This window comes from Streptomyces sp. NPDC053432 (assembly GCF_055585365.1).
In genome coordinates this window covers 16,575-71,619 of sequence record NZ_JBVJKF010000007.1, presented here as the reverse complement: position 1 = coordinate 71,619, position 55,045 = coordinate 16,575, and the positions used below count along the sequence as shown (strand labels likewise).

Sequence of the window (55,045 nt, the reverse complement as noted above, 5' to 3'; positions counted from 1 at the left end):
GCAGGCCGCCTACGCCGCCTCCAAGGGGGCCCTGACCTCGGCCATGTACTCCATGGCCCGGGAACTCGGCCCGCACCGGATCCGCGTCAACACCGTTCTGCCCGGCTGGATGTGGGGCCCGCCCGTGCAGGCCTTCGTCACCTTCAGCGCCCACACCGAGGGCGTGCCCGAGGCCGAGGTGCACCGGCGGCTCACCGACCGCATGGCGCTGCCCGACCTCGCCACCGACGGGGACGTGGCCGACGCCGCCGCCTTCCTCGCCTCCGACCGGGCACGGGCGATAACCGGCCAGTCGCTGCTGGTCAATGCCGGTGAGCTGATGCGATGACGCCCTCTGCCCGCGCCGACACGGATCGTATGCTCACCGCATGACCACTCCGAGTGACGCTCCGACCGGCAACGCGATGCGCCGTGCGCTCCGTCGGGCACGCGACGGCGTCGCGCTCGACGCGACCGAGGCGGCCGTACTCCTCCAGGCGCGCGGCGAGGACCTGAGGGACCTCGCCGCCTCCGCCGCACGCGTAAGGGACGCCGGGCTCGCCGCCGCCGGCCGGCCCGGTGTCATCACGTACTCCCGCAAGGTCTTCATCCCGCTGACCCGCCTGTGCCGCGACAAGTGCCACTACTGCACGTTCGTGACCGTGCCCGGCAAGCTCCGCAGGGACGGACACGGGATGTACCTCTCCCCCGACGAGGTCCTCGACATCGCCCGCAAGGGCGCGGCGATGGGCTGCAAGGAAGCGCTCTTCACCCTCGGCGACCGCCCCGAGGACCGCTGGCCCGAGGCCCGCGAGTGGCTCGACGCGCACGGATACGACGACACGCTCGCCTACGTGCGCGCCATGGCGATCCGCGTCCTGGAGGAGACCGGGCTGCTCCCGCACCTCAACCCGGGTGTCCTGTCCTGGTCGGACCTCCAGCGGCTGAAGCCCGTCGCGCCGTCCATGGGCATGATGCTGGAGACCACCGCCACCCGTCTGTGGTCCGAGCCCGGCGGCCCGCACCACGGCTCGCCCGACAAGGACCCGGCCGTACGGCTGCGGGTGCTGGAGGACGCGGGCCGCTCCAACGTCCCCTTCACCACCGGGGTGCTGATCGGCATCGGGGAGACCTACGAGGAACGGGCCGACGCCTTCTTCGAGCTGCGCCGGATCCAGCGCAGCTACCACGGCCTCCAGGAGTTCATCGTCCAGAACTTCCGCGCCAAGCCGGACACCGCCATGCGCGGCATGCCGGACGCGGAGCTGGAGGAGCTGGCCGCCGCGATCGCCGTCGCCCGGCACATCCTGGGCCCGAGCGCCCGCATCCAGGCCCCGCCGAACCTGGTGGACGGCGAGTACGCCCTGCTCATCGGTGCCGGCATCGACGACTGGGGCGGGGTCTCGCCGCTGACCCCCGACCACGTCAACCCCGAGCGTCCCTGGCCGCACATCGAGGAGCTCGCCGGGCGCACCGCGGCCGCCGGCTTCGAGCTGCGCGAACGCCTCACCGTCTACCCGGAGTTCCTGAAGCGCGGCGAGCCCTGGCTGGACCCGCGCCTGCTGCCGCACGTCCGCGCGCTCGCCGACGCGCAGACGGGCCTGGCCGACGAGTCGGCGCCGGTCGAGGGCCGCCCCTGGCAGGAGCCGGACGAGGGCTTCGCCGCCTACGGCCGCACCGACCTGCACACCGCCATCGACACCGAGGGCCGTACCGGCGACCGCCGCGAGGACTTCGACGAGGTGTACGGCGACTGGGAGGCGCTGCGGGAGATCGCGGCCCCCGGGATGGTGCCCGAGCGCATCGACACCGACGTACGGGCCGCGCTCGCGCAGGCCGCCGACGACCCGACGCGGCTCACCGACGAGCAGGCCCTGGCGCTGCTCCACGCGGACGGGCCGGCACTGGACGCGCTGTGCCGGATCGCGGACGACCTGCGCAAGTCGGTGGTGGGCGACGAGGTCACGTACATCGTCACGCGGAACATCAACTTCACCAACGTCTGCTACACCGGCTGCCGGTTCTGCGCCTTCGCGCAGCGCCGCACGGACGCGGACGCGTACACGCTCTCCCTGGAACAGGTCGCCGACCGCGCCGCCCAGGCGTGGGACGTGGGCGCGGTCGAGGTGTGCATGCAGGGCGGCATCCACCCGGACCTGCCCGGGACGGCGTACTTCGACATCGCGCGCGCGGTGAAGGAGCGGGTCCCCGGCATGCACGTGCACGCCTTCTCGCCGATGGAGGTCGTCAACGGGGCCACGCGCACGGGGATGTCCGTACGGGACTGGCTGACGGCCGCCAAGGAGGCCGGCCTGGACTCGATCCCGGGCACGGCGGCGGAGATCCTGGACGACGAGGTCCGCTGGGTCCTCACCAAGGGCAAGCTGCCGACGGCGGACTGGATCGACGTCGTCACCACCGCCCACGAGCTCGGCATCCGCTCGTCCTCCACGATGATGTACGGGCACGTGGACCAGCCGCGGCACTGGCTCGGCCACTTCCGCACGCTCGCCCGGATCCAGGAGCGCACGGGCGGCTTCACGGAGTTCGTCACGCTCCCCTTCATCCACACCAACGCGCCGGTGTACCTGGCGGGGATCGCCCGGCCGGGCCCGACGGTGCGCGACAACCGGGCGGTGACGGCGATGGCCCGGATCCTGCTCCACCCGCACATCCCCAACATCCAGACGAGCTGGGTGAAGCTGGGCGCGGAGGGCGCGGCGGAGATGCTGCGGTCCGGGGCGAACGACCTGGGCGGGACGCTGATGGAGGAGACCATCTCCCGCATGGCGGGGTCCGGTTACGGGTCGTACAAGTCCGTACAGGACCTCGTCGCGGTCGCGGAGGCGGCGGGCCGGCCCGCGAAGCCCCGTACGACGCTGTACGGGGAGGTCCCGCGGGAACGCCAGGAGGCGGCCCGCGCCTCGGACGGACACCTGCCGGAGCTGCTGCCGGTGCTGGACTGACCGCTCGCACGGGAAGGACCCGGCCGGAGTGCTCCCCGGCCGGGTGCTTCCCGGCACTGCTCGTCCGCTCAGCCGACGAGCAATTCCTTCTTGAGCCGCTTCAGCTCGCGGGCGTCGATGCCCAGGCCGTCCTTCAGGTAGTGGTCGAAGGAGCCGTACTGCGCCTTGACCTCGTCGTAGCCGGAGTTCAGGTACTCGGGGCGGACGTCGAGCATCGGCTTGTAGACGGCGGCCTGCGGGGCGGGCAGGCGGGAGAGGATCGCGTCGTTGGCGGCCTTGCGGTAGTCGTTGCTGGCCAGGTAGTCGGCCATCACGGTCTCGCCGGGGACGCCGAGGGCGGTGAGCAGGGCGGCGTTCGCCCAGCCGGTGCGGTCCTTGCCGGCGGTGCAGTGGAAGAGGGCCGTCCGGGCGTCGTCGTTGCGGATGCCGTCGAAGACCCGCGTGTAGGCCTTCTTGCCGCCCTCGCCGCTGACCATGGCCTTCTCGGCGTCGATCATGGCCTTGACGGCCTCGTCGGGGGTCTTGGGCAGGGTCTGGAACGAGCCGGAGCCCGCGAAGACGTCGGCGACGACGTAGGTGGCGCCGGCCGGGACCTTGTCGGCGTCCTTGGTGCGCTCGTCCTGCGTGCGCAGGTCGAAGACGGTCTTGACGCGCAGGCGCTGGAGCTTGGCCAGGTCGTTCGCGGTCAGCTTGTCGAGGGCGTCGGAGCGGTAGGCCTCGCCCATCTTGACCCACTGGCCGGTGGTGGTGCGGTAGCCGCCGGCGTCGCGGAAGTTGACGGCGCCTTCCAGCTTGACGAGGCGGTCGGCGAGGCGCAGGCCCTCGCCGCGCTCGGGGTCGAAGTCGAACCACTGTCGGTCGGCGGCGGGCAGCCCGGTGACGACGGCCTCGCCCTTGGCCCCGCCCTGGGCGACGACCTTGCCGTTCGCCTTGATCCGGACGTGCCGGGTGCCGGTGGCACTCCATTTGAGGGTGTACGAACCGCCGGCGCCGGCGGTGACGGAGGCCTCGGTGAAGGGGATGGAGGACCGGCCGTTGTCGTGGTGGTGGCCGGACCAGGGGAGCTCCCAGCCGGCGGAGGCGGCGGAGGCGGCGGAGGCGGGGACCGCGACCAGGGAGGCGGTGAGGGCGGAGGCGACGGCGGTCGCGGCGAGGAGGGCCTTCTTCATGCCGCCGAGACTGGGCGGCCGCGGGAAACCGCCGATGAACGAGACGTGGCCGGGACCGGCCGAGTCCACGACGAGTGGCAAAACGTGCCATCGGCCAGGTCGCGGCCGGAAGTGTTCGCTTTCCGGCCGTTCTCCCCTCGCTTCCGCGCCGCTGGGCACACTCGTTCCGGATTCGATCGGACGTGTCCACTACAGTGCGGGTTCGCGTGCGCGGCGGGAGGCCTGTGAGCCGGGGGTGGATGAAGTGATCGGTACGAACGGCACGAGGAACGACGACCCCGGCCCGGAACCGGCCCCCACGGGCGCCCCGGCGCACCTGCCGGCAGCGGCCCTGCCGGGCGGCCCCGCACCCGACCCGGCCGCGGCCGCCGCGCACCCCGCGGGAGCAGCCCCACCGGGCGCCACCCCCCTCGCCCCCGCGAGCCCGCCCGTGCCCGGAGCCGCCCCCGCCGGGAGCCAGGCGGCCCTGACCCCGCCGACCGGCACACCGACCGTCCCGGCGGCCCCCGCCACCGCGGCGACCCCGCCCGACGGCACGCCCGCCGCGGGCGTCCGCCCGACCGGGAGCACCCCGCCCCGCCCAACCGCCGCCCCCGCAGGCCAGGCGGCCCAGACCCCGCCGGGCGGCACCGCGGCCGCCGTCCACCTCGCGGCAGCGACCCCGCCCGACGGCACGCCCGTGCCCGGGGCCGCCCCCGCCGCGGGCCAGGCGGCGCCGACCCCGGCCGGGGGCACCGCGGCCGGGGCGGCGGCCCGTACGGCCAACCGGGCCGGCGCCACCGGCACCGCCACCGGGCTGTGGGGCCGGGCCGAGCAGCAGGACTTCCGCAGCCGGGTCCGCGGCACGCTCCTCGGCGCCGCCATCGGCGACTCCCTCGGCGCGCCCCTCGCCGGGCTCACCCTCCCCGCCATCCGCGAGGCACACGGCCCGCACGGCCTCGTCGAACCCGCCCCCGCGCACGGCCGCCGCGGCGCCGTCACCGCCGCGACCCAGCTCACCCTCTTCACCGTCGACGGACTCGTACGGGCCCACGTACGCCGTGACACCGGCGCCTGGCACCCGCCCACCGACATCCACCGCGCCCACCGCCGCTGGTGGGCGACCCAGAACGAGTGGGGCCCCGACGAGCGCCGCAAGGACAATGGCTGGCTCGCGCAGCAGGAGTGGCTCTATGTCCGCCGCGCCCCCGACCGCGCCTCCCTCACCGGCTTCGCTGACGACACCCTCGGCACCCTCGAACGCCCCAAGAACCCCACCGCCCAGGACGCGGCGGCCGCCGCCCGCTCCGCCCCGTTCGGCCTGCTCGTCGGCTGGGAGCCGGCCCTCGTGCTGCAGCTCGGCGTCGAATGCGCCGCCCAGAGCCACGGACACTCCACCGCGTACCTCGCCGCCGGCGCCTTCGCCGTCATCGTGCACGGCCTGACCCGCGGCGACTCCCTCGACTCCGCCGTCCAGCGCGCCCTCGGCCTGCTCGGGGCCCGCCCCGGGCACCAGCCCGTCACCGACGCCCTCCAGCGCGCCCTGTCCGCCGTCACCCGCGGCGCGCCCGGCCCCGAGACGGTCGAGGCACTCTCCCCCGGCGACGGCCGCACCGCCGACGAGGTCCTCGCCACCGCGGTGTACTGCGCCCTCGTCGCCGAGGACATCCCGCACGGCCTGCGCCTCGCCGTCAACCACGGCGGCGACTCCCCCGCCGCCGGCGCCCTGACCGGGGCCCTCCTCGGCGCCCAGCACGGCGAGACCGCCCTCCCGGCCGCCTGGCTCGCCGGCCTCGAAGGCCGCGCCACCCTCCTCGAACTCGCCGACGACTTCGCCCTGGAGATGACCCAGGGCCCGAGCCTCCACGGCCCCTCCGCCACCGGTGCCGGTGCCGTCACCGACAGCCCCTGGCTGTCCCGCTACCCCGCGCACACGACCTGACGCCCCCTCAACATTCGCACGTCCAGCCCGTACCGTTACGTCGACTCCCACGTCTCGGAGGTGCCAGCACATGCGGATCGCCACGACCGTCTTCCTGACCGACCGCACCGTCCCGCCCGTTCGCCTGGCCCGTGCCCTCGAGGAGCGCGGCTTCTCCGGCCTCTACCTCCCCGAGCACACCCACATCCCGGTCAGCCGCGTCAGCCCCGCCCCCATGGGCGGCGAGCTCCCGGAGATGTACGGCCGCACGCTCGACCCCTTCGTCGCCCTCGGCCAGGCCGCCGCCGTGACCGAGCGGCTGCACCTCGGCACCGGCATCACCCTCGTCGCCCAGCACGACCCCATCGCCCTCGCGAAGCAGGTCGCCACCCTCGACCACCTCTCCGGCGGCCGCGTCACCCTCGGCATCGGATACGGCTGGAACGTCGAGGAGGCCGCCGACCACGGCGTCGAATGGCGCACCCGCCGCGAACTGGTCCGCGACCGGATGGCCCTGATGCGCGCCCTGTGGGCGCCCGAGCCGACCGCGTACGTGGGCGAGTACTCCTCCGTCCAGGCGAGCGAGGCCCACCCCAAGCCGGTCCAGCCGGCCCGCGAACTCGCCCCCGGCACCCCCCTCCACGGCCCCCGCACCATGATCGGCGGCGCGCCGGGCCCGAAACTGTTCGCCGCCATCGCCGACCACGCCGACGGCTGGCTCCCCATCGGCGGCCGCGGCCTGACGGAGTCCCTGCCGGTCCTGCGCCAGGTCTGGGAGACGGCCGGCCGCGACCCGAAGTCCCTCCAGGTCGTCCCGTACGCCGTCCAGCCGACTCCGGGCAAGCTGAGCCACTACGCCGACCTGGGCATCGAGGAGGTCGTCCTCCAGCTCCCGTCGGCCGGGGAGGCGGAGATCCTGCGGGCGCTGGACGACTTCGCGCAGTATTTGTGAGGCGAACCGGCCCGCTGATCGCCTCGGTCAGCCGAGGATCCGGCGCACGGGCTGACCGGTAATGCGGGCGATGGTCTCGAAGTCGGCGTCCTGGTGGAGGACCGTCAGCTTGTGCTGCTGCGCGATCACCGCGACGAGAAGGTCGACCGGACTCGCGCACTGGTGACATCCCTCATCCGCCAGGCGCTGCTGAAGATCAGAGGTTTCCTCCCACGCGGAGTCTCGGGCCACGAAGTAGGGGAACGTCTCCCGGAGCAGGCCGTCTGCCTCGTAGTAGGCCGGACGGCCTCCCACTGCACGCAGAAACTCTTGCCGCACCGGTTCGCAGAGCCCCACGACCCCGGAGGTGACCACTTCGTCCCACACAGGACTGCCCTGCCCCCGGTAGAACCGGACGAGTGCGCTGGTGTCGATGAGGAAGCTCTCACTCACGCGACCGATCGTCCTCCTGGCCCGTTCTCGGCCTCGGCGTCGTCACCCTCGATCTCGGAGAAGTCGATCTCACCGTCGGACACCAACTGCCGCATGCGGGCCACCGCTGCGGCTCTGCGACGCCGGTCGGCAATCTCCCGCAGCGCGGCGTTCACGGTGTCCCGCTTCGTCGTAGTGCCGAGATGCCGGGCGGCTTCCGCCAAGGCCTCGTCGTCCAGGTCGATCACGGTCCGGGACATGATGACCTCCAAGGCGCGTATATACGATCCACAAAAAAGATATCACCGGCAGCTCAGCTCCGCCCACACCGTCTTGCCCATCAGCCGGTCCTGGACACCCCAGACGGCGAGCGCGTCCACGATCCGGAGCCCATAGCCCTCCTCGGCCTGATACGCATGCGGCCGCACCACCGGCCGGCGGTCCCCCCGCGCGTCCGACACCTCGACACGGAGGACACCCTCCAGCAACACCATCGTTTCTTCCTGAGCCGACCGGGTGGCCCAGCGGATCACCGTGCATGATCCGGGAAGTCCAGACGTGGCGGCCTCGCACTTCCTCGCCACCAGTGTCACAGCCACCGCTGCCGCCCTGGACGACCCCAAGCCCGCGCAGTCAGTCCGTCTCCGTCCCTGCCGGAGGGTTCGACTATGCGAGCGTCAACGCGCGCCGCATGGGCGGTCGTCGTCTGTACCGTCCCCTAGCCGTCCCAGCCCAGGATGAGCCGCAGACGCCGGACAGAGAGGAGCGCGCAGCGATCGTTGGCGGCTCATGTCCAGCCCCAATCGACCGTGGACGCCGTCAGGGCGAAGCGCGTAGCGATCTGGGGCGTGTCCAGCCCAGGACGGGTCGCAGACGCCGTCGGTGAGGAGCGCGTAGCGATTTGGGGCGCCCTTCCTGCCGGTCAGGCTCTTGTGGCCGAGGTGGGGAGGGGTCTCGGCCGCCTGCCCGGCCCGCAGGGCGAACAGGCGGGCCCGGGGAGGGGCTCGGCCCGCCCCCACCGCCTCGCGCATCGCTGACCGCCCCGTTTATCTGCTCTTCCGCCCGGCCCGTTCTTTTGGGGGTTTCCCGGCAGTCCTTGTCTTTCCGTGGCGGGACGGCCTGTCAAGGGTCGCCGCAGGCGATCGCGAAGCGACGCGACCGCAGGGAGCGCCCTTGACAGGGCGGCCCGACGCGGAAGGACTATGGGACTGACGGGAAACCCCCAACCCTTCCTCGCTCCCGACCAGCCGGGGCACCGACCGCCCCACCCCCGGCCCGCAGGCGCGGCCCGCGGGGGGAAAAGCCCCGCCCGCCCGCACCCCCCACCCCGTACCCTGCCCGCATGATCACTCCCAGCACCCACATCCGCGTCGCGCGGCCCTCCCTCGATCTCGAGGCCGCCGAGAGGTTCTACGTCGACGGGCTCGGGCTCGACGTCCAGTGGCGGTCCGCCTCCACCGCGCCCGGGGAGCACGATCTGCTGATGGTCGGGCCCGCCGGGGGCGGCTGGCACTTCGAGTTGACCCGCGACGCCGCCAACCCGACCACCCCCGCCCCCACCGTCGAGGACCTCTTCGTGGTCTACCTCGGTGAAACCCCCGACGAGGCCCTGGTGCAGCGGCTCGTCGAGCACGGCGGTACCCGGGTCGCCTCGCACAATCCGTACTGGGACGAGTGGGGCGTCACCATCGAGGACCCGGACGGCTACCGCCTCGTGCTGTCCTCCCGTACCTGGGGATAGTCCCGCATCACGACGCCTCCGCCTCCCAGAACTGCGACAGTGCCGCCTCCCTGTACGGCTGCGGCGTCACGCTCAGGTCGCCCGCGAAGGGGCGGTCCAGGGCGACGACCAACAACAGACTGAAGCCGATCAGCCCGGCCACCGCCGCCACGAACAGCAACTGCATCTTCAGGCTGCGCAGTCCGAACAGGAAGGTGAGCGGGATGATCACCAACGCGCCCCCGTACACCAGCACTTGCAGCAGGACCGGCAGTGAGGTCTCGGCCATGGAGATGCGGGCCCGGCGCTGCGCGGCCACGTCGTTGACGCGGCTGACGGCCTCGGCGTAGAAGGTTTCGGCGCGGGGCCCGCTCGGCTCGTACGCCTGGAGGGCCGCGTACAGGTCACGGGTCTGGACGGACGTGGCGTCGTAGCTCGGCCGCCCGTCGCGCATCAGCGGCCACTGGACCTCGACGACGGCGTGCGCGTAGGCGCCCACGGCCCGGTTGATGCGCACGCGGTCGGCCGCCGGGAAGGTGTCGGCGCTGCGTACGACCAGCGCCAGGTCGGTCGCCTCGGTGGCGACGATGTTCTCGGTGTTCTCCAGCTGCGTCCACAGGGTGACGACGACGAACGCGAGGATGATGCCGTAGATCGCGCCGAACATGCCGAGCGCGATCCCGACCATCTCGTTGTGGTCGCCGCTCGCGAGGTGCGGGAAGCGGCGGCGGGCGGCGACGCTGCCGGCGACGGCGAGGCCGGTGATGCCGCCGACGAGGAGCACCGCGATGACGAGCGTGCTGAGGTTGTTGAGCAGCCATAGGATCATGCGTTGCTCAACGACCGGCCTCCCCCGGAGGCAGCAGGGTGTGCGGGCTGAGCAGCCGATCCGGGTCCAGGGCCGCCTTGACCGAGCGCATCACGGCGATGTCGGCGGCCGACCGGGTCAGGTGCAGGTAGCGGGACTTGGCCCGGCCGATGCCGTGTTCGGCGCTGATGCTGCCGCCCGCCTCCGCGACCCGGCGCAGCACTGTCTCCGTCACCGGTTCCTCGTCGTCGGGGGTGACGTCGAGGAGGTTGACGTGGACGTTGCCCTCCGCGAGGTGTCCGAAGACGTACGGCCGGGCCCGGCCGGCCAGCAGTCCGGGCAGGTCCGCGACGAACCGCGGTAGGTCGGTGAGGGGCACGGTGACGTCGAGCTTGAGGGGGATCCCCTCGGCGTTGACGGACTCGGTGTGCCGCTCGCGGTAGGCGGCGAGGCGGTGGCGCTCCGGGGCACGCCGGCCGACGGCCACGTCCCGTACGTCGTCCGCCGCCTGCTCCAGCAGCGCGGCGAGTTCCTCGGCGGGGTCGTGCCGGGCCGCGCACTCCACCAGCACGTACACGGGGTGTCCGGTGCGGAAGGGCGCGGGCAGGCGGGCGTGCTTCAGGACGAGGGCCAGGCCCTCGGCGGTGAAGAACTCGGCGAGTTCGAGGGATTCGAGCCCCCGCAGGACCGCCAGCACTCGGACGGCGGCCGCGAGCGAGTCGAGGGCGAGCAGGGCGGTGACCCGCTCGGGCAGCTCCGGGACCAGGCGCAGCCGCGCCCGGGTGATGACGGCGAGGGTGCCCTCGCTGCCGGCGAGGAGGCCCGTCAGGTCGTAGCCGGTGTTGTCCTTGGGGAGCCCGGCGAGCCGGTCCAGGACGCTGCCGTCGGCGAGTACGGCCTCGACCCCGGCGACGTTGGCGCGGGTGGTGCCGTGGCGGACGACGCGCTCGCCGCCCGCGTTGGTCGCGATCATGCCGCCGAGGGTGGCCGAATCCCGGGAGGCCAGGTCGACGCCGAAGTCCCAGCCGTACGGGCGGACCCGGCGCTGCAGCTCCGCCAGTGCGGTGCCCGCGCCCACCGTCACCTGGCGGGCGTCGGCGTCGACGGGGCCGATCGTGTTCAGCCGGCGCAGTGACAGCACGACCTCGGTGCCGGAGCCGGTGGGGACGCTGCCGCCGACGAGTCCGGTGTTGCCGCCCTGCGGGACGACGGGGGCCCCGGCGTCCCGGCAGAGCCGGAGCGTCCGCGCGACCTGGGCGGTGTCGGCGGGCCGGACCACCAGGCGGGCGCGGCCGGTGTAGCGGCCGGTGAAGTCGGTCTCGTACGAGGCCCGCAGGCCCGGGTCGGTCAGCACGTGGGCGTCTCCGACGACGGCGGCGAGGTGCCGGACGAGCCGGTCGCGGTCCACGGGGTCCGCCGGGTCCAGCGGTGATCGGTGCTGCGGCTCGCTCATGATCCACACGTTAGGCCGGTGTCCGGTCGGCGACCAGCCCGGCCTGCGCCATGCGCTCGCCCGCCGCCACCCCGGCCCTGCGCGCGTGCGCGCGGGGGTGGGCCCGGCGCCGTGTCGGGCCGGGGAGGAGGGCCGGGGCGGCCGGCGGGGGCGGGTCAGCGGACCTTGGGGGCGCTGGGCAGCCCGGCGGACAGTGCTCCGCCGGCGCCGGCGAGGGAGGCGTCGGTGGCCTTGGTCGCGGATCCGGCGGCCTGGGTGGTGACGCCCACGGCGGTCTTGGTGTCCTGGACGGCCTGCGCGGGGTGGTCGACGATGTCGCCGACGCGCTCGGTGAGCGGGACGCCGTGGGGCATCCCGTCGGCGTGCGCGGCGACGGGGGTGAGTGCGAGGGCGGCGCCGCCGGAGAGGACCAGGGCGGCGAGGGTGCGCTTCATGGCATTCATGCCCAACCCAACGACCCCGCCGCGCCCGTGGTCACCGCCCGGCCCCACATTGGAGTGATCCGGCCGTCCTTCAGGAACCAGCCTCATAACACTTGCGTAATATGCCGCACCGGTCATACTCGGAGGGGAAGGCCAGTGGACTGGGATGTGATCATCGTGGAGCCTGCTCTTTCCTGGCTGCACACACTGCGTCAAGACGATCGGCCGACGCTCATCCAGATCAGCAAGGCCATCACGGCGCTGCGGCAGGAGGGCCCGGCCATGGGGCGCCCTCTCGTCGACACCGTCAAGGGGTCCCGGCTGGCGAACCTCAAGGAACTGCGCCCCGGGTCGAGCGGAGACAGCGAGGTGAGGCTGCTGTTCGTCTTCGACCCGCTGAGGCGCGCGGTCTTTCTCGTCGGCGGGAACAAGGCAGGCAACTGGCACGGCTGGTACCGCTCTGCGATCCCCAGGGCCGAGCAGGCGTACGAGCAATACCTGACGCAATCGGAGGAGGAAACGCCATGAGCCAGACGCCCGACCGCCCGACCCGGGCCGCACGCTGGGACGAGCTGGTCGAGGAATTCGACTTCTCTCCCGCCGAGCGGGCCGAGATCGACCGGGGCGCGGCGGAGATGATCGCCGTCGTCCGCGCGCACCGGCTGGCGGAGGTGCGCAAGCGGCAGCACACCACTCAGGTTCAGGTCGCGCAGGCCATGGGCGTCACTCAGGCCCGGGTCTCGCGGATCGAGAACGGTGAGCTGGAACGGAGTGAGGTCGAGACCCTCGCCGCCTACGTCCGCGCCCTGGGCGGCAGGCTGAAGATCGTCGCCGAGTTCGGCGACGAGCAGTACGTCCTGGGCTGACTCCATGAGCGCGCCACCCCGCCGACGCCCGCGGCCCCGGATCGGGGGATCGGTCCGGGGTCGCGGGGATGGCTCGGGTGGGGTGGGGGTGGGCGGGCGGTCAGTCCTCGACGATCAGGGAGGGGGTGGACTTCGTCAGGACCTGGCCGCGGAAGAAGGCCGGGCTGCGGCGTTCCGTGACGAACATGATGACCAGGCCGAGGGCCAGCAGGCCGACGCCGATGACGAAGACGCTGCCGACGCCGAAGACGTCGGAGCCGGAGCCGTAGGCCGGGTTCCAGGCGTCGATCAGGGTCTTGCCGAAGACTCCGGCCAGCAGCAGACCGCCCAGGACCGGGAAGACGCCCTTGAAGAACAGGTCCCGGGCGGAGCGGCGCAGCTCGCCGCGGAAGTACCAGGCGCAGGCGAACGCCGTCAGCGAGTAGTAGAAGCAGATCATCAGGCCGAGCGCGAAGATCGTGTCCGTGAGGACGTTCTCGCTGACCAGGGTCATGATCGTGTAGAACGCGCCGGTGGCGACGCCCGCCATGACGGTGGCGCGGCCCGGGGTCTTGAACCTCGGGTGGACCCTGGCGTAGGAGGGCGGCAGCGCCTCGTACGTCGACATGGCGAGGACCGTACGGGCCACCGGGATGAAGGTGGTCTGCAGGGACGCGGTGGCGGAGGCCAGGACGGCGACGAAGAGCAGGATGCCGAGCACCGGGCCCATCACCGGGCCGGCGAGGGCCGCGAAGACGTTGTCGGAGGTGTCCGGGTTGCCGAGGCCGAGGCCCTTGTCGCCGGAGCCGACGGCCATCTGGGCGGCGACGCCGGTGGCCAGGTACGAGCCGACCAGGACGACCATCGCGACGAGGGCGGCGCGGCCCGGGGTCTTGGCGGAGCCGGTGGTCTCCTCGTTGGTGGCCAGGCACGCGTCCCAGCCCCAGTACATGAAGATCGAGAGGGAGAGACCGGCGGTGAAGGCCTGCATGGACTCGACCGCGAAGGGGTTCATCCAGGACCAGGAGAAGTCCAGGCCGGTGTCGAAGGTGCCGGCGGAGGCCTTCTGGAGGGCCATCGCGACGAAGACGGCGAGCACGACGAGCTGGAGGCCGACCAGGGTGTACTGGACGCCCTTGGTGGCGGTCATGCCGCGGTAGCTGATCGCGGTGGCGGTGGCGATCAGGGTCAGGCAGGTGGCGATGTGGACGAGCTTGTTGTCGTCCAGGGCGGCGATCGACGGATTGCCCGTGATCTCGCCGGCCAGCAGCCAGAAGTAGGAGGTGGCGACGCCGGCCAGGTTGGAGAGCACGATGATCGTGGCGATCACCAGGCCCCAGCCGCACATCCAGCCGATCCGCGGGCCGAAGGCCTTGACCGTCCAGGTGAAGGAGGTGCCGCAGTCCGGCATGGCCTTGTTGAGCTCGCGGTACGCGAAGGCGACCAGGAGCATCGGGAGGAAGCCGGCGAGGAACACCGCGGGCATCTGGACGCCGACCTCGCCGGCCGTGGAGCCGAGGGTCGAGGTCAGGCAGTAGACGGGGGCGACGGTGGAGACGCCGATGACGGCGCTGCCCACCAGGCCGACGGATCCCTTGCCGAGGCCTTTGCCGCGCACGTCGCCCTCGCCCTGGGCGACGCCGCCTACCGTGTCTCCGGCCCGGGGCCGTACGTCCAGCTGAGTCATGGGTCAGGACGTTAGATGCTGCGCATTCCATATCTGGAGGGTTTGAGTCCGGATCCAGGACGAGCCAAGCCCCTTTGAACCTTGAGATCAAGACACTTCACCGGCATGTAATACAAGGTTCATCCAGGCATTCATCCCCAGATCGACAGGTGCCGGACAGCGGGTTCCGGTATGCGGAAACCGCACCTCTGCCCCTTTTGTTCGCTTTCAAACTTTCCCGTGTGACTGCGGTCACTCCTCCCTTGCCCGGATCCGGTCGTGAACCGGGCCGGCCGGGTCGGCCGGCCCGGTCGGCCCGGGGTCCGGGGTCCGGGGTCCAGGGGCTACGCCGTCCAGACGATCGACTGCATCTCGCTGTACGCGTGCAGCGCGTACGAGCCCACGTCGCGGCCCACGCCGCTGCGCTTGAAGCCGCCGAACGGGGCCTCCATGTTGCGGCCGATGGTGTTCACCCCGACCCCGCCCGCCCGCAGCCGCCGGGCCACGCGGAACGCCCGGGCCGGGTCCCCGGACCACACGTAGCTGAGCAGGCCGAAGTCGCTGTCGTTGGCCAGCCGGACCGCCTCGTCCTCGTCCCCGTCGAAGGGGACGACCACGACGACCGGGCCGAAGATCTCCTCGCGGACCACCCGCATGTCGTTCGTGCAGTCGACGAGGAGGGTCGGGGCCACGTAGAAGCCCTTGCCGCCCTCACCGACGACCGGGCGCTCCCCGCCGTGCGCGAGGCGCGCGCCCTCCTTCTTCCCCAGTTCGATGTAGGACTCCACGCGGTCCCGGTGCGCCGCCGAGATCACCGGGCCCACCACTGTGCCGCGCTCCCTCGGGTCGCCGACCTTCATGAAGGCCAGGTAGCCGGTGAGCTTCTCGATCAGCCGGTCGTAGACCGCCCGGTGGGCGATCACCCGCGTCGGGGCCGTGCAGATCTGGCCGGAGTAGAAGGAGAAGGTGGTGCCGATGCCCATCACCGCCGCGTCCAGGTCGGCGTCCTCCAGGACGATCGCCGCGCCCTTGCCGCCCAGTTCCATCAGCTGCCGCTTCATCGTGCGGCCGCAAACCTCGGCGATGCGCTGCCCGACGGCCGTCGAGCCGGTGAAGGACACCATGTCCACGTGCGGGGAGTCGACCGCGGCCTCGCCGACCTCGACCGACTGCCCGTTCACCACGTTGACCACGCCCGCCGGGACCCCGGCCTCCGCGAGCGCCTCGGCCATCTTGAACACCGACAGCGGGTCCTGCGGGGCCGGTTTCACGACCACCGTGTTGCCCATGGCCAGGGCCGGGGCCACCTTGCCCGCCGGGTTCGCCCACGGGTTGTTGTACGAGGTGATGCAGGTGACCACGCCGACCGGCTGGCGCACCTCCAGCGCGCCCAGCACGGACGCCTTCCCCATCGGGCCGGCCTCGGTGACCTGGGGCGGCAGCCCGCGCTCGACCGGTTCGAGGGCGCCCTTGGCGTACCGCCGGAAGCGGGTGACGCCGACGCCGACCTGCATGCCGCGCGCGATGCCGGTCGGGGCGCCCGTCTCGGCCTGGGCGAGGGCCGCCCACGGTTCGAACTCGCGCTGCATGATGTCGGCGGCCCGGTCGAGGATCGCCGCCCGCGCCTCGGGCGTCGTACGGGACCAGCTCTCGAAGGCCCCGGCGGCGGCGCGGGCCGCCTCCGCGACCTGTCCGCGCGAGGCCTCGGGGGCCAGGCCGACGACGGATTCGTCCGCCGGGTCGATCACCTCGTAGTGGCCGCCGTCGGGCTCCACCCACTCGCCGCCGATGTACAGCTTCTGCGCCCCGCTCATCGCGTGCTCACCGTCCTCGTGTCCCGGCCCGACCGGAGCACGATGCCCGGTACGGCCCCCGTCACCCGGTCGTCGCGGATGGTCTCCACGCCGTTGACCCGGACCGAGACGATGCCGATGGCCCGGGAGTCCAGCCGCGGGCTGTCGCCGGGCAGGTCGTGGACGAGGGTCGCGGGTCCCGCCTCGATGCGCTCGGGGTCGAAGAGGACCAGGTCCGCGTGGTAGCCCTCGGCGATGCGGCCGCGTTCGCGCAGCCCGAACAGCTGCGCCGGGTCGTCGGTGAGCATCCGTACGGCCTGCTCCAGCGACACCAGCTTGCGGCCGCGCAGGCAGTCGCCGAGGAAGCGGGTGGTGTAGGGGGCGCCGCACATGCGGTCCAGGTGCGCGCCGGCGTCGGAGCCGCCGAGCATGACGTCCTCGTGCTGCCAGGTCTCGGCGCGCAGGGCCCAGGTCGCCGGGTCGTTGTCGGTGGGCATGGGCCACAGGACGGTGCGCAGGTCGTCGTTGGCACAGATCTCGACGAGGCACTGGAAGGCGTCCTGGCCGCGTTCGGCGGCGATGTCGTTGACGACTCGGCCGGAGAGGCCCTCGTTCTCCTTGCTGTACGTGTCGCCGATGACGTACCGGCCGAAGTTGGCGAGGCGCCGGAAGACGCCGGCCTCCTTGCTGTCGGCGCGGCGCAGCATCTCGGCGCGTACGTCCGGGTCGCGGAGCTTCGCGATCCGTTCGGGTACGGGCAGGCCGAGGACCTCGCCCCAGCCGGGGATGAGGTTGAGCGCGCAGAACGTGCCGAGGGACATGTTCATGGGTGTCAGGATCGGCATGGTGAGGGCGACGATCCGGCCGCCGGCCTTGCGGGCGCGCTCGCTGGGGATCAGCTGGCGCGGCACCCGCTCGGGGACGGCGGCGTCGATGGTGAGGACGTTCCAGTTCAGGGGCCGGCCGGCGGCCGCGCTCATCTCGACGAAGAGGTCGATCTCCTCGTCGGAGAACTGGTCGAGGCAGCCGGCGACGATCGCTTCGAGCTGGGTGCCCTCGTGTTCTGCGACCGCTTTCGACAGGGCGAGGAGTTCGGCGGGGTCGGCGTGCCGGGAGGGGACGGGGGCGCCGTCGCCGTCGGAGTGCGTGGAGGACTGGGTGGTGGACAGTCCCCAGGCGCCGGCGTTCATGGCGTCGTGGAGCAGGTCGAGCATCTGCTGCAGTTGCTCGGGGGTGGGTTTGCCGCCGACGGCGGCCTCGCCCATGACGTGGCGGCGCAGGGCGCAGTGGCCCACCATGAAGCCGGCGTTGACGGCGATGCGGCCGTCGAGCGCGTCGAGGTACTCGCCGAAGGTGGACCAGGTCCAGTCGACGCCCTCCTCCAGGGCCGCCAGGGCCATGCCCTCGACCTTGCTCATCATGCGGCGCGTGTAGTCGGCGTCCTCGGGGCGGGCCGGGTTGAGCGGGGCCAGGGTGAAGCCGCAGTTGCCGCCGGCGACGGTGGTGACGCCGTGGTTCATGGAGGGGGTGGCGTACGGGTCCCAGAAGAGCTGGGCGTCGTAGTGCGTGTGCGGGTCGATGAAGCCGGGGGCGAGGACGAGTCCGGTGGCGTCCTCGGTGGTGCGGGCCTCTTCGGTGACGGTGCCGATGGCGACGATACGGCCGTCGCGTATGCCGAGGTCTGCGACGCGGGCGGGGGCGCCGGTGCCGTCGACGACGGTCGCGCCCTTGATGACGTGGTCGAGCATGACGTCCCTTCTCCGTTGCGTTGCCGTTTGCCGGCCGGCGGGGTGTGCCGGGTGCGGGTGCGGCGCCGTTGCCGGGGGCTCCGCCCCCGCGCCCCCGCGCCTCAAACGCCGGCGGGGCTGGGTGGTGTCCCCGGCCCGGGGCGGGTGGTGGCAGGTGTGGGGGAGCGGGGGCGCGCAGGGGCGTCCCCGCAGGAGGAGCGCGCAACCACGCTCAGGGGTCTTGCTGCGGCCGCAGGCGCGACGACGAGGAGTCGCCCCGGAGGGACCCCGCGGACCGACCCGCACCTCCGAAGCCCCCGGCCGGGGAAAACCAGCCCCGTCGGCGATTGAGGCGCGGGGCCCGGGGCGGAGCCCCGGCAACGGCGCCGCACGGGCGGACGACCCCGGCGGACCTGCGGCCGGGGCACGGGGGCCGCGGGGCCCGGGGCAGAGCCCCCGGAGCGGCGCCGCACAGGACCTGTGGACCCCGGCCGGTGGCCGCCCGGCCGGGGTCGGTGCGGGGCGGCGGTCCGGGAAGACGCCGCCCCGTTCCCCCGCCGGGTCAGACGGCCTGGCGGAAGCGGGTCGTGCGGTGGACCGGGTCCGTGTCGATCTCCGGGATCACGTGCTCGCCGATCAGCTTGATCGTGGTCATCGTGTCCTCGTACGAGACGCCGGTCGGCAGGCCGAAGGACAGCTGGTCCGCGCCCGCCTGCTCCCAGCGCTTGCACTGGGCCTTCACCTCGGACGGGTCACCGCAGATCAGCAGTTCCTCGGCGATCAGGAGCTCGATGATCTCCGCGTTGTACTCGGGCAGGGTCTCGGGCCACTCCGGGATGGCCTCCGGCCGCGGGAAGGTGTCGTGGTAGCGGAACACCAGCGACTGGAAGCGGTTCATGTTGGCGTTGACGGCGATCTCGACGGCCTTGTCGTGCGTCTCGGCGCAGATCGCGGTGGAGGTGACCATCACGTTGTCGTTGACGAAGGCGCCGATGGCCTTCGCCTCCCGGATGGCCGTCTTGTACTGGTCGAGGACCCACTCCATGTCGGAGACCTTCTGCACGCTGAAGCCCAGCACGCCGAGGCCCTTCCTGGCGGCCATCGCGTACGAGGACGGGGAGCCCGCCGCGTACCACATGGCCGGGTGCGCCTTCCCGTACGGCTTGGGGAAGACCTTGCGCGGCGGGAGCGACCAGTGCTTGCCCTGGAACCCCTCGTACTCCTCCTGGAGGAACATCTTGGGGAACTCCGCGATGGTCTCCTCCCAGATCTCCTTGGTGCCGTTCATGTCCTCGATGCCCGGGAGGAAGCCGAGGATCTCGTGGCTGCCGGCGCCGCGGCCGGTGCCGAATTCGAAGCGGCCCTTGGAGAGGTGGTCGAGCATGGTGACCTTCTCGGCCACCTTCACCGGGTGGTTGACCGGGGCGAGCGGGTTGAAGATGCCGGAGCCGAGGTGGATGCGCTCGGTGGCGGCGGCGAGGTAGCCGAGGAACACCTCGTTCGCCGACAGGTGCGAGTACTCCTCCAGGAAGTGGTGCTCGGAGGCCCAGGCGTACTTGAAGCCGGACTTGTCGGCCTGGATGACGTACTCGGTCTCCTCCAACAGTGCCTTGTGCTCGGCCTGGGGGTCGACCTTGGATCGCGCCTCAGGCACGTATCCCTGCACGAAGAGCCCGAATTCCAAGGGGGTTCACCGTCCTTTGGTTTCTGACGTTGCGTCAGATCTTGATGCCACGACTGTTCCACCGCGAGGGCGGGAGCGTCAATACCTGACGCCCCATCAGATAGGGCTAGAGGATGCTGACGCCCGCCATCCAGCCGCCGTCGATCACGAACGGCTGGCCGGTGATGTACGAGGAGTCCTCGCTGGTCAGGAAGAGCGCGAGCTTGGCGATCTCCTCGGGCTGCCCCACCCGCCCCATCGGCACCACGCGCTGGTAGAGCTCCGCCATGGCGTCGCGGGCCTCCTGGGGCAGGTCCGCCGGGTCCGTGTTGCCGGGGGTGGCCATCGCGGTGTCCACGGCCCCCGGGCACATCGCGTTGACCCGGATCTTCTTCGCCGCCAGCTCCAGCGCGGCCACCCTGGTCAGGCCCAGGATCGCCGCCTTGGTGGCCGCGTACGTGCCGACGTAGGCCATGCCCGTCAGGCCCGTGTACGAGGAGGTGTTGACGATCGTGCCGCCGCCGGCCGCCTCGATCTCGGGGGCCACCGACTTGATGCCGAGGAAGGCGCCGACCTGGTTGACCTGCACCACCTGCTGGAACTCCTCCAGCGGCGTCGCGGTCAGCTCGTTGAAGCGCAGGATGCCCGCGTTGTTGACCAGCCCGTCGATCGGGCCGAAGGCCTCCTTCGCGGCGGCGACCGCGGCCGCCCAGTCCTCCTCGCGGCTCACGTCGAGGTGCACGTAGCGCGCCCGGTCCTCGCCCAGCTCCTTGGCCACGGCCGCGCCCGGCTCGTCGAGCACGTCCCCGAGGAGCACCTTGGCACCCTCGGCGGCGAAGAGGCGCGCCTCCTGCTCGCCCTGGCCGCGCGCCGCGCCGGTGATGATCACGACCCGCCCGTCCAGCTTGCCCATGCCGTACTCCCGGTCTTCTAGTCGTTGAGGTGCGGCGCCACGTCGGCGCCGAAAGCGGTGATCTGGTCGACGAGTTCGGCGCGGTCGCGGCAGCGGAAGCGGACCTGGATCTGGTCCACGCCGAGGGCCTTGTACTCCCGCAAGGACTCGGCGAGCGCCTCCGCCTTGCCGGTCAGGGTCCGGCGGCCGGTGTCCCAGCCGGGCTCGCCGACGTACAGGGCCTCGGTGATCGCCCCGTACTCCATGGGGCCGGACACCCCGGCCTCCTCGCGGAGCGCCTTGATGCGGGCGATCTGCGCGGGCAGCTGCTCGCGCGGGTCGCCCTGCGGGAGCCAGCCGTCACCGCGCAGGGCGGCGCGGCGCACGGCGGCGGGCGAGGAGCCGCCGACCCAGACGGGGATCCGCTCCTGTGCGGGCCGGGGCAGCTGGCCGAGGTCCTTGAAGGAGAACCGCTCGCCCTCGAACTCGGGGTACTCCTCGGGCCCCAGCGCGGCGCGCAGCGCGTCGAGGGTCTCGTCGAGGACGGCGCCGCGGCGGGCGAAGTCCACGCCCAGGACCTCGAACTCCTCCTGGACGTGCCCGGCGCCGACGCCGAGGACCAGCCGGCCCCCGGAGAGGTGGTCGAGGGTGGCGTACTGCTTGGCGCTGATCAGGGGGTGGCGCAGGCCGAGGATCGCGACGTGGCTCAGCAGCCGTACGCGTTCCGTGATCCCGGCCAGGAAGGAGAGGGTGGCCACCGGGTCGTACCAGACGGTGCTCATGGGGCCGGCGAGGCGGCGCGGGATGGCCACGTGGTCGCAGGTGGCCAGGTAGCCGAAGCCGGCCCGGTCGGCGGCGCGGGCCACCTCCGCGAGGTCGGCGGCCCCGGCCGAGGCCTCCCAGGGCTCGGCGTAGATGGTGCTCTGCGACTGGACCGGGAGCTGCATCCCGTAGACCAGCCGACCTTCCGGAAATACGCGCGCCATGCCGGGCCCGCCTCGCCTTCGTCTGCCGATTCGTCATATCGGTGTGCCGGGCCATCGTCGTAGCTGACGGTCCGTCAGGCAAGGGGGTGGACACAACGGGTGGCCGGACCGGACCGCACACCCTGCCGCGCCTCGAAACCCCTGGCCCGATCCGGAAGCGACGGCCTAGGGTGCGCGCATGGATCTGTTTCTCACGCTGGTCAGCGGACTCGCCTGGACGGTCGTGTACGTGGAGGCGATCCGGGTCGGACTGCGCGACCGGACGTACGCGATGCCCGTCGCCGCGCTCGCGCTGAACTTCGCCTGGGAATCGATCTACGCGGTCCGCGACATCGCGACCGGCATCTCCGCCCAGGGGGTGGTGAACGTGGTCTGGGCGGTGGCCGACGTGGTGATCGTCTGCACCTACCTGCGGTTCGGGCGGGCCGACCTGCCGCGGTTCGTGACCCGGCCACTGTTCGCGGCCTGGGCGGTGCTGGTGTTCGGCACCGGCTTCGCCGTACAGGGCCTGTTCCTGGCCCACTTCGGGGCGCACGACGCCTCGCGCTACTCGGCGTTCCTGCAGAACCTGCTGATGTCCGGCCTGTTCATCGGCCTCTTCGCGGCCCGCTCGGGCCCGCGCGGGCAGTCCCTGACCATCGCCGTCGCCAAGTGGCTGGGCACCCTGGCCCCGACGCTGCTGTTCGGGGTGATCGAGGACGCGCCGTTCATCCTCGCGCTGGGGATCCTGTGCAGCGTCTTCGACCTGGCCTACATCGGGCTGCTGCTCCTGGCGCGGGGCCGCGCCTCCGGGGGCGGGGCCGGAGCGGGGACCCGGGCCGGGGCCGGAGCCGGAGCGGGGACCCAGGCCGGGGCCGAGGCCGAGGCCGTCAGAAGCCTTCCGGACCCATCACGATGACCGGCTTCGCAGCCGGGTCGAGGGTCTCCAGGACCTTCTTCATGGCCTCCTTCGGGATGCCCACACAGCCCTGCGACGGGCCGTCGTGGTCCACGTGGAGCCAGATGTTGCCGCCCTTGCGCTCGCCCTCCGGCTTGGTGGCGTCCAGCGGGGACCTGCCCGGCCTGCGGTTGAAGTCGATCGCGACCACGTAGTCGAAGGAACCGGCGAGGGACTCGCCGTTCACCCCGCGGCCCGTCGCCACGAACGCGCTGTCCTTGCTGTACGGCAGCCTCGTCCCCGGCGGCTTCGGCAGCAGCCCGCCCGCGTCGGTCAGCGCGAACACACCCTGCGGGGAGGTCAGGTCCCCGTACGTCCGCTCCGTCGACCAGCCCTTGGCCCCGTTGCGCGCCGGCCAGCTCTCGGCCCGTACCCAGTCCGCGCCGGCCGCGGGCCGCGTGTACAGGGTGGCCGTCGACTCCGAGGAGTCCTTGCTCTTGCCGGTGACCAGGATGAGCTGGCGGGACTCCGCGGGGATCCGGGCCCGGGTCTGCTCGCTGACGCCCGGCAGACCCTGGAGGGCGTCCCGGCGGGCGTCGCGCGCGGCACGGTCCTCGGCCGGCGGGCGGGAGTCGGCCCGGGCCTGCGGCTTGGCCTCCGACCTCTCCGGGTCGTCGGCGGCGTACACCCAGCCCGCCCCGAGGGTCAGCAGGCCGAAGGCAGCCGCCAGCGCCACGCGGCGCGTCGGGCGGGGCGTGCGGGAGCGGGCTCGGCGGTGCTTGCTCATTGGGCCGACCGTACATCAGCCGATCTTCGAACCCGGTGCACCGCGTGAGGCGCCCCGTCGATCCGCCGGCGGGAAACGGACCCGCACCGTCAGCCCGCCCTCCGGTTCCCCGTTGGCCTCGGCGGCGAGCGCCGCCCCCTGCGCCCGCGCGGTGGCCGCCACGATCGAGAGCCCCAATCCGGCGCCCTCACCTGCGGTGTGCTGCCGTTCGGCACGTCTGCGGAACGGCTCCAGGAGCCTCGGCACGTCCGCCGGATCGATCACCGGGCCGGTGTGGGAGACGGCCAGTTCCCCGTCGGCGGAGGCCGCCACACGACGATCCGGCCGCCCGCGCGGTTGTGACGTACTGCATTCGCCAGCAGGTTCCGGACCAGGTGTCCCAGCAGCGCCCGCTCCCCGGTCACCGTCAGCGGCGCGGCGCGGCGCGGCCGTCTACGCCCGGGCGGGCCGGGGACCTGCCGTGGGTGGTCCCGCTGTGGGCGGTGACCGGCGGCTTCGCGGCCACCCTGGCGATCGGCACGCCGGCCGGCCTCTACCCGGCGGAGCGCGCGGCCCGGCTCTCGCCGACGCCGGCACTGGCGGCGGGGTAGGCGGGTGGACGGCGCGGGGGGACGGCGGACGGAGGCGGGGGGCGGAGAGGGGGGCGGACGGCGGGCGGAGACGGGGGCGGAGACGGGGGGACAAAACGCATTCCCCGCCTCCGCCACCCGGCGTACGCTGGATCGATGCGCACTCGAACTCCACGTCACGCGGCCCGCGTTGTCATCGTCTCCCCCGAAGGTTCGGTGTTCCTCTTCCGCGAGAACAACGTGGAGGTGGGCATCCACTGGCTGCCCCCGGGCGGCGGCATCGATCCCGGCGAGAGCCCCGAGGAGTGCGTACGGCGCGAACTGCGCGAGGAGACCGGGTGGACCGACCTGGAGCCCGAGCGGCTGCTGTGCACCTGGGAGCACGACTTCACCCACCAGGGGATCCCGGTGCGCCAGCACGAGCACATCTACCTCGCCCGGGGCCCGCACCGCGAGCCGGTGCTGGAGTACCCCGGCATCCACTGGCAGTGGCTCTCCCCGCAGCGGCTGGCCACCCTCGGCGAACCGCTGTGGCCGCCGCGCCTCCCGGACCTGCTGGCCGACGCCCCTGCGGAGCCGGTCCACCTGGGGCTGCTGGCGTAGAGCCGGCCCCTCAGCCCTTCCCCGTGGCCTTGGCGTACAGCGAGGCGGCGTACTCACCGAGGACCGTGCTGGTCGACACGTCGTCGGTGTCGCCGCCCGTGAGGATGCCGACGATCTTCCCGTCGCGCGCGATCCACGCGCTTCCGCTGGTGCCGCCGGGGAAGTCGGCGCAGTCGAAGCGCTGTTCGGTCGCGCTGAGCCGGACCGCGACCGCCGTGCAGGTGCGGGGCACCTTGCGGTCGGCGGGGTAGCCGGTGACGGTCACCTCCTCGGCGGTGCGGCCGGTGGTGTCGAGGGCGGCCGCGCCGGTCACGTCCTCGATGTTGCGGCCCTTGTCGTCGGGGGCGATGCGGGCGAAGGCGAGGTCGTAGTCGTCGTCCGTGCCCTCGGCCCAGCGGTCGTCCTCGAAGACCTTCTCTATCTTCCAAGTACCGTACGGAGCGAAACCGTTGGCGTACGCGGGTGCGAAGACGGCCCCGCCCTCGCCGGTGGTCTGGTCCCCGGCCAGGAGGCAGTGCCCGGCGGTGACGATGAGGTTCTTGCCCGGGCTGCGCACGACGGTCGCGGTGCAGAAGTGGTCGCCGTCCAGGCCGCCGGTGAACAGGGCCCCGGTGAAAGCGGCCGGGCCGCCGGGCTTGGGGGTCACCGGTGCGGGCAGCGGCGAGGTGAGCTGAGACCTCGGCGAAGCTTGCGAACGCGACGAAGCCGTCGGCGAGGCGGTCGGGGCGGCGGTCGGCGCGGCCTTCGCACGGACGGGCGGAGCCCCCTCGGGGGGCGGCACCAACTCGGCCACCGCCGCGGACGCGCCCAGCGCCGCCAGGGCGCACAGCACCACCGTCACCACGTTGCGCCTGTCCACCGGCATGATGATCCTTCCGCTTTGCCCCGGCGAAGCATGCCTCGGCGGCGGGCGCGGTCGCAAGGGGCGCGGCGGTGCGCGGCGGCCTTCCGGCCGGACGGAATCAGCGCGTTGCGGGTTCGTGCCGGACGAAGCCCATGCCCGGGCGGCCGTCCACGGAAATCTCACCGGTGGGGACGAAGCCCGTGCGGGTCAGGACGGTGCGGGAGCCGGCGTTGTCGAGCGTGGTGACGGCCCGCAGCGTGGTGACGCCGTACCGGGTGGCGGCGAGCCGGCAGACCTCGCGCACGGCGGCCGTGGCCAGGCCGCGGCCGGCGGCCCGCTCGGCGATCCGGTAGCCGAGCTCGGCGGAGCCGTCCTCGACGTCGACGAGGTTGACCCTGCCGAGCACTTCGCCGTCGTCGCCGACGAGCAGGTGGAAGAAGCACAGCCCGTCTGCCTGTTCGGCCAGCAGCGCGCTGTGCCGGTCGTCGAAGTACGCGAAGTAGGAGTCGCCCCGGTCCGGGACCGACGCGGCGAAGTAGGCCCGGTTCTCCCGCTCGAAGTCGAGCAGGGCCGGGGCGTGGTCGACACGGAGCAACTCGAGCGCGGGCACGCCCCGATGCTAACGCTGCGGCCGCGGGCCGTACCGCGAACAACGGCCACGCCGGGCCGAGCGGCACGGCGCGGCGGCTGTCCGAGCCGGACCGGGCAGCGCCGGGCGGGGCAAAGCCGGACCGGGCAAGGCAACGCCGGACCGGGCGAGGCCGGACCAGGCGAGGGCCGGACCAGGCCAGGCCGGGCCGGGCAGTGCCAGGCAGGGCAACGCCGGCCGGGCAAGGCCGGGCCGGGCAAGGGCCGGACCGGGCGAGGCCGGACCAGGCGAGGGCCGGGCCGGGCCGGGCCGCGGCCGTCGGGCGGGCTTCCGCGCGCCGTTACGCCCCCGGCCCCGCCCACAGCCCGTCCGGCGTCAGCCCGAGCAGGTCGATCGCGTTGCCCCGCACGATGCGCTCCACGACGTCCGGGGCCAGGTGGCCCATCTGCGCCTCGCCGACCTCACGGGACTTCGGCCAGGTGGAGTCCGAGTGGGGGTAGTCGGTCTCGTAGAGGACGTTGGCGACGCCGATGGCGTCGAGGTTCTTGAGCCCGAAGGCGTCGTCGAAGAAGCAGCCGAAGACGTGCTCCGCGAAGAGCTCCGACGGCGGCCGGTGCACCTTGTCCGCGACGCCGCCCCAGCCGCGGTTCTCCTCCCAGACCACGTTCGCCCGCTCCAGGATGTACGGGATCCAGCCGATCTGGCCCTCCGCGTACATGATCTTCAGGTTCGGGAAGCGTTCGAACTTGCCGCTCATCAGCCAGTCGACCATGGAGAAGCAGCAGTTGGCGAAGGTGATGGTGGAGCCGACCGCCGGCGGGGCGTCCGCGGAGGTCGACGGCATCCGCGAGGACGAGCCGATGTGCATGGCGATGACCGTGCCGGTCTCGTCGCAGGCCTCCAGGAAGGGGTCCCACTCGTCCGTGTGGATGGACGGGAGGCCCAGGTGCGGGGGTATCTCGGAGAAGGCGACGGCGCGCACGCCGCGGGCGGCGTTGCGGCGGACCTCGGCGGCGGCGAGGCGGGCGTCCCACAGGGGGATCAGGGTGAGGGGGATCAGGCGGCCCCGGGCCTCGGGGCCGCACCACTCCTCCACCATCCAGTCGTTGTACGCGCGGACGCCGAGCAGCCCGAGCTCGCGGTCCTTGGCCTCGGTGAAGGTCTGGCCGCAGAAGCGCGGGAAGGTCGGGAAGCACAGCGCCGACTGGACGTGGTTGACGTCCATGTCCGCGAGGCGGTCGGGAACCGAAAAGGATCCCGGGCGCATCTGCTCGTAGGTGATGACTTCCAGTTTGATCTCGTCACGGTCGTACCCGACGGCGGTGTCGAGGCGGGTGAGCGGCCGGTGCAGGTCCTCGTACACCCACCAGTCGCCGATCGGGCCGTCGTCGCCCCTGGCTCCCATGACGGGGGCGAACTTGCCCCCGAGGAAGGTCATTTCCTTCAGAGGGGCGCGGACGACGCGGGGGCCGATGTCCTTGTACTTGGACGGGAGCCGGTACCGCCAGACGTGGGGGGGCTCAACCGTGTGGTCGTCCACCGAGATGATCTTCGGGAAGGTCTCCATGCCCCCTACGGTAGCGTCGATCTGACGAACCGTCAGCTAGTTGGCGGGCGATCGCTCCGGGACGGGCTGACGTGTACGTGCAAGACAGGGCAGACTGACCCTTACACCGACGGAAGGCAGGGGGAGGACAGATGGACGGCGTACCGGCCATCCCGAGCCCACGGCGGCACCCCGGTACGACCCGGCGCGCGCCTGCGGCTGCGGCCGCACCCGGAGCCGGAACCGGAGCCGGTCCGGGAGGCCCTCCCGAGGCTGCTCCCGCACCTGCCACCGCATCCCTCGCAGGCCCCGCGGCCCCCGCAACGCAAGCCGGCCCGGCGGCATCGGGGGCAGGGGCGGTGGCCGACGGCACCCCGGCCCACGGGGAGTCCCGGTTCTCCGTCCTCGGCCCCATCCGCGCCTGGCGGGGCGGAGACGTGCTGCCCTCCGGCACGCCCCAGCAGCGGGCCCTGCTCGCCGCGCTGCTGCTGCGCGGCGGCCGCACCGCCACCGCGCCCGAGCTCATCGACGCCATCTGGGGCGAGGACCCGCCGCAGCAGGCCCTCGCTACCATCCGCACGTACGCCTCCCGGCTGCGCAAGGTCCTCGACCCCGGGCTGCTCGTCTCCGAGTCCGGCGGCTACGCCATCCGCCTGCGCTCCCCCGCCACCCTCGACCTCGGCGTGGCCCGCAGCCTCGCCGACGACGCCGAGGCCGCCCGCGAGGCCGGCGACCGCGCCCTGGCCCGCACGCTCCTGGCCCGCGCCCTCGACCTGTGGGACGGCGAACCCCTCGCCGGGGTCCCCGGCCCGCACGCCGAGACGGAACGCACCCGGCTGGAGGAGTGGCGCCTGCAGCTCCTGGAGACCCGCCTCGACCTGGACCTGGAAGTGGGCCACCACGCGGAGGCCGTCTCCGAGCTCACCGCCCTGACCGCCGCCCACCCGCTGCGCGAACGCCTGCGCGAGCTGCTGATGCTCGCCCTCTACCGCAGCGGCCGGCAGGCCGAGGCCCTCGCCGTGTACGCCGACACCCGCCGCCTCCTCGCCGGAGAGCTCGGCGTCGACCCGCGCCCCGAGCTCTCCGCCCTCCAGCAGCGCATCCTGAACGCAGACGCCGACCTGGCCCGCGCCGAGGACCCGGCGCCGGCCGCCGCGCCCGTCCACGTACGCCCCGCACAACTGCCCGCCACCGTGCCGGACTTCACCGGTCGCACCGGCTTCGTCGAGGAGCTCGGCGCCATCCTGGCCGGCGGCGCCCGGGGCCAGGTCATGGCCGTCTCCGCGCTCGCCGGCATCGGCGGCGTCGGCAAGACCACCCTCGCCGTGCACGTCGCCCACACCGCCCGCGCGCACTTCCCCGACGGCCAGCTCTACGTGGACCTGCAAGGCACCGAGCCGCGGCCCGCGGAGCCCGTCGCCGTACTCGGCTCCTTCCTGCGCGCCCTCGGCACCCCCGACACCGCCATCCCGGACACCGCCGACGAACGGGCCGCGCTCTACCGCTCCGCACTCGACGGCCGCCGCGTCCTGGTCCTGCTCGACAACGCCCGCGACGCCGCCCAGGTCCGGCCGCTGCTGCCCGGCACCGCCGGCTGCGCGGCCCTGGTCACCAGCCGGGTCCGGATGGCGGGCCTGGCCGGAGCCCACCTCGTCGACCTCGACGTGATGAGCCCCGACGAGGCACTCCAGCTCTTCACCCGGATCGTCGGCGAGGAACGGGTGCGCGCCGAACGCCAGGCCGCCCTCGACGTGGTCGGCGCCTGCGGCTTCCTGCCGCTGGCCATCCGCATCGCCGCCTCCCGCCTCGCGGCCCGCCGCACCTGGACGGTGTCCGTCCTCGCCGCGAAACTCGCCGACGAACGCCGCCGCCTCGACGAGCTCCAGGCCGGCGACCTCGCCGTCAAGGCCACCTTCGAGCTGGGCTACGGCCAGCTGGAGCCCGCCCAGCAGCGCGCCTTCCGGCTGCTGGGCCTGGCCGACGGACCCGACATCTCCCTCTCGGCGGCGGCAGCCGTGCTGGACCTGCCCGAGTACGACACCGAGGACCTCCTGGAGGCCCTGGTCGACTGCTCCCTGCTGGAATCCGCCGCCGCCGGCCGCTACCGCTTCCACGACCTCGTACGCCTCTACGCGCGTGCGTGCGCGGAGCGCGACGAGCAGCCGCCGAGCAGCCGGGACGCCGCCCTGGACCGGCTGCTGGACTTCTACCTCGCCACCGCCTCCGGGGTCTACGCCCTGGAGCGCCCGGGGGACCGGCTCCCCGCGCACCTCTCCGAAACCCACTACCCCGGCCTGGTCTTCCCCGACTCCCGCGCCGCCATGGACTGGCTCTACCAGGAGGCCGACCCGCTGCTGGGCTGCGTACGGCAGGCATCCGTACGGGGCGGCGACTCGACGGTGCTGCGCCGGGCCGTTGACCTGCTGTGGGCGGCGAAGGACCTGGCCGAGTCCGGGGCCAACTCCAAGCAGTACGAGTCGGCCTCCCTGGCCCTGCGCGACGCCGCCCAGGCCGCGAAGGACCCGTACGCCGAAGGCCGCGCCCGCACCACGCTCACCAACGTCCACCTGGTGGCCGGCCGTTTCGCCGAGGCCGACGACGAGGCCCGCCAGGCCACCGCCCTGGCCCGCGAGGCCGGCGATCCGCTGCCCAGCTGCTGGGCGCCCAACGACCGCGGGATCATCGCCCTCTACCAGGGACGGCACGCGGACGGCGAGCGCTACCTGCTGGAGGCCATCTCCAACTTCCGCGCCGACGCCAACTACGTCGGCGAGGCCAGCGCCCTGTGCAACCTGTCCCGGATCCACGTGGAGCTCGGCCGGCTGCCCAGCGCCATCGACCTCGCCCAGCAGGGCATCGCCATCTACGACCAGATGGGCCTCACGCTGCGCCTGGCCAACGGCCGGTACGCGCTGGGCATCGCCCTCACCCAGGCAGGACGGCACGGCGAGGCGCTGACGCAGCTCACCGAGGCGCTCGGGCTGTTCCACGACAACCGCCAGCCGCTGTGGGAGGGCATCACCCACTACCGGCTGGCGGAGGTCCACCTGGCGGCCGGGCGGGCCACGCTGGCGGCCGCGCACGCCGAACAGGCCGTCGCGTTACGCGTGATGGGCGGCGAGTGGCGCCGGGCGTGCGTGCTGATGGTGCTCGGACGGGCGCTGCGGCAGCTGGGCCAGCGGGACCGGGCGCGGGCGTGCTGGCGGGACGCGGAGGCGGTGTTCGCGCAACTCGGCTCCTCCGAACTGGCCGAAGTGCGTGCCCTGCTGGCGGCCGAGGTCGCGGCCTGAGGCGGACCGGGCTGTCCGGAACTGTTCCGGCCTGCGCGATCGGCCGCTGAATGAGACGTTCATCGTTCGTTTATCGCCTCGGGTCATCGTAGGTGCATCGACTCGTCGCGTCGGGGGGCACGCGGGTCGGCTGGACAACCCGTTCGGCGGTCCGCGGGGGAATCGCCGAACGGGTCCGGACCCACCATCAGGAGTGCGTGATGACGAACGAGAACATCCTTCCGGGCGACGGCGACATCAAGCCGCTGGACAACCACGCCACGGGCATCGAGATCAAGCCGCTCGACAACCACGCCACGGGTGAACCGCTCACCACCGCCCCGGCCGACGAGGAAATCGTGACGCTCGACAACCACGCGACCGGCACCCTGCCGTAACGGCGGCGCCGGACCAGGGGACCCGCGGGGGGTACGGGGGTACCGGGGACCCAGGGGTACGGGGGAACGGGGGAACGGCGGCCGCGGTGGCCCGGAGGGGGAGCCACCGCGGTCGCCGCGTTTTTTCATGTCTGCCCCCGTCGTCCACGGCGCAGCCCCGGGCCCGTACGTCCTCCGGCTCGGGATCGAGCCGGTCCGGAAGGGCAGCCCGCTGTCGAGGATCCGGCAGGCGGAGGGCTTCGCGATCCCGGAGCCGGCCGCCGGAGCGGCGAGCCGGCGCGGGCCGCCGAGGGGCGCCGGGGCGCCGGCCCTGAGTTGTTCCGTTCACGGAACTCCGGCCCGCACCCGGTCCGGGTAAGGCCGAAGGTCCCGCAATCCCCGCCGAGGGGCACCTGGTCACTACCCTGGGGACGGTGTTCTCCTCCCACGGGCCGAGCGTCCGCGAACTCGCCGCGCAGGCCCTCACCTCGGTCGAGCGGGGCTACGACCTGCTCGCACCGAAGTTCGACCACACGCCCTTCCGCACCCCGGACCGGATGCTGGACGCGGTGGAGGAGACCCTCGCCCAGCGGGAGGGCTCCTTCGGCGCCGGGCTGGACGTCTGCTGCGGCACGGGCGCCGCGATCGGGATGCTGCGGCGGCTGTGCCGGGGGCGGGTGACCGGGGTGGACATCAGCACGGGCATGCTCGCCGAAGCCTCCCGGGCGCACGCGGACGAGCGCGTGGACTTCGTACGGGCCGACGCCCTGGCGCTGCCGCCCGCGCTCCGGGACTCGTACGACCTGGCCGTGAGCTTCGGCGCCTTCGGGCACTTCCTGCCGGCCGAGCGGCCCGCCCTCTTCTCCGGGGTGCACCGGGCGCTGCGGCCCGGCGGGGTCTTCGCCTTCCCGGTCGGCGCGCCGATCCCGCCCTCCTCGCCGCTGTGGTGGGCGGTGGCGGGGTTCGACGCGGCGATGCGGGTGCGCAACGCGGTGTGGCGGCCGCCCTTCGTCATGTACTACCGGACCTTCCCGCTGAGCGGGGTCCGGGAGGACCTGCGGGCGGCCGGCTTCACGGTGGAGACCGTGCCGCTGGAGCACTTCGGGCGGCAGCCGGGCGGCGCCCCGCACTGGCGGCTGGTCCTGGCCCGGCGCGGGGAGGGGCAGGGCCGAACGCCGGTATCGAAGGTCACGGCTGAATAGGCTGGCCCAGGACCCCCTGGAGGAAACCATGGCAGCCGAGCTCCCCGAATGGATGCTCCCGCCCCGCCCGAGCGGCTGGGAGGCGGACGACCTCGACAACTGGCCCCAGGCCCCGAACGAGGTCGCCTTGGTGATCGAAGTGGTGTCCGAGGAGTCGGCGGACCGCGACCGGTCCATCAAGCCCTTCAAGTACGCCCAGGCCGGGATCCCCCACTTCTGGCGGGTCGAGGACGAAGAGGACGAGCCCGTCGTGCACGTCTACGAGCTGGACACCGTCACCCGGACGTACGTCCCCACCGGGATCCTTCGCGATCGGCTCAAGGTGTCGGTCCCGTTCCCGGTGGACATCGACCTGGGCGCACTCACCCCCTGACTCAGCGGGTGCGCAGCTCCCGCTTGAGGACCTTGCCGCTCGCGTTGCGCGGCAGCTCGCTGACGAACTCGACCGCGCGCGGCACCTTGTAGTTGGCCATCTCCCGCCGGGACCAGGCGATCAGGTCGTCGGCGGTGAGGGTGGATCCGGGGCGGCGCACGGCGTACGCCTTGCCGACCTCGCCGAGGCGCGGGTCGGGGATCCCGACGACGGCGACGTCGGCGATGTCCGGGTGCAGGCCTATGAGCTGCTCGATCTCGGCGGGGTAGGCGTTGAAACCGCCGACGATGAACATGTCCTTGATCCGGTCGGTGATGCGCAGGTTGCCGTGCTCGTCGGTGAACCCGACGTCGCCGGTGTGCAGCCAGCCCTCGGCGTCGATCGCCTTCGCGGTCTCCTCGGGGTCCTCGAAGTACCCCTGCATGACGTTGTACCCGCGTACCAGGATCTCGCCGACCCGGCCGGCGGCCTGCGGACGCGGACGCCCGTCGGGGTCCGCGATCAGCACCTCGGTGTCGGGGATGGCCCGCCCCGAGGTCTCCGCGATGACCTGCGCCGGATCACCCTGCCGGCACATCGTGACGATGCCGCTGGCCTCGGAGAGCCCGTAGGCGGTCAGGACGGTGGCGATGTGCAGTTCGCTGCGGAGCCGCTCGACGAGCTGGAGCGGGACCACGGCCGCGCCGGTGACGACCAGGCGCAGGGCCGACAGGTCGTGGTGGTCGCGCTGGGGGTGGTCCAGGAGGGACTGGTGGAGGGTGGGCGGCCCGGGGAGCACGGAGATCCGTTCGGCGGCGACGTTGGCGAGGACGGTGTCCACGTTGAAGACGGGCTGCGGGACCATCGTGGCGCCGCGCATCAGGCAGGCGATGATCCCGGCCTTGTAGCCGAAGGTGTGGAAGAAGGGGTTCACGATCAGGTAGCGGTCGCCCTCGCGCAGTCCGGCGAGCTCGCTCCACACGTCGTAGCAGCGCAGGGACTGGCCGTGGGTGATGACGGCGCCCTTGGGGCTGCCGGTGGTGCCGGAGGTGAAGATGATGTCGGAGGGTGCTTCGGGGCGGATCGATTCCGCGCGTTCACGGACCGCGGCGGCCGGGACGGAGTCCCCGCCGGCGAGGAAGTCCTTCCAGGTGCGGAAGGACTCGGGCGCGTCCTCGGCCAGGACGACGGCCTGCTCCAGGTGCGGCAGCCCGGGCAGCGGGCCGCCCCCGGGGCCCTCGGCGGCGGCGCGGCGCAGCGAGGCGACGTACGAGGTGCCGAGGAAGGTCCCGGTGACGAACAGCAGCTTCGCGCGGCTGCGCTGCAGGACGTACGCCGCTTCCGCGCCCTTGAAGCGGGTGTTGAGGGGGACGAGCACGGCACCGGCCGAGACGGCGCCGAGTGCGGAGACGATCCAGTCGAGGGTGTTGGGGGCCCAGACGGCGACGCGGTCGCCCGGTTCGACCCCGGCGGCCATACAGGCGGCCGCGGCGCGCTCGACGCGCTCGCCGAGCTGCGCGTAGTCGATCCTGACGCGGCCGTCGACGACGGCCTCGCGGCCGGCGTACCGTACGGCTGCCGCCCGGACGAGCCCGCCGATGCTGCCCCAGCGCAGGTCCGCGCGCACGTCCTCGCGCAGGTCGCCGCGTACGTCCTCGCGCAGGTCGCCGCGTATGTCCTCGCGCACGGCCTCGCGTACGTCCGCGCGCACGGCCTCGCGCCGGTCTCCGCGCCCGCCTTCGCGCCCCTCGTCGCCCATCCGTGCCACCCCTCCACGAACCCAGTAGCTGACTATCCGTCAGATTAGCTGTAGCCTTCGCGGCTGTCAGCAGTACCGGTGCACCCCAAACCCACGGAGGTGGCGATGGCGGCAACGCTCAAGGACGCTACGGCGATAGTCGGCATCGGCCAGACGCCCTTTGCCAGACGACTGCCGCAGTCCGAGAAGGAACTGGCCTGCCGGGCCATCCTGGCGGCCCTCGACGACGCCGGGATCGACCCGTCCGAGGTCGACGCCTTCTCCTCGTACACCATGGAGGAGACCGACGAGGTCGAGGTCGCCAAGGCCATCGGCGCCGGCGACGTCACCTTCTTCTCCAAGATCGGCTACGGCGGCGGCGGTTCCTGCGCCACCGTCGGACACCTCGCCGCGGCCGTCGCCACCGGCCAGGCCACCGTCGGCGTCGCCTGGCGCTCCCGCAAGCGCGGCTCGGGCCCCCGCCCCTGGAAGAACACCGCCGTCCAGCTGCCCACCCCCGGCCAGTGGACCCGCCCCTTCGGGCTGCTGCGCCCGGCCGACGAGATCGGCATGCTGGCCCGCCGCTACATGCACGAGTACGGCGCCACCCGCGACCACCTCTTCAACGTGGCCATGGCCTGCCGCAACCGGGCCAACGAGAACCCGGCCGCGATGATGTACGAGCGCCCGCTGACGCGCGAGATGTACATGACCTCCCGCATGATCAGCGACCCGCTCTGCCTGTTCGACAACTGCCTGGAGACCGACGGCGCGCTCGCCTGCGTGATCGTCTCCGCCGAACGCGCCCGGGACTGCCGGCAGAAGCCCGTCTACGTGCACTCCGCCGCCCAGGGCCTGCCCTCGCAGCACCACGGCATGGTCAACTACTGGAACGAGGACCCGCTGAGCGGCCCCGCCTGGACGGCCGCCCGCCACCTGTGGAAGCAGGCCGACTTCGGCCCCCAGGACGTGGACGTCGCCCAGATCTACGACGCCTTCACCCCGCTGATCCCGCTCTCCCTGGAGGGCTACGGCTTCTGCGGGCGCGGCGAGGGCGCCGCCTTCACCGAGGGCGGGGCCCTGGAGATCGGCGGCCGCCTCCCCATCAACACCGGCGGCGGCGGGCTGTCCGAGGCCTACGTCCACGGCTTCAACCTGATCAACGAGGGCGTCAAGCAGCTGCGCGGCATCTCCACCGCCCAGGTGCCGGACGCCGCGACCTGCCTGGTGACGGCGGGCGAGGGTGTCCCGACGTCCGCGATCCTGCTGAGGAGCTGAGCCGGCCATGACCGCATCCGTACCCACGCACGCCCCCACACCCCCCTCGGCGGAGGGCCTGCTGCTCCCCGTCCCCGACGAGGACGGCGCGCCCTTCTGGGAGTACGCCGCCCGGGGCGAACTCCGTGTCCAGGCCTGCACGGCCTGCGGTGAACTCCGCTTCCCGCCCCGCCCCTGCTGCCCGCACTGCCGGTCCTTCGACAGCGAGTGGCGGCTGATGAGCGGCCGGGGCCGGATCTGGTCCTACGTGCTGCCGCACCCGCCGCTGCTGCCCGCGTACGCGGCGCAGGCCCCGTACAACGTGATCCTCGTGGAGCTCGCCGACGCCCCCCGCATCCGGCTCGCCGGGAACCTGGTGACCTCCGCCGACGCCCCGCTCGACTCCGTGGACCCGGCCAGGCTGCGCATCGGGGCGCGGGTCCAGGCGACCTTCACGAGCGTCGGCGGGATGGCCGTGCCGCGCTGGATCCTGGAGAAGTCTTGACGCTGAGGGTGGAGCGGGACAAGGCGACCGGGGTAGCGGTCGTCACCCTGGACCGGGAGCGCAGGCACAACGCGATCGACCTGGAGACGGCCGCCGAACTGACCGAGGTGTGGCGCGAGTTCCGCTTCGCCGAGGACGTCCGGGCGGTCGTGCTGACGGGCGCGGGGACGGCCGCCTTCTGCACGGGCATCGACCGGGGCGCCGAGGTGCCGCAGCCGGGGTCCCCGTACTCGGTCGACGATCCGCTCGCCGGGATCGGGCCGAAGGCGGGCGACCTGTGGAAGCCGGTGGTCGCCGCCGTCAACGGCATGGCCTGCGGAGGGGCGTTCTACCTGCTGGGCGAGTCGGAGTTCCTCATCGCGTCCTCCACGGCGAGCTTCTTCGACCCGCACACCGCCTACGGGATGGTCAGCGCGTACGAGGCCGTGTACATGGCGCAGCGCATGCCCTTCGGCGAGGCGGCCCGGATGTCCCTCATGGGCACGGCCGAACGGCTCTCGGCCCGGCGCGCGTACGAGATCGGGCTCGTCTCGGAACTGGCCGGACCGGCGGAACTCCTCCCGGCGGCGCTGCGCGCGGCGGAAACCCTGGCCGGATACCCCACGGAGGCGGTGCAGGGCACCGTACGGGCGCTGTGGTCGGCGAAACAGGCCGCCCTCCAGCAGGCCCTCGCCCATGCCCCGGCCCTGATCAAGCTGGGCAACCTGACACCGGAACGGCAGGCGGAACTCTTCGCCTCGCGACGGCCGGGGACGGAGTTCCGGCTGCGCTGATCAGTGCTTGGCGGCGGACCTGGCCGGCTTCGGGGTGGACCTGGGCGTCGACTTCGGCGTGGACCTGGAGGTGCCGGAGCCGACGCCGTCGGCCGGGGTGGGGCTGCCGGTGTCGGTCTCGGGCGTGGCGAGACGGCCGCTCCCGTGGCTCACGCGATGAAGTCGCCCACGAGCTTGACGAAGGTGTCCTCCTGCTCGAAGAGCATGACGTGGCCCGCGTCGATCTCGGCGTACGAGCTGTTCGCGATCGCCTCGTGCAGGGCGCGGCTGTGCTCGACCGGGACCGTGATGTCCTGGGTGCCGCCGATCACCAGGGTGGGGGCCCCTATGCGGGGCAGCAGCGGCCGGATGTCCACCCGCAGGTCGTAGTCGACGTGGCGCAGGGTGCCCGGGGTGGGCGGCATGTTGGGAATGAGGGCCTCGAACGCCTCGCGGCCGATGGCGTTCAGGAAGCCGCGGCTGAAGCCGGTCATCGCGACGGCGCGGCCGAAGGAGGCGGGGTCGGTGGTGCCGAGGTCCTGCCAGAGGGTGAAGAGGCTGCGCAGGTACTCGTCGCTGTCGGTGTGGGCCCAGCCCGCGACCAGGATCAGCTTCCGCACCAGGTCGGGGCGCAGGGCGGCGACGGTCGCGGCGACGGTGGAGCCCATCGAGAAGCCCAGCAGGTCCACCGGCCCGTCCGCCGGGTCCAGCGCGTCCTCGATGACGGCGATGACCTGCGCGGCGAGGCCTTCGGCGGTGAGCGGGGCGCCGTCGTCCACGGTCGCGTCGGTGCCGGACAGGTCGGGGGTGATGACGGTGTGGTGCGGGGCGAACCGGGGCGCGGTCTGGCCCCAGTTGAGGGCCGCACCGGCCGAGCCGGTGCCGTGGATGAGGACCAGGGCGGGGCCCGAGCCGGTCTTCTCGTAGTGCACCTGCGCGCCGTTGACGTCGACGATGGCCATGGTGTGCTCCCGATCCGCTGCTGCGACTGTGTCGTCCGGGGCGTTCTCGCTCCGGGTGGTCCGGGGCGTTCTCGCTCCGGCCCGGCCCACAGTGCCGCCGCCCGGAAGGGGCCGGGAGAGCCCTCCTTACCCTGGGATCGGCAGTCCCTGGCTGGGCACCTGACCGTCCGGCAGGATGACCGTATGAAGATCGACCGTGAGGCACTCGCCGACTTCCTGCGCCGCTCCCGCGAGCGGGTGCGGCCCCAGGACGCCGGCCTGCCGGTCGGCCCCCGTCGGCGCACGCCGGGCCTGCGCCGCGAGGAGGTCGCCCAGCTGGCGGGCATGTCGGCCGACTACTACATCCGTCTCGAACAGGCCCGCGGCCCGCAGCCCTCGCCCGAGATGCTCGCCGCGCTGGCGCGGGCCCTGCGCCTGTCCGACGACGAACGCGACCACCTCCACCTGCTCGCCGGACGCCGCCCGCCCGCCGCCCGGACCTCGGGCGACCACGTCGGCCCGGGTCTGCTGCACCTGATGGACCAGCTGCCCGGTACGCCCGTGCAGGTGCTCGGCGACCTCGGCGACGTCCTGGCCCAGAACCCGATGGCCGAGGCCCTGCTGGGCGGCGTGTGCACGGTGTCCGAGCACGGCCGCAACGTGGCCTGGCGCTGGTTCGCCGACCCGGCCCAGCGCGCCGCGTACCCCCCGGAGGAGCACGAGTACTACAGCCGGCTGCACGTGGCCGACCTGCGGGCGGCCGTGGGCCGGCGCGCGGGCGACCCGGCGGCGGCGCGGCTGGTGGAGCGGCTGAAGGGGACCGGCGAGGAGTTCACCGCCCTGTGGGAGCGGCACGAGGTCTCCGTGCGCCGGGCCTCGCGCATGCGGGTCCTGCACCCGCTGATCGGCCCGGTCGAGCTGGACTGCCAGGTCCTGCTCGCCCCGGAGGGCGACCAGCGCGTGGTCCTGTACACCCCGCCGGTCGGCAGCGACACGGCCGAGCGCCTGGCCCTGCTCAAGGTGGTCGGCACCGGCCAGTTCACCCCTGCGGGCTGAGCCCACGCGGCGGCCCCGTCCGCGGGCCCCGGAAACGGCGGCGGCCCCGGCCCCCGGTGAGGGGGCGGGGCCGACCGGCCGGGCAGGCGGGGTGGATCAGGCCTCGACGACGCCCGAGGCCGCGATCTCGATCTTGGCGCTGGTGCGGCCGGAGGGGGAGCCCAGCTTCTCGATCCGGTCCACGATCTCCGTGCCCTCGACGACCTCGCCGAAGACGACGTGCTTGCCGTCCAGCCACGGGGTCAGGACGGTGGTGATGAAGAACTGCGAGCCGTTGGTGTTGCGGCCGGCGTTCGCCATCGACAGCAGGTACTTGCGGTCGTGCTTCAGCTGGAAGTTCTCGTCCTCGAACTTCTCGCCGTAGATGGACTTGCCGCCGGTGCCGTTGTGGTTGGTGAAGTCACCGCCCTGCAGCATGAACTGCGGGATGACGCGGTGGAAGCCGGAGCCCGCGTAGCCGTAGCCGTTCTGGCCGGTGGCCAGCTCGCGGAAGTTGCGGGCCGTCTTCGGGACGACCTCGTCGAAGAGGTTGAAGACGATACGGCCGGCGGGGGCGCCGTCGATGCTGATGTCGAAGTAAACGTTGCTCATGGGGTCCATCCTGTCACTCCCGGTGCCGTGCGCTACCCGGCGGGGCCGGAAGCCCGTCATGCGGACGTACGCGTACCCGTCCCCTTCGCGGCGTCCAGGGCGTACACGCAGCGGTCCTTGCTGCACGCGTAGACCACGCCCGCCTCGGCCACCGGGGCGCCGGTGATCTCGCCCCCCGTGGCCAGCTTCCAGCGCAGCTGGCCGCCCGCCGCGTCCAGGGTGTACAGGCAGTGGTCGGCGGAACCGAAGTGCACCCGGCCGTCCGCGACCGCCGGCATGCCGGTGATCTCGCCGCCCGCCGCGAACCGCCACTTCGGGGTGCCGGTGACCGCGTCGAGCGTGTACAGGGCGCTGCCCGCGCCCAGGTGGACGTTGCCCGCCTCGACCACCACCGGATCGCTCGACGAGCGCGCCTCCGTCGCGATGCGCCAGCGGTCCTGCCCGGTGACCGCGTCCAGGGCGTACACCGTGCCGAGGTAGTCGACGAGGTACACCCCGCCGCCCGTGACCGCCGCGCCCGGCGCGAAGGCCGGGGGCGCCAGGAAGACCGCGGGCGCCTCGAAGTGCCAGCGGACCCGGCCCGAGGCCCGGTCGATCGACAGGACGCGGGTGCCGGCCGCCACGTAGACGTTGCCGTCGGGGCCGGGCGTGACCCGCACGGGGACGTTCCCGCAGGAGCCCGCGTCGCCGACGGGGTACGACCACGACTCGCGGCCGCTGCGGGCGTCCAGCGCGCGCAGCCGGGCGTCCTGCCACACGTACACGGTGCCGTCGTGCAGGACCGGTGCCGCCTCCGGCGTCTCGAAGTCGGTCTGGGCGCCGCTCAGCTGCCACAGCTGCTGGCCGCTGGAGGCCTCCCAGGCCTGTACGCCTCCGCCGCGCGTGGCGGTGACGACCGTGCCCCGCTCGGCGCGCACGGCGTACGCCCAGGCCTCGGTGGACAGCCGCCACCGCTCCGAGCCGTCCGTGGCGTCGAGCGCGTAGAGCGAGGGGCCGTCGGAGGCGTGGATACGGCCGTCGGCGACGGCCATGGCCCAGGCCACGTCCCGGGTCTTGAACTGGCGGCGGCCGCTCGCCACGTCCAGGGCGTGCACCTCGAAGGAGGTCACGTAGAGCAGGTCGCCCGCGACGGTGGGGGTGCCCCACACCTCGTTCGACATGCGGAAACGCCACGGCCGCCAGCGCCCGCTGTCCGGGGCCGCGCTCGGGGTCGGTACGACGACGCCCGAGGGCGCGGCCACCGACGAGCCGCCCGGCGGGCGGACCCAGCCGGTCGCGGCGTCCGCCGCGGAGGCGTGCGCGGACGGGGCCGAGGCGGTCGCCCGCGGCCCGGGCCCGATCGGCACCGGGGAGCCGCCGAGACGGACGGGCTCGCCCGAGGACACCGGGTTCATCGGCGGCCGGTCCGGGCGCTGCGGCAGGGCCTGCCCGGTGCGCGGGTCCACCCACGAGTCGGCCCCGCGCGGGCGCCGGTGCGTGGCGTCGTCGGAACGCTGCCCGCCGCCCGCAACGGGGCGCGGGTCGCCACCCGGCCGCGGGTCCGCACCGGGCCTGCGGTCCGGGCCCGGGCGCGGCGGGTTCAGGGAGGTGGTCGGAGCCGTACGGTTCCCCGCCCGGCGGGCCTCGATCATCGCGACCGCGCGGCCGGGCAGCCACGCCGACGCGGTGCCGCTCTCGTCGTCGCCCTCGAAGAGGTGCGGGGCGAGCTGCGCCTGCAGGTCGGCGGGGGTCGGCCGCTGCGTGGCGTCCATCTGCATGCAGGAGTCGATCAGCGGCCGCAGCTCGTCGGGCAGACCCTCCAGGTTCGGCCCCTCGCGCAGCAGCATGAACACCGTCTCCACCGGGTTCGCCCCGTGGTACGGCGGGTGCCCGGTGGCGGCGAAGACGAGGGTGGAGCCGAGCGAGAAGACGTCGCTGGCGCCCTTGACGCTGCGCGAGTCCTTCGCCTGCTCCGGCGACATGTAGGCGGGGGTGCCGACGGCGACGTTCGTCATGGTCAGGCGGGTGTTGGAGACACCGCTGGCGATACCGAAGTCGATCACGCGCGGCCCGTCCTCCACGACGAGCACGTTGGACGGCTTCAGGTCGCGGTGCACCAGGCCCGCCCCGTGGATGGACTGCAGCGCCTCGGCGATGCCGGCCGCGAGCCACCGCACGGCCTGGGCGGGCATGGGCCCGCACTCGTTGACGATCTCCTCCAGCGAGGGCGCCGGTACGTACGCGGTCGCCAGCCACGGCACCGCCGCGCGCGGGTCGGCGTCGACCACGGCCGCGGTGTAGAAGCCGGACACGGCGCGCGCCGCCTCGACCTCGCGCGTGAACCGCACGCGGAAGAGCTGGTCCTCGGCGAGCTCGGTGCGCACCGTCTTGATCGCGACCCGCCGTCCGGACGCGGACCGCGCGAGATAGACCAGCCCCATGCCGCCGGCGCCGAGCCGTCCCAGCACCTCGAAGGGGCCGATCCGTCTCGGGTCGTGCTGCGTCAGCTGCTCCACCACTCGCCCCTTCACATCCCCGTACGGACCCACGCTCCGGGCCCGCTTCCACCGGTACGGGGCCGTGCCCCGTGCAGCGTCTCACTCCGGGCGCCGCCCGGGTCGCGCAACCCCGATTCTGTCAGGCCCGCGCCGGGTCCGGCCCCGGCACGGCGTGCCGGGTGGGGTGGGATGGCCCACTCGTCACCGGCCCAGTCGCGTCCGGGGTTCCGAGAGGAGCCCGAAGACCGCTCCCTGATTGTCGGCGACGACGGCGATGCGGCCGTACGGGGTGTCGACGGGATCGGCGGTGACCCGGCCGCCGAGCCGCAGGACGGTGGCGACGGACTGGTCGCAGTCCGGGACGGCGAAGTAGGCGAGGAAGTGCGCGGGCATGATGTCCGGGAAGGCGTCGGTGATCAGGCTGCGGCCCAGCACGGCGGTCTCGCTGCCGGGCGCCTTGCCGGGCGGGGACCAGACGCGGTACTCGATGCCGGCCTCCTCGTCGTTCTGGTCCTCCGGGACGTAGCCGAAGACCTTGGCGTAGAAGACGTCGACGGCGTCGCGGGCGCGCGTGTAGACCTCGCTCCAGCAGTACGTGTACGGCTCGTTCTGGGCGTCGAAGCCGTGGTGGGTGCCGGGCTGCCAGAGCCCGAAGACGGCCCCGCCGGGATCGGCGGCCATCGCGGCGGTCCCGTACGGGCCCACGGGCATCGGGTCCATGACCATCTGGCCGCCGGCGGCCCGGATGCGCTGGGCGCAGGCGTAGGCGTCGGTGGTGTAGAGGTAGACCCCCCACACGGTGGGCATCCGGCCGTCGGGCTTGGGGGCGAGGGCGGCGACGTTGCGGCCGCGGCTGTAGGCCTGGGTGTAGTGGCCGTACTCGGCTCCCGCGCTGTCCCCGAAAGTCCACCCGAAGAGCTCACCGTAGAAGCGCTTGCCCGCCTCGACGTCCGGCAGCGAGGCGTCGACCCAGCAGGGTGCGCCTTCCGCGAATGCGGCCATGAGCCCGGTTCCTTCCGTTGTGCGGGGGTGCGTACCGTCCCACCTCTCCCACCTGTCCCACTGTCCACGGCCATGATCTGCCCGAAAACTTGTCCACAGCCTGTTGATAAGACTATTCGGGGGAAACACTGAGCAACCGGGCGACCCGCCGTAAGGCGCGCCGAGGGGGTGGCCGAGGGATGGCCGAGGGGGCGGCCGAGGCGCCGGGTGAGGCGCCGGGTGAGGCGCCGGCCCCGGCGTGAATCCACCGCCAAAGCCTCTCAAATCCGCTTTCCGGCCAGGCCAGGGACCCCGTAACCCCATTTGCAGGCGGCCGAATAGCGCCCCGATCCCCCCTCGGTAAGCTGACGGCATGACAGGACAAGTACGCACCGTCGACGGGCGTGTCGCCGGCCGGCGCGGCCAAGCGACGCGGCAGAAGCTGCTCGACTGCCTCAGCGAGATGCTCAGCTCCTCGCCGTACCGCGACGTCAAGGTGATCGACGTCGCCCGCAAGGCCGGTACCTCGCCCGCGACCTTCTACCAGTACTTCCCGGACGTCGAAGGCGCCGTCCTGGAGATCGCCGAGCAAATGGCCACCGAAGGCGCCCAGTTGACCTCACTGGTCGAGGGCCGCACCTGGGTCGGCAAATCGGGATGGGCCGCGGCCGAGGAGCTCGTCGAGGGCTTCCTGGACTTCTGGCGGCGCAATGACGCGATCCTGCGGGTCGTCGACCTCGGCGCGGCCGAGGGCGACAAGCGCTTCTACAAGATCCGCATGAAGATCCTCAACTCCGTCACCAACTCCCTGACGGAGTCGGTCAAGGAGCTCCAGGCCAAGGGCAAGGTCGACAAGGACGTGAGCCCGGCGGCGATGGCCGGTTCACTGGTCGCGATGCTGGCCGCGGTCGCCTCGCACCAGAAGGGCTTCCAGACCTGGGGGGTCAAGCAGGCCGAGCTCAAGCCGAACCTGGCCCTGCTGGTCCACCTCGGCATCACCGGCAAGAAGCCGACCAGGTGACGGCGGGCCCTGCGAGAGGGTCCGCCGCCCCGGCCGCGCTCTGACCGTGCCGCCGCCTGCGATCAGCGACGCTCCAGGCGGAACAGCCGGATCTCGCGCTCGATGCGCGCCTGGTACGTCGCGTACGGCGGCCAGAACTTCAGCACCGCCTGCCACGCCGCCGCACGCTCCTCCCCCTCCAGCAGCCGGGCCCGTACGGCGATGTCCTGGCCGCGCCAGCTCACCTCCGCGTCCGGGTGCTTGAGCAGGTTCCCGGTCCACGCCGGGTGACCGGGCCGGCCGAAGTTGGACCCGATCAGCAGCCAGCCGGCCCCGTCGGCCTCCGGCATGCAGGCGAGGGGGGTCGTGCGGGGTTCGCCGGTCCTGGCGCCCTTGGCGGTGAGGATCACGCCGGGCAGCATCTGGGCGCTGAGCATCACCTTGCCCCGGGTGAGCTTGTGCACGGCCTTGTCCATCGCCGGGATGATGTGCGGTGCGATCTTGGCGAAGAGCAGGGTCGAGGAGACCTTCTGCATCACCTTGACGCCGAGAGCCATAGCCATCAGACGGCCGCCTTCCGTGGCTGGGGGGTGAACAGGCCCGCACGGTCCGCGGCGTGCGCCCGCAGCCGGTGGACGGGGCCGAACAGCAGCTCGTCCGCCGCCGCCCGCTTGAAGTACAGGTGCGCGTCGTGCTCCCAGGTGAAGCCGATGCCGCCGTGGAGCTGGACGGCCTCGCCGGCGGTCACCCGCAGGGTCTCCAGCGCCTGGGCGAGGGCGAGAGCGCCCTGCTCCGGGTCCCATGCCGCGTAGTAGGCCGCCGAACGGGCCGCCTGCACGCGGACGTAGAGGTCGGCGAGCCGGTGCTTGACCGCCTGGAAGGATCCGACGGCCCGGCCGAACTGCTCGCGCTGCTGTACGTAGTCCACGGTGCGGGCCAGCGCCTGCGCCGCCGCGCCGACCGCCTCGGCGGCGAGCACGGCGGAGGCGGTACGGCCGACGGCGGCGAGGGCGGCGAGCACCTCGGAGCCGCCCCCTTCGCCGGGCTCGGGGGGCTCGCCAGGGTCGCCGAGGCCGCCGAGGCCGCCGAGGCCGCCGAGGCCGCCGAGGCCGCCGAGCAATTCGGCCGACACATCGCGCAGTTGGATGCGGGCCTGCGGGCGGGTCTCGTCCAGGGTGGTCTGCCGCGACCGTACGAGGCCGGGCGCGTCCTGCCGTACGAGGAAGAGCAGCGTACGGCTGCGGGCGAAACCGCCGGTGTGCGCGGCGACCAGCAGCAGGCCCGCGCTGTGCCCGTCGAGCACCTGCGGCACCTCGCCGTAGAGCCGCCAGCCGGTGCCGTCCGCGCCGACACGGGCCTGGACCCCGCCGGCGCGGCCGCCGCCGGACCACGGCCCGGCGGCGTTGTCGCCGGTCAGCGCGAGCGCGGTGGCCAGAGCGGGTCCGGGGACGGCGAGGGCGGCGGTGAGGGTGCCGGCCGCCAGCGGCGGGAGCAGCGCGGAGCGCTGGGCCGCGGTGCCGAGAGCGGTGATCAGCGGCGCGCACAGGGCGGCCGTGGCCAGCAGCGGGGAGGGCAGCAGGGCCCGCCCGGTCTCCTCGCAGGCCAGGGCCAGGTCGGCGGGGACGCAGCCCACCCCGCCGTACTCCTCGGCGACGGCGATGCCGGGCAGCCCGAGCTGCTGGGCGAGCTGCTGCCACAGCTCGCGGTCGTACCCCTCGGCGGTGCGGACGGCGGCCTTGACCTCGTCGGGGCCACAGCGTTTGCCCAGGATCTCGCGCAGGGTACGGCGTATCTCGTCCTGCTCCGCGGTGAAGGCGGCATCCATCGTCGGGCTCCCTCCCGTATCTGACGGGCCGTCATATTAGGGCGGGCGGGGATGGATGCACAGGGGGCGGGGGCGGCGGGTTGAACCGGCGGGGCGGGGTGGGGGGGCGGCGGGGCCGGGTGTTGGCCCGAACCGCTGGCCGCCGGACCGGCGGCCGGCCGGACCGGTGGCCGACCGGCACCGGTGGCCGCTCTAGAAACTGACAGTACGTCAGATGTACCTTCCCCTCATGCCTGGACTCACACCTGGACCCGGATCCCGACCCGAGCCGCGCCCCCGCCGCCGCGTCGCCGTCGTCGGCGTCGCCCTCTCGGACTGCGGCCGGGTGGACGGCCCGACCCCGTACGCCCTGCACGCCCAGGCGGCCCGCCGCGCCCTGGCCGACTCGGGGCTCGACCGCTCCGTCATCGACGGCTTCGCCTCGGCCGGCCTCGGCACGCTCGCCCCCGTGGAGGTCGCCGAGTACCTGGGCCTGCGGCCCACCTGGGTCGACTCCACCTCGGTGGGCGGCTCCACCTGGGAGGTCATGGCGGCCCACGCGGCGGACGCGATCGCGGCCGGGCACGCCAACGCCGTGCTGCTGGTCTACGGATCCACGGCCCGTGCCGACATCAAGGCGCGCCGCCGGACCTCGAACCTCTCCTTCGGGGCGCGGGGACCGCTGCAGTTCGAGGTCCCGTACGGCCACACGCTCATCTCCAAGTACGCCATGGCCGCCCGCCGCCACATGCACGAGTACGGGACCACACTGGAGCAGCTCGCCGCGGTGGCGGTCCAGGCCCGGGCGAACGCGGCCACGAACCCGGACGCGATGTTCCGCGAGCCCCTGACCGTCGACGAGGTCCTGTCCTCGGAGATGATCGCGGACCCCTTCACCAAGCTGAACTGCTGCATCCGGTCGGACGGCGGCTGCGCGGTGCTGCTGGCCGCGGAGGACTACGTACCGGACACCGCCAAGACCCCGGTCTGGATCCTGGGCTCCGGCACCTCCGTCTCTCACACCACGATGTCGGAGTGGGAGGACTTCACGGTCTCCCCGGCAGCGGTCTCCGGCCGGCTCGCCTTCGAGCGGGCGGGCCTGACACCGGCCGACGTGGACCTCGCGGAGATCTACGACGCCTTCACGTACATGACGCTGGTGACCCTGGAGGACCTCGGCTTCTGCGCCAAGGGAGAGGGCGGAGCCTTCGTGGAGAAGGGCCGCCTGCTGCGGGACGGGGAACTCCCGGTCAACACGGACGGCGGCGGCCTCTCCGCCTGCCACCCGGGCATGCGCGGCCTCTTCCTGCTGGTAGAAGCCGTCCGCCAGCTCCGCGGCGAGGCGGGCGAAGGCCAGGTCACAAAACGCGGCGGCCAGCTCCCGGAAACAGCGGTCGCGTCGGGCACGGGCGGCTGGTTCTGCTCGTCGGGGACGGTGGTACTGGGGCGGGGGTGAGGGACGGGGCCCCACCGGGCCGGAGGCGAACAGCCGACCGGAACGGGACGGTGTCGGCGCCCCGGCCGGTCGGGAGCGAGGAAGGGTTGGGGATTTCCCGTCAGTCTCATCGTCCTTCCGCGTCGGGCCGGCCTGTCAAGGGCGCTCCCTGCGGTCGCGTCGCTTCGCGATCGCCTGCGGCGACCCTTGACAGGCCGTCCCGCCACGGAAAAACGAAGACTGCCGGGAAACCCCCAAAAGAACGGGCCGGGCGGAACAGGCCATAAGCGGCCCGGCCAGCGATGCGCGAGGTGGTCCAGGGGGGCGCCGCCCCTCGGGCCGCCTGTTCGCCCTGCGGGCCGGGCAGACGGCCCGCACCCCTCCCCACCTCGGCCACAAGAGCCTGACCGGCGGGAAGGGCGCACCGGATCGCTACGCGCTCCTCTCGTCTCGGCGTCCGCAGCCCGTCCGGGGCTGGTCACGCCCCAGATCGCTACGCGCTTCGCTTTGACGGCGTCGACGGTCGTCTTGGGCCGGACATAGGCCGCCCATGATCGCTACGCGCTTCTCGACGACGGCGTCCGGCCCCCGTCTGGGGCTGATGGGGACGAGGGGGACGAAAGAGGAGGCAAAAGGGGCCCGGGAAGGGGTCAGCGGGGAGGAACCTCGGCCTGGCCGAGCTGTATCCCCCACAGGGCGAAGGCGTCACCGCAAACCCATTCCCATATCTCCTCAATTGGGGCATTTCGATGGGTCTTTTCGTGCACTCGGGTGTCTGACCCGAGTACACCTCGGCATGGCCGCTGTGTGGGGCGTTTTCCACCCAAGACCGCCCGCGGACGCCGTCATCGAGGGCAGGAAGTGGCCTTTTGCGGCCTATGTCCAACCCCAGACGGTCGTCGGACGCCGTCAAAGAGAAGCGCGTAGCGATCTGGGGCGAGATCAGCCCCGGACGGGCCGCAGGCGCTGAGAAATGAGGAGCGCGTAGCGATTTGACGCGCCCTTCCTCCCGCTCAGGCTCTTGTGGCCGAGGTGGGGAGGGGTCTCGGCCGCCTGCCCGGGCCCGAGGCCCGGACAGGCGGCCCGAGGGGGAGGGCGCCCACCTCGACCGCCTCGCGCATCTCTGGCCGGCCCGTTTATGGGCTCTTCCGCCCGGCCCGTTCTTTTGGGGGTTTCCCGGCAGTCTTCGTTTTTCCGTGGCGGGACGGTCTGTCAAGGGTCGCCGCAGGCGATCGCGCAGCGACGCGACGACGAAGGAGGAGCGCCCTTGACAGGGCGGCCCGACGCGGAAGGACGATGAGACTGACGGGAAATCCCCAACCCTTCCTCGCTCCCGACCGGCCGGGGCACCGACACCGTCCCCTTCCGGTCAGCTGTCCTCCCCCCGCCCCCGTCAATCGGCCCAGACCGCCATCAGCCGGTCCGCCGCGGGCAGGCTGCCCGGGGTTCCGCGTTGCAGACGACCGCGACCGCCGTGTTGCGGTCCGGGCTCACCTTTTCCCCGCCCCCGCGGTGCAGCAGGATCCCGGCACCGTATCGGCCCGCCCCCACCCCCCGTCGTAGCCTGGCCGCATGACGAGCCAAAGCAGCGAAAGCAGCGAAAGCAGCGAAGAAGGCAGCGAAGAAAGCAGCGAGACGGGCCGGGCCGGCGCGACGACGAGCGCCGACGAGTTCCGCGAGACCCTGCACTCCCTGCGCGTGTGGGACTCCCCGCTCCCCGGCTTCGACACCTCCGCCGCACCCGACGAGCCGCTGCCGCTGTTCCGGGAGTGGTTCGTGGCGGCCGCCAAGGCGGGGCAGCCCGAGCCGCACACCATGAGCCTGGCCACCGTGGACGCCGACGGGCGGCCCGACGTACGGACGCTGATGCTGCACGACGCCGACGCGCGGGGCTGGCACTTCGCCTCGCACGCCACCAGCGCCAAGGGCCGGCAGCTGGCCGGGCAGCCCGAGGCGGCGCTCGGGTTCTACTGGCCGACCGTGGCGCGGCAGGTGCGGATCCGGGGCCGGGTGACGCCGTGCGGGCCTCAGGAGAGCCGGGCGGACCTGGCGGTGCGCTCGCGCGGGGCCCTCGCCGCCGCGCTCACGGGGCACCAGAGCGAGGTGCTCGGGTCGGTGGAGGAGCTGGCGAGGGTGGCCCAGGCCGCCTGGGAGCGCGCCGGGGCGGAGCCGGACGCGCCGGCTCCGACGTGGACGCGTTACGCACTGGACGCGGCGGAGGTGGAATTCTTCCAGGGGGAGGCCGCGCGCAGGCACGTCCGGCTGCGGTACCGGCGTACGGCCGAGGGGGGCTGGGAGCGCGAACTGCTGTGGCCGTAGGGTGATTCGGTGGAATTCGGTTCGGTGATCATCGCAGTCGTGGGCGTGGCGGGGACCTTGGGGGGCGCGATCCTCACCCAGCGCGGCTCCGAGCGCGTCAAGCGCCGGGAGATAGAGCTCCTGCGCGGCCACGAGGAGGTACGCGAGCAGCTCACGCTACGGCGCACCTGTTACACGGAACTCAACCGCGACGCCAGGCAGTTGACCACCGCCCTCAACAAGCACCTGCACATCATGCGGGAGCGCACCGTGGAGGACGCCGACCGCCGGGCTCTGGACGAGGCCCGCGACGCCCAGCGCGACCGGTACTCCGAGGCGCAGATGATCGCCCCCGCCGAGGTGCTCGCCCTGGCGAGGGAGGCCAACAGCGCCCTGACGCGGCTCTATGGGCAGGTCAAGCGCCTTGAGCGCGGCGAGCCCGAGCCGGGCGAGACGATGGAGAGCGCGGCCCGGGCCCAGGAGAAGGTGTGGGAGGACCTCCAGGCCATGCGGCGGGCCATGCGCCAGGACCTCGGCGTGGAGTGAGTGCGGCGGGCCCCGGTCAGCCGGTCACCGGTCACCGGTCACCCAACCACCCGGTCACCCGACCACCCGGCCACCGGCCCCCCGGCACCCGTCACGCCGACGGGCGGAACACCGGGACCGCGAGGCCCTCCGCCGCCTCGCGGAAGGCGACGTTCAGGGGCATCCCGATGCGGAGGTCCGCCGCCTCGCAGTCCACCACCTCGGTCATCATCCGGGGGCCTTCCGCCAGGTCGGCCACAGCGGCCGTGTACGGGACGCGGCTGCCGAAGGGCGGGAGGTCGTTACGGTGGATCACCGACCAGGTGTAGAGGGTCGCGCGGCCGCTCGCCGCCTCCCATGAGACCCGCTCCTCGCCGGCCCAGCAGAACGGGCAGAACTCGCGCGGGTAGTGGTGCGCCCGCCCGCAGTCGGCGCAGCGCCGCAGCAGGAGGCGGCCTTCCGCGGCCGCGTCCCAGTAGGGCCGGGTGAAGTCGTCCGCCTCGGGGAGGTCGTAGCGCACGGTGTTCACAGGAAGAGTCCGATCGCCGAGTCGAGGGACCAGGTCTGCCATGCCATGGCGAAGAGGGCGACGAGCGAGATGAGCGCCATCATCGTGTTCTGCCCCTGCTCGGCCCAGTCGTGGATCATCAGCACGAGGTAGAGCAGGTTGAGCAGCAGGCCGCCGACCAAGGCGATCGGGGTGAGGAAGCCGAACACGAGGCCGAGTCCGAGGGCCAGCTCCGCGTAGACGACGACGTACGCCATCAGCTTCGGGCGCGGCGCGACGACCTTCTCGAAGCCGCCCTTCACGAAGCCCCAGCGGTGCTTGCCCGCGACGTCGGCGGCCCAGGCGATGCCGGTGCCGCGTTCGAACCAGCCCTTCTTGTCCTTGTGCCGCCAGCTCTCCAGCCACCACAGGCCGAGGCCTATCCGCAGCACGGCGAGCCATTCGGCACCGCTGAGCCAGATGGTCTGCATCGCAGCTCCCACCCTCGATTGATCTGACGGTACGTCAGTTCAGCGGATCGGAGGCGATCACGCAAGGGGCCCGGCGGGGCGGGAGGCGCCCCGCACCGCCCCGCACGCACCGGACCACCCCGCACCGCCCGGACCACCCCGCACCGCCCGGACCGCCCCGGACCGCCCGGACCGCCCGGACCGCCCCGCACCGCCCGGACCGCCCGCACCGCCCCTCCCAGCCGGCGCGCGTCGCCGCGCCAAACGGCCCGTAACCGATCCGCAATCGATTCCCTCCCTGTCCGCGACCCATCAACGCTGCGTGGCGATACGCTCACACCTCATGCCCGGAGTCCCCACAGCACCCGACATGACCACCCAGCCCCGCCCCGTGTACGTCATCGGGGGCGGTCCCGGCGGGCTCGCCGCGGCCGCCGCGCTGCGGGCCCGCGGGGTGCGCGCCGTGGTCGTCGAGAAGTCCGACGAGGTCGGCGCCTCGTGGCGCCGCCACTACGAGCGGCTCCACCTGCACACCACACGCCGGCTCTCCGCCCTCCCCGGTCTGGCCATGCCGCGCCGGTTCGGGCGCTGGGTCTCCCGGGACGACGTGGTGCGGTACCTGGAGAAGTACGCCGAGTTCCACGAGCTGGAGATCGTCACCGGCGTCGAGGTGACCCGCATCGAACGCGCCGCCGACGGCAGCGCCAACGGCGACGCCAGCGCCAACGCCGAGGCCAGCGCCGAAGGCGACGGCAGCGAGGACGGCTTCACCCTGCACGCCACCGGCGGCCGGGTGCTGACGGCCTCGGCCGTGGTCGTCGCCACCGGCTTCAACCACACCCCCGCACTGCCCGACTGGCCGGGCCGGGACACGTACACCGGGGAGCTGCTGCACGCCGCGGCCTACCGCAACGCCGCGCCGTACGCGGGCCGGGACGTGCTGGTCGTCGGGGCGGGCAACACCGGCGCCGAAATAGCCGTCGACCTCGTCGAGGGCGGCGCCGGGCGGGTGCGGCTCGCCGTGCGCACCGCCCCGCACATCGTGCGCCGCTCCACCGCCGGCTGGCCGGCCCAGCGCACCGGGATCCTCGTACGACGGCTGCCGGTGCGGCTCGTGGACCGGCTGGGCCGGCTCGTCGCCAAGGCGTCCGTCCCCGACCTGTCGGCGTACGGGCTCCCACGCCCCGACACCGGCCTGTACAGCAGGGTCAAGGACGGGGCGATCCCCGTGCAGGACGTCGGCCTGATCGACGCGGTCCGGGGCGGCCGGGTCGAGCCGGTGGCCGCGGTCGACTCCTTCGACGGCGACGGCGTGGTCCTCGCGGACGGTACGCGGATCAGCCCGGACGCGGTGATCGCGGCCACCGGGTACCGGCGCGCCCTGGAGGGCCTGGTCGGGCACCTCGGCGTCCTGGACGAGCGCGGACGCCCCCTCGTGCACGGCGCCCGCACCCCCGCGCAGGCGCCCGGCCTGTATTTCACGGGCTTCTCCAACCCCATCAGCGGGATGTTCCGGGAGATGGCCCTGGACGCGGAGCGGATCGCGAAGGCGGTGCGGCGGCACGTCGGCGACTAGAGCGACCCCCGCACCCACCCTGCCCCGCCCCGCCCCGCCCCGCCCTGCCCTGCCCTGCCCTGCCCTCCCCGCCCCCCTCCCTCTCCCCTCCCCACCCGCCCGGACGCAGACCGAAAAGGGGTCTGGACCTTCCCCGTAGCGGTCTGCGACCGTTCCACACATCACCTCCACCACCTTTCCTGCGCAGCCCTGTTCCTGACGGCACGTCAGTTCAGTAATCTGACTACGCGTCAGTTATTTGAGGTTCCATCGATGTTCATCGAGCAGGAGCGGGCGGAACGATGCTTGGATCTACTCACGGCACCCTCACCACCGACTTCCGCGCACGTGTCGAGGCCTGCGGGGAGTCCCCCAGAACGGCCGTCCACTCGACGGCCGCGCCGTCCGCCGAGGACACGGTCGCGGTGGACGTCAGCGGCAGGCCGCTGCACGCCGACGTGCCCGACCTGGACCGGTTCTTCCGGCCCGAGTCCGTGGCCGTCGTCGGCGCCTCCGACGCCGAGGGCAAACCGAACACCGGCATCACCCGCCAGCTGATCGCGTGGGCGCAGCGTGTGGGCGCCCGCATCCATCCCGTGCACCCCACCCGCACCACCGTCTTCGGACTGCCCTGCCACTCCTCCGTGGCAGCCCTGCCCGAGCAGGTGGACCTCGCCGTCCTGCTGGTCGGCGACCCCCTCCCCGTGATCGAGGAACTCGCCGAGACGAAGGTCAAGTTCGCCGTCGCCTTCGCCTCCGGCTTCGCCGAGACCGGTGAAGCGGGCGCGGCCGCCCAGGCCCGCCTCGCCGCCGCCGTCGAGCGCTCGGGCCTGCGCCTCCTCGGCCCGAACACCAACCTCAACGCCTTCGAGGAGTTCCGCGAGGACCTGGACGGACCGGCCATCGCGCTGATCACCCAGTCCGGCCACCAGGGCCGGCCCGTTTACACCCTCCAGGAGCTCGGCATCCGCCTCTCCCACTGGGCGCCGACGGGCAACGAGGCGGACCTCGAGACCGCCGACTTCATCTCCTACTTCGCCGAGCAGCCCGAGGTGGGCGCCATCGCCTGCTACGTCGAGGGGCTCAAGGACGGCCGCTCCTTCCTCCTCGCCGCCGACCGGGCCGCGCGGCGCGGGGTCCCCGTCGTCGCCGTCAAGGTCGGCCGCACCGAGACCGGCGCCCGCATGGCCGCCTCCCACACCGGGAAGCTGACCGGCGCGGACACCGTCGTGGACGCGGCCATGCGCCAGTTCGGCGTCATCCGGGTGGACGGCCTGGACGAGCTCCAGGACACCGCCGCCCTCCTCGCCCGGGCCCGCAAGCCCAAGGCCGAGGGGGTCGTCGTGTACTCCATCTCCGGCGGCACCGGAGCCCACTTCTCGGACCTGGCCACCGAGGCCGGCCTCAGCCTCCCCACCCTCTCGGAGACCAAACAGGCCGAACTCCACCAGTGGATCCCGGAGTACCTGAACGTCGCCAACCCCGTCGACAACGGCGGCCACCCCGTGGGCGACTGGCGCGGCCGCAAGATCATCGACGCGATCCTGGCCGATCCGTCCGTGGGCGTCCTGATCTGCCCGATCACCGGCCCCTTCCCCCCGATGAGCGACAAGCTCGCCCAGGACCTGGTGGACGCCGCCGAGGCCACGGACAAGCTGATCTGCGTGATCTGGGGTTCCCCCGTCGGCACCGAGGACGCCTACCGCACCACCCTCCTGGGCTCCTCCCGCGTCGCCACCTTCCGTACGTTCGGCAACTGCATCACCGCCGTACGGGCCTACCTCGGCCACCACCGCTTCACCGCCGGGTACCGCTCCCCCTTCGAGGACGCGCCCCGCACGCCGTCGCCCTCGTACCGCAAGGCACAGGCCCTGATGCGCCCGGGCCAGCAGCTCAGCGAGCACTCGGCGAAACAGCTGCTCCGGGCGTACGGGATACGGGTCCCGCGCGAGCAGCTCGTGACGAGTGCGGCCGCGGCGGTCCGGGCGGCGGGCCTGGTCGGCTACCCGGTGGTCATGAAGGCCTCGGGGCCGCAGCTGGCGCACAAGACGGAACTGGGCCTGGTCAAGATCGGCCTGACCTCGGCGAGCCAGATCCGCGACGCGTACCGGGAGCTCACGGACATCGCGCGGTACGAGAACGTCCCGCTGGACGGCATCCTCGTCTGCCAGATGGTGGAGCGGGGGGTGGAGATGGTCGTGGGCGTGACCCAGGACGAACTCTTCGGCCCCACCGTCACCGTCGGGCTCGGCGGGGTCCTCGTCGAGGTCCTCCAGGACGCGGCGGTCCGCGTGCCGCCGTTCGGGGAGGACCAGGCGCGGGCGATGCTCGGCGAACTGCGGGGGCACGCGCTGCTGGAGGGGGTCCGGGGGGCGCCGCCGGCGGATGTGGACGCGCTGGTGGAGGTCATCCTCCGCATCCAGCGGATGGCCCTGGAGCTGGGCGACGAACTCTCCGAGCTGGACATCAACCCCCTGATGGTGCTCCCCCGCGGCCAGGGGGCGGTGGCGCTGGACGCGTTGGCCATCTGCCGCTGACGCTGCGCTCCGCCCCGCCCGACGGGTGCCCGCCTCACTCGCCGGCGGGGCTGGTTCCCTCAGCCCCGCCGACGCCAGAGCCGCGGCCACCGAGCCCCGCCGGCGTTTGAGACCCGGGCCCGAGCAAAGCCCGCCACCCAGCCCCGCCGGCGTTTGAGGCGCGGGTCCGGGCAAAGCCCGCCACCCAGCCCCGCCGGCGTTTGAGGCGCGGGTCCGGGCAAAGCCCGCCACCCAGCCCCGCCGGCGTTTGAGGCGCGGGTCCGGGCCAC

The 55,045-nt window shown here is 73.1% G+C and carries 51 protein-coding genes and 1 pseudogene (1 of these 52 running past the window's edge); 25 read left to right on the top strand and 27 right to left on the bottom strand.

Going from position 1 to position 55,045, the window contains the following annotated elements; all coding sequences use genetic code 11:
* Together ACZ6Y1_RS14115 and ACZ6Y1_RS14110 are read left to right on the top strand one after the other, a co-directional pair.
* Positions 1-328: the 3' portion of an SDR family oxidoreductase gene (locus ACZ6Y1_RS14115; protein WP_469627683.1), read on the top strand. The gene continues 455 nt to the left of window position 1, outside the view; only the last 328 of its 783 coding nucleotides appear in the window; its start codon lies beyond the left edge, outside the window; its stop codon occupies positions 326-328.
* Between the two features lie 40 nt (positions 329-368).
* Positions 369-2,945 carry a bifunctional FO biosynthesis protein CofGH gene (locus ACZ6Y1_RS14110; protein ID WP_469627680.1) on the top strand — a complete coding sequence of 859 codons (2,577 nt, stop codon included), beginning with the start codon at positions 369-371 and terminating at the stop codon, positions 2,943-2,945.
* A 68-nt stretch (positions 2,946-3,013) separates the two neighbouring features.
* Here the strand turns inward: ACZ6Y1_RS14110 and ACZ6Y1_RS14105 are convergent, their stop codons facing one another.
* Positions 3,014-4,114: a tyrosine-protein phosphatase gene (locus ACZ6Y1_RS14105; protein WP_469627677.1), complete on the bottom strand. Its 1,101-nt coding sequence runs from the start codon at positions 4,112-4,114 to the stop codon at positions 3,014-3,016.
* 796 nt (positions 4,115-4,910) lie between these two features.
* Between ACZ6Y1_RS14105 and ACZ6Y1_RS14100 the strand changes: the two genes are divergently transcribed.
* Together ACZ6Y1_RS14100 and ACZ6Y1_RS14095 are read left to right on the top strand one after the other, a co-directional pair.
* Positions 4,911-6,035 carry an ADP-ribosylglycohydrolase family protein gene (locus ACZ6Y1_RS14100; protein ID WP_469628282.1) on the top strand — a complete coding sequence of 375 codons (1,125 nt, stop codon included), beginning with the start codon at positions 4,911-4,913 and terminating at the stop codon, positions 6,033-6,035.
* A 70-nt stretch (positions 6,036-6,105) separates the two neighbouring features.
* Positions 6,106-6,966: a TIGR03619 family F420-dependent LLM class oxidoreductase gene (locus ACZ6Y1_RS14095; protein ID WP_469627674.1), complete on the top strand. Its 861-nt coding sequence runs from the start codon at positions 6,106-6,108 to the stop codon at positions 6,964-6,966.
* Between the two features lie 27 nt (positions 6,967-6,993).
* Here the strand turns inward: ACZ6Y1_RS14095 and ACZ6Y1_RS14090 are convergent, their stop codons facing one another.
* From ACZ6Y1_RS14090 to ACZ6Y1_RS14080, 3 genes are read right to left on the bottom strand one after another with little or no spacing between them, the layout of a single operon-like run.
* Positions 6,994-7,398 carry a PIN domain-containing protein gene (locus ACZ6Y1_RS14090; RefSeq protein WP_469627671.1) on the bottom strand — a complete coding sequence of 135 codons (405 nt, stop codon included), beginning with the start codon at positions 7,396-7,398 and terminating at the stop codon, positions 6,994-6,996.
* Positions 7,395-7,637 (bottom strand): type II toxin-antitoxin system VapB family antitoxin, encoded by a 243-nt coding sequence (locus ACZ6Y1_RS14085; RefSeq protein ID WP_469627669.1) that lies wholly within the window; start codon positions 7,635-7,637, stop codon positions 7,395-7,397. The genes ACZ6Y1_RS14090 and ACZ6Y1_RS14085 overlap by 4 nt, the downstream gene beginning before the upstream one ends.
* A gap of 42 nt (positions 7,638-7,679) precedes the next feature.
* Positions 7,680-7,871 carry an ATP-binding protein gene (locus tag ACZ6Y1_RS14080; RefSeq protein WP_469627666.1) on the bottom strand — a complete coding sequence of 64 codons (192 nt, stop codon included), beginning with the start codon at positions 7,869-7,871 and terminating at the stop codon, positions 7,680-7,682.
* A gap of 848 nt (positions 7,872-8,719) precedes the next feature.
* Here ACZ6Y1_RS14080 and ACZ6Y1_RS14075 point away from each other — a divergent pair.
* Entirely contained in the window at positions 8,720-9,118 is a 399-nt protein-coding gene (locus tag ACZ6Y1_RS14075) for a VOC family protein (protein WP_469627663.1), read from the top strand.
* Positions 9,119-9,125: 7 nt separating this feature from the next.
* On the opposite strand, the gene ACZ6Y1_RS14070 is transcribed toward ACZ6Y1_RS14075, so the two are convergent.
* The 3 genes from ACZ6Y1_RS14070 to ACZ6Y1_RS14060 all read right to left on the bottom strand — a co-directional run bounded on the left by ACZ6Y1_RS14070 (position 9,126) and on the right by ACZ6Y1_RS14060 (position 11,801).
* The gene (locus ACZ6Y1_RS14070) at positions 9,126-9,926 is read right to left on the bottom strand and encodes a bestrophin-like domain (protein WP_469627660.1); all 801 of its coding nucleotides are present in this window, start codon (positions 9,924-9,926) and stop codon (positions 9,126-9,128) included.
* 7 nt (positions 9,927-9,933) lie between these two features.
* Positions 9,934-11,358 (bottom strand): FAD-binding oxidoreductase, encoded by a 1,425-nt coding sequence (locus ACZ6Y1_RS14065; protein ID WP_469627657.1) that lies wholly within the window; start codon positions 11,356-11,358, stop codon positions 9,934-9,936.
* A 155-nt stretch (positions 11,359-11,513) separates the two neighbouring features.
* Positions 11,514-11,801 (bottom strand): hypothetical protein, encoded by a 288-nt coding sequence (locus ACZ6Y1_RS14060; protein WP_469627654.1) that lies wholly within the window; start codon positions 11,799-11,801, stop codon positions 11,514-11,516.
* 135 nt (positions 11,802-11,936) lie between these two features.
* Here ACZ6Y1_RS14060 and ACZ6Y1_RS14055 point away from each other — a divergent pair, with 135 nt between their 5' ends.
* Both ACZ6Y1_RS14055 and ACZ6Y1_RS14050 read left to right on the top strand, forming a co-directional pair.
* Positions 11,937-12,308 (top strand): type II toxin-antitoxin system RelE/ParE family toxin, encoded by a 372-nt coding sequence (locus ACZ6Y1_RS14055; protein WP_469627651.1) that lies wholly within the window; start codon positions 11,937-11,939, stop codon positions 12,306-12,308.
* Positions 12,305-12,646 (top strand): helix-turn-helix domain-containing protein, encoded by a 342-nt coding sequence (locus tag ACZ6Y1_RS14050; RefSeq protein WP_469627648.1) that lies wholly within the window; start codon positions 12,305-12,307, stop codon positions 12,644-12,646. Before ACZ6Y1_RS14055 ends, ACZ6Y1_RS14050 begins: the two co-directional genes overlap by 4 nt.
* 100 nt (positions 12,647-12,746) lie before the next feature.
* Here ACZ6Y1_RS14050 and ACZ6Y1_RS14045 read toward each other — a convergent pair whose 3' ends face one another.
* From ACZ6Y1_RS14045 to ACZ6Y1_RS14020, 6 genes are all read right to left on the bottom strand, one after another.
* A complete protein-coding gene (locus ACZ6Y1_RS14045) occupies positions 12,747-14,312 on the bottom strand; it encodes an APC family permease (protein ID WP_469627645.1) in 1,566 nt (521 codons plus the stop codon).
* Between the two features lie 323 nt (positions 14,313-14,635).
* Entirely contained in the window at positions 14,636-16,105 is a 1,470-nt protein-coding gene (locus tag ACZ6Y1_RS14040; protein WP_469627643.1) for an aldehyde dehydrogenase family protein, read from the bottom strand.
* Complete coding sequence (locus ACZ6Y1_RS14035) at positions 16,102-18,117, bottom strand: N-acyl-D-amino-acid deacylase family protein (RefSeq protein WP_469627640.1); 2,016 nt, start codon at positions 18,115-18,117, stop codon at positions 16,102-16,104. Before ACZ6Y1_RS14035 ends, ACZ6Y1_RS14040 begins: the two co-directional genes overlap by 4 nt.
* 256 nt (positions 18,118-18,373) lie before the next feature.
* Complete coding sequence (locus ACZ6Y1_RS14030) at positions 18,374-19,495, bottom strand: LLM class flavin-dependent oxidoreductase (RefSeq protein ID WP_469627636.1); 1,122 nt, start codon at positions 19,493-19,495, stop codon at positions 18,374-18,376.
* Between the two features lie 106 nt (positions 19,496-19,601).
* A complete protein-coding gene (locus tag ACZ6Y1_RS14025) occupies positions 19,602-20,387 on the bottom strand; it encodes an SDR family NAD(P)-dependent oxidoreductase (RefSeq protein ID WP_469627633.1) in 786 nt (261 codons plus the stop codon).
* Between the two features lie 17 nt (positions 20,388-20,404).
* Positions 20,405-21,352: an LLM class F420-dependent oxidoreductase gene (locus ACZ6Y1_RS14020; RefSeq protein WP_469627631.1), complete on the bottom strand. Its 948-nt coding sequence runs from the start codon at positions 21,350-21,352 to the stop codon at positions 20,405-20,407.
* A gap of 178 nt (positions 21,353-21,530) precedes the next feature.
* Here ACZ6Y1_RS14020 and ACZ6Y1_RS14015 point away from each other — a divergent pair, with 178 nt between their 5' ends.
* The gene (locus tag ACZ6Y1_RS14015) at positions 21,531-22,250 is read left to right on the top strand and encodes a transmembrane-type terpene cyclase (RefSeq protein WP_469627629.1); all 720 of its coding nucleotides are present in this window, start codon (positions 21,531-21,533) and stop codon (positions 22,248-22,250) included.
* On the opposite strand, the gene ACZ6Y1_RS14010 is transcribed toward ACZ6Y1_RS14015, so the two are convergent.
* The gene (locus ACZ6Y1_RS14010) at positions 22,222-23,016 is read right to left on the bottom strand and encodes a L,D-transpeptidase family protein (RefSeq protein WP_469627626.1); all 795 of its coding nucleotides are present in this window, start codon (positions 23,014-23,016) and stop codon (positions 22,222-22,224) included. The genes ACZ6Y1_RS14015 and ACZ6Y1_RS14010 overlap by 29 nt on opposite strands.
* A 15-nt stretch (positions 23,017-23,031) precedes the next feature.
* Positions 23,032-23,328, bottom strand: coding sequence for an ATP-binding protein (locus ACZ6Y1_RS14005; RefSeq protein ID WP_469627623.1), 297 nt, complete (start codon positions 23,326-23,328; stop codon positions 23,032-23,034).
* Between the two features lie 137 nt (positions 23,329-23,465).
* Here ACZ6Y1_RS14005 and ACZ6Y1_RS14000 point away from each other — a divergent pair.
* Positions 23,466-23,606: pseudogene (locus tag ACZ6Y1_RS14000) on the top strand (ABC transporter permease); the annotation flags it as partial.
* Between the two features lie 135 nt (positions 23,607-23,741).
* Positions 23,742-24,188, top strand: a complete 447-nt coding sequence (locus ACZ6Y1_RS13995; protein ID WP_469627620.1) for an NUDIX hydrolase — start codon at positions 23,742-23,744, stop codon at positions 24,186-24,188.
* A gap of 10 nt (positions 24,189-24,198) precedes the next feature.
* On the opposite strand, the gene ACZ6Y1_RS13990 is transcribed toward ACZ6Y1_RS13995, so the two are convergent.
* The 3 genes from ACZ6Y1_RS13990 to ACZ6Y1_RS13980 form a co-directional block, all read right to left on the bottom strand.
* Positions 24,199-25,053, bottom strand: coding sequence for a trypsin-like serine peptidase (locus ACZ6Y1_RS13990; protein ID WP_469627618.1), 855 nt, complete (start codon positions 25,051-25,053; stop codon positions 24,199-24,201).
* A 97-nt stretch (positions 25,054-25,150) separates the two neighbouring features.
* Positions 25,151-25,642 (bottom strand): GNAT family N-acetyltransferase, encoded by a 492-nt coding sequence (locus ACZ6Y1_RS13985; RefSeq protein WP_469627615.1) that lies wholly within the window; start codon positions 25,640-25,642, stop codon positions 25,151-25,153.
* Between the two features lie 319 nt (positions 25,643-25,961).
* Positions 25,962-27,188 carry an amidohydrolase family protein gene (locus ACZ6Y1_RS13980; RefSeq protein WP_469627612.1) on the bottom strand — a complete coding sequence of 409 codons (1,227 nt, stop codon included), beginning with the start codon at positions 27,186-27,188 and terminating at the stop codon, positions 25,962-25,964.
* 131 nt (positions 27,189-27,319) lie between these two features.
* On the opposite strand from ACZ6Y1_RS13980, the gene afsR reads away from it, so the two are divergent.
* The 4 genes from afsR to ACZ6Y1_RS13960 all read left to right on the top strand — a co-directional run bounded on the left by afsR (position 27,320) and on the right by ACZ6Y1_RS13960 (position 32,388).
* Positions 27,320-30,457, top strand: a complete 3,138-nt coding sequence (gene afsR / locus ACZ6Y1_RS13975) for an SARP-family global regulator AfsR (protein ID WP_469627609.1) — start codon at positions 27,320-27,322, stop codon at positions 30,455-30,457.
* 200 nt (positions 30,458-30,657) lie between these two features.
* Positions 30,658-30,834, top strand: a complete 177-nt coding sequence (locus ACZ6Y1_RS13970) for a hypothetical protein (protein ID WP_469627607.1) — start codon at positions 30,658-30,660, stop codon at positions 30,832-30,834.
* A gap of 413 nt (positions 30,835-31,247) precedes the next feature.
* Positions 31,248-32,015: a class I SAM-dependent methyltransferase gene (locus ACZ6Y1_RS13965; protein WP_469627604.1), complete on the top strand. Its 768-nt coding sequence runs from the start codon at positions 31,248-31,250 to the stop codon at positions 32,013-32,015.
* 28 nt (positions 32,016-32,043) lie between these two features.
* On the top strand, positions 32,044-32,388 hold the full coding sequence (locus ACZ6Y1_RS13960; protein ID WP_469627601.1) for a Uma2 family endonuclease: 345 nt from the start codon (positions 32,044-32,046) through the stop codon (positions 32,386-32,388).
* A 1-nt stretch (position 32,389) separates the two neighbouring features.
* Here ACZ6Y1_RS13960 and ACZ6Y1_RS13955 read toward each other — a convergent pair whose 3' ends face one another.
* Complete coding sequence (locus ACZ6Y1_RS13955) at positions 32,390-33,994, bottom strand: FadD3 family acyl-CoA ligase (RefSeq protein ID WP_469628279.1); 1,605 nt, start codon at positions 33,992-33,994, stop codon at positions 32,390-32,392.
* A gap of 237 nt (positions 33,995-34,231) precedes the next feature.
* Here ACZ6Y1_RS13955 and ACZ6Y1_RS13950 point away from each other — a divergent pair, with 237 nt between their 5' ends.
* From ACZ6Y1_RS13950 to ACZ6Y1_RS13935, 4 genes are read left to right on the top strand one after another with little or no spacing between them, the layout of a single operon-like run.
* Positions 34,232-35,383 (top strand): lipid-transfer protein, encoded by a 1,152-nt coding sequence (locus ACZ6Y1_RS13950; RefSeq protein WP_469627598.1) that lies wholly within the window; start codon positions 34,232-34,234, stop codon positions 35,381-35,383.
* 7 nt (positions 35,384-35,390) lie between these two features.
* The gene (locus ACZ6Y1_RS13945; RefSeq protein ID WP_469627595.1) at positions 35,391-35,867 is read left to right on the top strand and encodes a Zn-ribbon domain-containing OB-fold protein; all 477 of its coding nucleotides are present in this window, start codon (positions 35,391-35,393) and stop codon (positions 35,865-35,867) included.
* On the top strand, positions 35,864-36,640 hold the full coding sequence (locus ACZ6Y1_RS13940) for an enoyl-CoA hydratase/isomerase family protein (RefSeq protein ID WP_469627591.1): 777 nt from the start codon (positions 35,864-35,866) through the stop codon (positions 36,638-36,640). Before ACZ6Y1_RS13945 ends, ACZ6Y1_RS13940 begins: the two co-directional genes overlap by 4 nt.
* Positions 36,641-36,647: 7 nt before the next feature.
* A complete protein-coding gene (locus ACZ6Y1_RS13935) occupies positions 36,648-36,800 on the top strand; it encodes a hypothetical protein (RefSeq protein WP_469627588.1) in 153 nt (50 codons plus the stop codon).
* Here ACZ6Y1_RS13935 and ACZ6Y1_RS13930 read toward each other — a convergent pair.
* Positions 36,790-37,581 carry an alpha/beta fold hydrolase gene (locus ACZ6Y1_RS13930; RefSeq protein WP_469627585.1) on the bottom strand — a complete coding sequence of 264 codons (792 nt, stop codon included), beginning with the start codon at positions 37,579-37,581 and terminating at the stop codon, positions 36,790-36,792. The two genes, ACZ6Y1_RS13935 and ACZ6Y1_RS13930, sit on opposite strands and share 11 nt — an antisense overlap.
* Before the next feature lie 183 nt (positions 37,582-37,764).
* On the opposite strand from ACZ6Y1_RS13930, the gene ACZ6Y1_RS13925 reads away from it, so the two are divergent.
* On the top strand, positions 37,765-38,616 hold the full coding sequence (locus tag ACZ6Y1_RS13925) for a helix-turn-helix transcriptional regulator (protein WP_469627582.1): 852 nt from the start codon (positions 37,765-37,767) through the stop codon (positions 38,614-38,616).
* Between the two features lie 96 nt (positions 38,617-38,712).
* Here the strand turns inward: ACZ6Y1_RS13925 and ACZ6Y1_RS13920 are convergent, their stop codons facing one another.
* From ACZ6Y1_RS13920 to ACZ6Y1_RS13910, 3 genes are all read right to left on the bottom strand, one after another.
* Positions 38,713-39,207: a peptidylprolyl isomerase gene (locus tag ACZ6Y1_RS13920; RefSeq protein ID WP_469627579.1), complete on the bottom strand. Its 495-nt coding sequence runs from the start codon at positions 39,205-39,207 to the stop codon at positions 38,713-38,715.
* Positions 39,208-39,263: 56 nt separating this feature from the next.
* The gene (gene afsK, locus ACZ6Y1_RS13915; RefSeq protein WP_469627576.1) at positions 39,264-41,705 is read right to left on the bottom strand and encodes a protein serine/threonine kinase AfsK; all 2,442 of its coding nucleotides are present in this window, start codon (positions 41,703-41,705) and stop codon (positions 39,264-39,266) included.
* A 180-nt stretch (positions 41,706-41,885) separates the two neighbouring features.
* On the bottom strand, positions 41,886-42,686 hold the full coding sequence (locus tag ACZ6Y1_RS13910) for a VOC family protein (protein ID WP_469627573.1): 801 nt from the start codon (positions 42,684-42,686) through the stop codon (positions 41,886-41,888).
* 352 nt (positions 42,687-43,038) lie between these two features.
* On the opposite strand from ACZ6Y1_RS13910, the gene ACZ6Y1_RS13905 reads away from it, so the two are divergent.
* Positions 43,039-43,686: a TetR family transcriptional regulator gene (locus tag ACZ6Y1_RS13905; protein ID WP_469627570.1), complete on the top strand. Its 648-nt coding sequence runs from the start codon at positions 43,039-43,041 to the stop codon at positions 43,684-43,686.
* Positions 43,687-43,748: 62 nt separating this feature from the next.
* Here the strand turns inward: ACZ6Y1_RS13905 and ACZ6Y1_RS13900 are convergent, their stop codons facing one another.
* Positions 43,749-44,222 (bottom strand): nitroreductase family deazaflavin-dependent oxidoreductase, encoded by a 474-nt coding sequence (locus tag ACZ6Y1_RS13900; RefSeq protein ID WP_469628276.1) that lies wholly within the window; start codon positions 44,220-44,222, stop codon positions 43,749-43,751.
* Positions 44,223-44,227: 5 nt separating this feature from the next.
* Entirely contained in the window at positions 44,228-45,490 is a 1,263-nt protein-coding gene (locus tag ACZ6Y1_RS13895) for an acyl-CoA dehydrogenase family protein (RefSeq protein ID WP_469627567.1), read from the bottom strand.
* Positions 45,491-45,719: 229 nt separating this feature from the next.
* Here ACZ6Y1_RS13895 and ACZ6Y1_RS13890 point away from each other — a divergent pair, with 229 nt between their 5' ends.
* From ACZ6Y1_RS13890 to ACZ6Y1_RS13880, 3 genes are all read left to right on the top strand, one after another.
* A complete protein-coding gene (locus ACZ6Y1_RS13890) occupies positions 45,720-46,925 on the top strand; it encodes an acetyl-CoA acetyltransferase (RefSeq protein WP_469627564.1) in 1,206 nt (401 codons plus the stop codon).
* 1,551 nt (positions 46,926-48,476) lie between these two features.
* A complete protein-coding gene (locus tag ACZ6Y1_RS13885) occupies positions 48,477-49,223 on the top strand; it encodes a pyridoxine/pyridoxamine 5'-phosphate oxidase (RefSeq protein WP_469627562.1) in 747 nt (248 codons plus the stop codon).
* 9 nt (positions 49,224-49,232) lie between these two features.
* Entirely contained in the window at positions 49,233-49,748 is a 516-nt protein-coding gene (locus ACZ6Y1_RS13880) for a hypothetical protein (RefSeq protein ID WP_469627560.1), read from the top strand.
* Between the two features lie 91 nt (positions 49,749-49,839).
* Here ACZ6Y1_RS13880 and ACZ6Y1_RS13875 read toward each other — a convergent pair whose 3' ends face one another.
* Together ACZ6Y1_RS13875 and ACZ6Y1_RS13870 are read right to left on the bottom strand one after the other, a co-directional pair.
* Positions 49,840-50,298, bottom strand: coding sequence for a Zn-ribbon domain-containing OB-fold protein (locus tag ACZ6Y1_RS13875; protein ID WP_469627558.1), 459 nt, complete (start codon positions 50,296-50,298; stop codon positions 49,840-49,842).
* A complete protein-coding gene (locus tag ACZ6Y1_RS13870; protein WP_469627554.1) occupies positions 50,253-50,705 on the bottom strand; it encodes a DoxX family membrane protein in 453 nt (150 codons plus the stop codon). The genes ACZ6Y1_RS13875 and ACZ6Y1_RS13870 overlap by 46 nt, the downstream gene beginning before the upstream one ends.
* 349 nt (positions 50,706-51,054) lie before the next feature.
* On the opposite strand from ACZ6Y1_RS13870, the gene ACZ6Y1_RS13865 reads away from it, so the two are divergent.
* Together ACZ6Y1_RS13865 and ACZ6Y1_RS13860 are read left to right on the top strand one after the other, a co-directional pair.
* Positions 51,055-52,260, top strand: coding sequence for a flavin-containing monooxygenase (locus tag ACZ6Y1_RS13865; protein ID WP_469627551.1), 1,206 nt, complete (start codon positions 51,055-51,057; stop codon positions 52,258-52,260).
* 281 nt (positions 52,261-52,541) lie between these two features.
* The gene (locus ACZ6Y1_RS13860) at positions 52,542-54,776 is read left to right on the top strand and encodes an acetate--CoA ligase family protein (RefSeq protein ID WP_469627548.1); all 2,235 of its coding nucleotides are present in this window, start codon (positions 52,542-52,544) and stop codon (positions 54,774-54,776) included.
* Positions 54,777-55,045 lie beyond the last annotated feature (269 nt).

Excerpts from the sequence above, each read along its gene's own strand:
- ACZ6Y1_RS14110 (WP_469627680.1), top strand. The coding sequence starts at position 369 with ATGACCACTCCGAGTGACGCTCCGACCGGCAACGCGATGCGCCGTGCG.
- ACZ6Y1_RS14105 (WP_469627677.1), bottom strand. The coding sequence starts at position 4,114 with ATGAAGAAGGCCCTCCTCGCCGCGACCGCCGTCGCCTCCGCCCTCACC.
- ACZ6Y1_RS14095 (WP_469627674.1), top strand. The coding sequence starts at position 6,106 with ATGCGGATCGCCACGACCGTCTTCCTGACCGACCGCACCGTCCCGCCC.
- ACZ6Y1_RS14085 (WP_469627669.1), bottom strand. The coding sequence starts at position 7,637 with ATGTCCCGGACCGTGATCGACCTGGACGACGAGGCCTTGGCGGAAGCC.
- ACZ6Y1_RS14080 (WP_469627666.1), bottom strand. The coding sequence starts at position 7,871 with ATGGTGTTGCTGGAGGGTGTCCTCCGTGTCGAGGTGTCGGACGCGCGG.
- ACZ6Y1_RS14075 (WP_469627663.1), top strand. The coding sequence starts at position 8,720 with ATGATCACTCCCAGCACCCACATCCGCGTCGCGCGGCCCTCCCTCGAT.
- ACZ6Y1_RS14070 (WP_469627660.1), bottom strand. The coding sequence starts at position 9,926 with ATGATCCTATGGCTGCTCAACAACCTCAGCACGCTCGTCATCGCGGTG.
- ACZ6Y1_RS14065 (WP_469627657.1), bottom strand. The coding sequence starts at position 11,358 with ATGAGCGAGCCGCAGCACCGATCACCGCTGGACCCGGCGGACCCCGTG.
- ACZ6Y1_RS14060 (WP_469627654.1), bottom strand. The coding sequence starts at position 11,801 with ATGAATGCCATGAAGCGCACCCTCGCCGCCCTGGTCCTCTCCGGCGGC.
- ACZ6Y1_RS14050 (WP_469627648.1), top strand. The coding sequence starts at position 12,305 with ATGAGCCAGACGCCCGACCGCCCGACCCGGGCCGCACGCTGGGACGAG.
- ACZ6Y1_RS14045 (WP_469627645.1), bottom strand. The coding sequence starts at position 14,312 with ATGACTCAGCTGGACGTACGGCCCCGGGCCGGAGACACGGTAGGCGGC.
- ACZ6Y1_RS14040 (WP_469627643.1), bottom strand. The coding sequence starts at position 16,105 with ATGAGCGGGGCGCAGAAGCTGTACATCGGCGGCGAGTGGGTGGAGCCC.
- ACZ6Y1_RS14025 (WP_469627633.1), bottom strand. The coding sequence starts at position 20,387 with ATGGGCAAGCTGGACGGGCGGGTCGTGATCATCACCGGCGCGGCGCGC.
- ACZ6Y1_RS14020 (WP_469627631.1), bottom strand. The coding sequence starts at position 21,352 with ATGGCGCGCGTATTTCCGGAAGGTCGGCTGGTCTACGGGATGCAGCTC.
- ACZ6Y1_RS14015 (WP_469627629.1), top strand. The coding sequence starts at position 21,531 with ATGGATCTGTTTCTCACGCTGGTCAGCGGACTCGCCTGGACGGTCGTG.
- ACZ6Y1_RS14010 (WP_469627626.1), bottom strand. The coding sequence starts at position 23,016 with ATGAGCAAGCACCGCCGAGCCCGCTCCCGCACGCCCCGCCCGACGCGC.
- ACZ6Y1_RS13995 (WP_469627620.1), top strand. The coding sequence starts at position 23,742 with ATGCGCACTCGAACTCCACGTCACGCGGCCCGCGTTGTCATCGTCTCC.
- ACZ6Y1_RS13990 (WP_469627618.1), bottom strand. The coding sequence starts at position 25,053 with ATGCCGGTGGACAGGCGCAACGTGGTGACGGTGGTGCTGTGCGCCCTG.
- ACZ6Y1_RS13980 (WP_469627612.1), bottom strand. The coding sequence starts at position 27,188 with ATGGAGACCTTCCCGAAGATCATCTCGGTGGACGACCACACGGTTGAG.
- afsR (WP_469627609.1), top strand. The coding sequence starts at position 27,320 with ATGGACGGCGTACCGGCCATCCCGAGCCCACGGCGGCACCCCGGTACG.
- ACZ6Y1_RS13970 (WP_469627607.1), top strand. The coding sequence starts at position 30,658 with ATGACGAACGAGAACATCCTTCCGGGCGACGGCGACATCAAGCCGCTG.
- ACZ6Y1_RS13960 (WP_469627601.1), top strand. The coding sequence starts at position 32,044 with ATGGCAGCCGAGCTCCCCGAATGGATGCTCCCGCCCCGCCCGAGCGGC.
- ACZ6Y1_RS13950 (WP_469627598.1), top strand. The coding sequence starts at position 34,232 with ATGGCGGCAACGCTCAAGGACGCTACGGCGATAGTCGGCATCGGCCAG.
- ACZ6Y1_RS13945 (WP_469627595.1), top strand. The coding sequence starts at position 35,391 with ATGACCGCATCCGTACCCACGCACGCCCCCACACCCCCCTCGGCGGAG.
- ACZ6Y1_RS13930 (WP_469627585.1), bottom strand. The coding sequence starts at position 37,581 with ATGGCCATCGTCGACGTCAACGGCGCGCAGGTGCACTACGAGAAGACC.
- ACZ6Y1_RS13925 (WP_469627582.1), top strand. The coding sequence starts at position 37,765 with ATGAAGATCGACCGTGAGGCACTCGCCGACTTCCTGCGCCGCTCCCGC.
- ACZ6Y1_RS13920 (WP_469627579.1), bottom strand. The coding sequence starts at position 39,207 with ATGAGCAACGTTTACTTCGACATCAGCATCGACGGCGCCCCCGCCGGC.
- ACZ6Y1_RS13910 (WP_469627573.1), bottom strand. The coding sequence starts at position 42,686 with ATGGCCGCATTCGCGGAAGGCGCACCCTGCTGGGTCGACGCCTCGCTG.
- ACZ6Y1_RS13905 (WP_469627570.1), top strand. The coding sequence starts at position 43,039 with ATGACAGGACAAGTACGCACCGTCGACGGGCGTGTCGCCGGCCGGCGC.
- ACZ6Y1_RS13900 (WP_469628276.1), bottom strand. The coding sequence starts at position 44,222 with ATGGCTCTCGGCGTCAAGGTGATGCAGAAGGTCTCCTCGACCCTGCTC.
- ACZ6Y1_RS13895 (WP_469627567.1), bottom strand. The coding sequence starts at position 45,490 with ATGGATGCCGCCTTCACCGCGGAGCAGGACGAGATACGCCGTACCCTG.
- ACZ6Y1_RS13890 (WP_469627564.1), top strand. The coding sequence starts at position 45,720 with ATGCCTGGACTCACACCTGGACCCGGATCCCGACCCGAGCCGCGCCCC.
- ACZ6Y1_RS13885 (WP_469627562.1), top strand. The coding sequence starts at position 48,477 with ATGACGAGCCAAAGCAGCGAAAGCAGCGAAAGCAGCGAAGAAGGCAGC.
- ACZ6Y1_RS13875 (WP_469627558.1), bottom strand. The coding sequence starts at position 50,298 with ATGGCAGACCTGGTCCCTCGACTCGGCGATCGGACTCTTCCTGTGAAC.
- ACZ6Y1_RS13870 (WP_469627554.1), bottom strand. The coding sequence starts at position 50,705 with ATGCAGACCATCTGGCTCAGCGGTGCCGAATGGCTCGCCGTGCTGCGG.
- ACZ6Y1_RS13865 (WP_469627551.1), top strand. The coding sequence starts at position 51,055 with ATGACCACCCAGCCCCGCCCCGTGTACGTCATCGGGGGCGGTCCCGGC.
- ACZ6Y1_RS13860 (WP_469627548.1), top strand. The coding sequence starts at position 52,542 with ATGCTTGGATCTACTCACGGCACCCTCACCACCGACTTCCGCGCACGT.